Source organism: Tessaracoccus oleiagri, from assembly GCF_900103275.1.
Classification (GTDB): Bacteria; Actinomycetota; Actinomycetes; order Propionibacteriales; family Propionibacteriaceae; genus Arachnia; species Arachnia oleiagri.
In genome coordinates this window covers 1-57233 of the sequence record NZ_FNGP01000004.1, presented here as the reverse complement: position 1 = coordinate 57233, position 57233 = coordinate 1, and the positions used below count along the sequence as shown (strand labels likewise).

Here is a 57233-nt window from a genome sequence, read left to right as displayed (position 1 = left end):
AGGTCGGCGCCCCACGTCGGCATCGGCTTCTTGCCGAACAGCTTCAGCGACTTCAGGCGGAGGTCGCGCATCCACTGCGGTTCGTTCTTCATGTCCGAGATGTAGTTGACCACGTCCTCGCTCAGGCCGCGCTTGGCGACGGAGCCGGCTTCGTCGGAGTCATGCCAACCCCACTGGTAGTTGGAGAGAGCCTCGATGTGCTCGTCCTGGGTGGCACCGGTGCCCGGCACCTGCGGTGCAGTCTGGGTCATGGATTCACTTTCTCTTCGGAATGGGTGTGGGTAGTGGTGCCGGGATGTGCGTGGTGCACATGCCGTCACCGTGACCGATGGTGGCCAGCCGCTGGACGTGGGAGCCCAGCAGTCGCCCGAATAGTTGGGTCTCGACCTCGCACAGAATCGGGTATTCCGCCGCGATGTCGGCGATCGGGCAGTGGAACTGCACGACCTGCTGTCCGCCGCGCACGGGGCGCAGCCCCGCCGCGAAGTTCTCCGCCTCCAGCGCGTCGACGAGGAGCTCGGCCGACGGCCGTTCCGGTTCACGCTCGCGGCCGGCGCGGAACCGCTCCTCGATCACGGCGACGCGTTCCTGGGCGAGGTCCCGGATGTCCGACTCGCAGAGCCGGCGCATCGCGGCAAGCGCGATCTTGTCGTAACCGTGCTGGAACTCCGCCCGGCCCGCGTCCGTGAGGACGAAGACCTTGGACGGGCGCCCGCGCCCGCGTGGGCCGTAGACGCGCTCCTCCCGGGAGACGAGCACGCCCTCTTCAAGGAGCGTCGCGAGGTGGCGACGGACGGCCGCGGGGGTGAGGTCCAGGGCGTCGGCGAGCATCTTCGCCGTCTGCGGCCCGTTGTGCAGGATCAGGTGCACTACCCGTTCCCTCGTCGGGGCGTCCATCGGTTCTCCTTGAAAGAATAACTAAACGTGATCCTTTCCAATTTTGTCACGTAATTCAAGCAAGGCTCCCCTAAGTGCCCGGCGGGCGGACGCCTCGGTTCCTCAGCCGGCGACCGCGTCCTCGCCCTGGGCGGGCCAGATCTCGTCGAGCAGGTCCGCGGTGGTCACGACCCCGAGGATGCGCGGCGGGCCGTCGTCGGGAACGACCACGGCCAACTGGTGCTTGGCCGACCGCAGGATCTCGAGGGTTTCCTGCAGCGTTGCGGACTCCGGCACCTGTGGGACCTCGCGCGAGAGCCGCCTCGCCTCGCCTGCCGGGTTGGCCAGCAGCGTGTCGCGCACGTGGACCAGCCGCAGGGGCCGTCCACCCGTCGCGCCCGGATCGGGCCGCAGGAGGATGCGGAAGTGCCCGGACTCGCGGGCGGCGCGCTGCACGTCGGCGACCGTGGCGTCGTGGTCGACGGCGCTCGCCGGGGCCCGCCTTCCCTTGACGAGCTCACCGACCGTGGCGTAGCCGAAGCGGATGATCCGCGAGAGCTGGGCCCCGGACGCCTCGTCCAGGGCGCCGGCCTGGGTGGAGTGCTCGACGAGGCCGTGCAGCGTCGCGGCGTCGTAACCGCCGGCCGCCGCACGATCGACCGGCTCCACCCCCGTACGTCTCACGAGCGCGTTCGCCATCGTGTTGATCCACAACAGCAGCGGCCGGAGCAGCGTGACGAACCAACCGGCGGGCTGGGCGACCAGCCGCGCTGCGGGCTCGGGGTGCGCGATGGCCCACGACTTGGGGGCCATCTCCCCGATCACGAGGTGGAGGAACGTCACGACGAACAGCGAGAGCACGAAGGCGGCCCCGTCGGCCACCGCCGTCGGGAGCCGGAGCAGTTCCAGCAGGGGCACCATGGCGTGGTGGACGGCGGGCTTGGTGATCGCGCCGAGCGCGAAGGTGGCGGCAGTGATGCCGAGCTGGGCGCCGGCCAGCATGAGGGTCAGCTCGTTCATGCCCCTCAGCGCGGCCCGCGAGCTCCGGCTCGTCTCCGCGGTCGCCTCGAGCCGATGGCGGCGTGCGGCGAGGAGCGCGAACTCCACGACGACGAAGAAGGCGGACACCGCGATGATGACGACGGTGAGCACCGTGACGACGTACCAGGGCATCAGGCGTCCTCCCCCTCGCTCGGCTCGTCCTCGACGAGCTCGACCCGCACGAGACTCGGCACGTGGCGGTCGACCTCCTCGACGGTGAGCCGCAGCCGGCGCTGCAGGGGCCGGTCGCCCTCCGCGTAGTCGCCCGGGTCGACGGGGAGCTCCACCTCGTGGGTGGACCCCTCCTCGGGGAAGTCACCCACATGGGCGATCAGCAGCCCGGCCAGCGTCTCGTAGTCGCCCTGCGCGACGTCGTGGCCGATGGCGCGCTCCACCTCGTCGAGGTGCGTGTCGCCGTCGATCACCCACACGTGTTGCGCGGTGGGCGTGATCTCCTCCTGGTCCTCGGCGTCGTGCTCGTCGGTCAGGTCGCCGAGGATCTCCTCGGCCAGGTCCTCGATGGTCAGGATGCCGGCGAAGCCGCCGTACTCGTCGACCACGCAGGCGAGTTGCTCATCGCGGGCGCGGAGCTCCTGCACCGCGTCGGGGAGCGCCATCAACTCGGGCAGCACCACCGGCTCGCGCATCACCGAGGAGACCGGGGCGTCGTCGGGCAGCGCGTCGTCCAGGAGGTCGAGCATGTGCACGACGCCGACCGGGCTGTGGCCCTCGTCGACCACCGGGTACCGGGTGTGCTCGGCGGCCATCAGTTCCCGGATCGCCGCGACCGTCGTGGTCGGGTGCACGACCCCGGCCCGGGACCGCGGGATCATCGCGTGTGCGACGTCCTGGTCCGGGAAGTCGAGCATCCGGTCGAGGGTGAGGAACTGCTCGTCGGTGAGGTCCCCCGTCTCGCGGGAGGCGGACACGATGTGTTCCAGGTCCGCGGCCGTCGCGGTGGAGTCGACGTCGTGCACGGGCTCGATGCGCAGCAACTTGAGCAGCGAGTTGGCGGACCAGTCGAAGAAGCGGATGAGCCAGCCGAACAGCGCCAGGTAGATCCTCGTGGACCGCGCCAGCGCGAGGGCGGACGGCAGCGGGGCGGCGATGGTGTAGTTCTTCGGGAACAACTCGCCGAAGATCATCTGGACCACGGTCGAGATGGCCAGCGCGAGGACGGTGCCGACGGTGATGCTCACCTCCCGCGGGACGCCCACTCCCCCGAGCATCGTGCCCAGGGAGGAGCCGACGAGGGGCTCGGCCACGTAGCCGATCATCAGGCCCGTGACGGTGATGCCCAACTGGGCACCGGAGAGCATGAACGACGTGCGCTGGGTGATCTCGAGCGCGCTCCGTGCGCGGGCGTCGCCGTCGGCCGCGGCCGCGCGCAGTCGGGCGCGATCGACCGACATGTAGGCGAATTCCTGCGCCACGAAGTAGCCGTTGGCCGCGATGATCAGGGCGATCACCACGAGGCCGAGCAGGAGGGTGAACACCGCGGCGGTCACGAGGCGACTCCGCTCGCTGCGTCAGGGGGTCCGGAAGGGCTCGGTTTGGAAGGCTCCATCGGGGGTAATCACACCTCGTGGCTGTGCCGCAGTGGCGGCGCGGGCAGTTCCGGTGAGTATAACGCGGGCCCCGAACCTCCTCCCTTTTCGGCGGCAGGCGGCTTCGGGGGCACTGCGCGGATGCCCTAGGGTTGTGCAATGACCATCGCCTTGTCCGCCAGGGACCTGCGGCTCAGTTTCGGCGCCAGGAAGGCGCTCGACGGGTTGTCACTCGAGGCGGAGTCGGGCCGGGTCACCGCCCTGCTGGGCCCGAACGGCGCGGGCAAGACCACCTTCATCCGCTGCGCGACGGCACTGCTCACCCCCGAGTCGGGCGAGCTCTCCGTCTTCGGCCACGCCCCGGGGAGCAACGAGGCCAGGAACCTGGTCGGGCTCATGCCCCAGGCCACCGGAGCGTGGGCCGCGGTCACACCGTCGCGGCTGCTCGGCTACCTCTCGAGGCTCTATGCAGACCCGCAGCCGGTGGACGGAATGATGGCGCTGCTGGACATCGACGAGTTCGCGGGCACGCCCTACCGCCGCCTCTCCGGGGGACAGCAGCAGGCCGTCAACCTCGCGGGCGCGCTGATCGGCCGACCCGCGCTGGTGTTCCTCGACGAGCCCACCGCCGGCCTGGACCCCCGTGCCCGTAAGACCACCTGGGACCTGATCCGACGGGTGCGCGACGCGGGCGTGGCGGTGCTGCTCACCACGCACAACATGCAGGAGGCCGAGGAGCTCTCCGACCACGTCGCCATCGTGCACAAGGGTCGGGTCCGCGCGCACGGCCGGGTCGGCGACCTCACCCGCGACACCGGATCGCTGGAGGAAGCCTTCCTGTTCCACACCGAGGAGACGAGTTGAGCCTGGACTTCACACCCCGCCCCGTACCGGCCGCGCGGGGTCGCCAGCTGCGCGCGCACGCCGCCATGGAGGCCGGGCTCATCCTGCGCAACGGCGAGCAGCTGATCCTCGCGCTGCTGTTCCCCATGGCCGTGCTGATCGGCGGCCGCTACCTCGCCGACCGGGTGGGCCTCGGCTTCCAGGAACTGGCCCCGTCGGTGTTCGCGATGGTCATGTGGTCCTCGGGGCTGACGACGCTGGCGATCTCGACCGGCTTCGAGCGGCGGTACAACGTCCTCGAGCGGCTCGCGGCCACGCCCCTGGGCAAGGAGGGGATCCTCGCCGGCAAGGGACTCTCCATCGCCCTCATCACCCTGGGCCAGGTGGTCCTGCTGGCGGCGACGGCCCTCCTGCTCGGCTGGCGCCCCGTGCTCGACCCGCTGGCCGGCCTCGTCGCGCTGGTCGTGGCAGTGCTGGCGATGGGCGCGTTCACGGGCCTCGGGCTCGCGATGGCAGGCTCGCTGCGGCCGGAGACGACGCTAGCCCTGGCCAACGTCGCCTACCTCGCCGGACTCCCCCTGGGCGTCCTGCTTCCGGTGTCCGCCCTGCCGGCCTGGTCCCAGTTGCCGGTCTCCCTCCTGCCGACCGCGGCGCTCGGTGAGACGTTCCGCGCGGCGAGCCGCGGCGACGTCCTCTTAGTCCCCATACTTGTCACGGCGGCCTGGTGCGTCCTCGCCGCATGGCTCGCCCGAAAGGTATTCCGATGGACCTCCTGATGGCCAAGCGCGAGAAGGCCGCGCGCGTCTGGTTGTGGATCTCGCTCGTGGCCAACATGGGGATCGTCGTCACCGGCGCGATCGTCCGGCTCACCGGCTCGGGCCTCGGCTGCCCCACCTGGCCGCGCTGCACCGACGAGAGCTTCGTCCCGCACGGCGAGCTCGGCATCCACGGCGCCATCGAGTTCGGCAACCGCCTGCTGACCTTCGTCCTGATCGTCGCCGCCCTCGGCGCCTTCGTGACGGTCTGGCGGGCGTTCGGCCGCGCGTCGCAGTTGTGGTGGCTCACGCTCGCGGTGGGCATCGGGATCATCCTGCAGGCCGTGGTCGGCGGCATCACCGTCTGGGTGGACCTCCACCCCACGCTCGTCGGGATCCACCTGGTCCTCTCCGTGGTCCTCATCGTGCTGTGCGTGAGGGCACTCGTACTCGCCTACCGGCGGGCGCCCGTCGTCGTCAGCGGCAGGCTCCGCGCCCTCACCGTCGTCACGTTCGTGGCCGCCATGGTCAGCATCGTGATCGGCACGCTCACCACCGGCGCCGGCCCGCACGCCGGCGACGCGGACGCCCCGCGCAACGGGCTCGACATCGAGTCCATCGCGCGCGTCCACGCCCTCAGCGCGTGGCTCGCCCTCTTCCTCAGCGCAGCGTGCGTCTACGTGTTCCACCGCGCACGGCTGCAGTACCCACAGCGCGTGAGCGCCGTGCTGTTCGGCACCGTGCTCCTCCAGGGCGTGATCGGCTACGTGCAGTACTTCCTCGGGATCCCCATCAGCGTCGTGTGGATGCATATGGTGGGACTCGTCCTCCTGACCGCCGCTGTCGCCTGGCAGCTCTTCTCCACGAAAGCCGAGACCCGATGACGCTCCCCGCCTTCGCCGACTACACCGCCCAGCGCTACCGCGCCGAGATCGATGACGCCATGCGCCACCAGCGCGACGCCCTCGCCGCGCTGCGCGACGATCCTGCGCCGGCGACGGTCGCGAACGTGCTCCAGGCGTGGGAGGAGGCGAGGGCCCCGCTGAACCTCGTCCTCTCGACGTTCTACACCGTGCGCTCCTCGGACGCGACGGACGAGATCGACGCCGTCGCCGACGCCATCGCGCCGGTCCTGGCCGCCCACAACGACGCGATCCAGCTCGACCGCGGGCTCTACGACCGGCTCGTCTCGCTGCGCCGGCGCATCGACGACGGCGAGGTCGCCGCGGACGCGCAGGACGACTACCACCTCGACGAGCTGCTGCGGGACTTCGAGCGCGCCGGAGTGGCGCTGGGCGACGCCGAACAGGAGCGGCTGCGAGAGCTCAATGGCCGTCTGGCGGAGCTGTCGTCACAGTTCCAGCGGCTGAACCGCGAGGCCCGCAACGCCGCCACGCTCAAGGTGGACGCCGACGAGCTCGCCGGCCTCTCCGACGCCGAGGTCGACGCCCTCCGCGTCGATGGCGGGTATGCGATCGAACTCGTCAACACCACGCAGCAGCCCATCGCGGCACGGCTGGAGGACGCGGGCCTCCGCCGCCGCCTGCTCGACGCCTCGCTCGACCGCGGGCTGGGCGAGTTCGACACCCGCGAGGTACTCGTCGAGACGGCCCGGGTCCGCGCGGAACGCGCCGCGCTCCTCGGATTCCGCTCGCACGCCGACCTCGTCGCCGCCGAGGGCACCGCGAAGACCACCGAAGCCATCGAGTCCATCCTCGTGCCGCTGGCGCGGGCGGCGCTCGACAAGGCCCGCGGCGAGGCTCGCGAGCTTGCCGAGAAGTACGCGGAACTCAACCCGGGCGCGGAGTTCACCGCAGCCGACTGGACCTTCGTCGAGGGCGCGCTGCGCAAGGAGCGCTTCGCGTTCGACGAGTCGGAACTCGACGAGTACCTGACCGTCGAGCGTGTCGTGCAGGCCGCCTACGACGCGGCCACCGACCTCTACGGCATCACCTTCCGGCTGCGGGAGGACCTCTCCGGCCACGTCCCGGACGCCCAGGTCTACGAGATCGGCGACGCCGACGGCTCGCCGGTGGGCCTCTTCCTGATGGACCTCTGGGCGCGCCCCACCAAGAACGGCGGCGCATGGATGACCCAACTCGTCGAGCAGTCCGACCTGACCGGTGACCTGCCGGTGGTGACGAACAACTGCAACTACCGGCGGGCCGTGCCGACCGTCACGTGGGACGAGGTCATCACCATGTTCCACGAGTTCGGGCACGCGCTCCACGGGCTCTTCGGCAAGGCCAAGTACGCCTCCCGTTCGGGCACGGCCGTGCCGCGCGACTTCGTCGAGTTCCCCAGCCAGGTGAACGAGCACTGGGCGTGGCAGCCCGGGCGCGTCCTGCCGGCCGAATGGCTCGAACGGCTGAAGTCGGCGAACGAGTTCGGGCTCGGCTACGCGAAGGCCGAGGCGCTGATCGCGGCCGTGCTGGACTTCGTCTGGCACACGACCCCGCTCGAGGACCTCCCCGCCTCCGCGGAGCAGGTCGCGAACTTCGAGGCGGCCGCCCTGGACCGTCACGGCCTCCGCGACGAACTCGTGCCCCCGCGGTACCGCACCCAGTACTTCGCACACATCTGGGGCGGCGGCTACGCCGCGAGCTACTACGGCTACACGTGGGCCGAGGTGCTCGACGCGGACGCCGTGGCCTGGTTCGAGGAGCACGGCGGCGGCACCCGCGCCAACGGCGACCACTTCCGGGCCACGCTGCTGGGGCCGGGCGGCGGCGTCGACCCCATGGAGACCTACCGGGCCTTCCGCGGGCGCGATCCGGAACTCCAGCCCCTTCTGGACCGGCTCGGACTTACGCTGGGCTGACCAACCCCACGGAGGTCGCATGTCCATGAAGGACACTCTCGCCCGCTACCTGAGCAGCCAGCGCGAAGCCCTTCTCTGGAAGGCGACGGGCCTCAGCGAGTACGACCTCCGCAGACCCCTCACCCCGACCGGGACCAACCTGCTCGGGCTGGTCAAGCACTGCGCCCTGGTGGAGCACGGCTACCTGGTGGAGAGCATGGGCCGGACCTCTCGTCTCGCCCTGCCCCGGGTGGACTTCGACGCGGATCCCAACGGCGACTTCGTCGCCTGCCCGGACGAGACCGCCGAGTCGCTGATCGCCCTCTACCGTGCGGTCGGCGACGAAGTGGAGCGCTCCGTCGTCTCGCTCGATCTCGACGCTCCGGGGCACGTCGAGTGGTGGGGTGACTCCGGTGACACGACCTTCGGCCGGCTGCTGGTCCACGTCCTGGCGGAGGTGGCCCGGCACGCCGGGCACGCCGACATCCTGCGCGAGGCCGTAGACGGCGCGGCGGGACTGACCGACGGCAACACCAACCTGTGGGAGCCCGAGGGCGGGTGGGAAGCGCACGTCGCCCGGGTCACCGAGCTGGCCGAGGGAGCACGTCACGACTAGCCATGCCGGCCTCAGCGCATCGTCGTCGCGAAGACCTTGCCCTCCGGGTCCAGGTGGGCGAGGATCTGCGAGGCGATGGCCGCGAGTTGCGGCACCTGGGCCGGTTCGAGTTGATCGAAGATCAGTTCCCGCACCTTCTCCACGTGGCCGGGGGCCGCGCGAACGACCGCGCCCCACCCCTCCTCCGTGAGGATCACGTCCTTCGACCTCCTGTCCTCGGGGCACGTCCGGCGCTGCACCAGCTTCTTCCGTTCGAGCCCGGTCAGCACCCGCGACAGCCTCGGCAGGGTCGCGTGCGTAAGCGTGGCGAGGGCCGAGGTGTGCATGTAACGCCCCGGAGACTCGGACAGCGACGCGAGCGTGAAGTACTCGAAGTGCGTCAGCCCCGCGCTCCGGACGAGATGGGCATCAAGCGCCGCCGGCAGCAACTCCAGCATCGCGGCCAGCCGCTGCCACGCCGCCTGTTCCTCATCGGTCAGCCATCTCGGCTCAGACATTGGTTCCTCCCCGATAGTTGCACCTTCAACTATCTTCCGCTAGCGTATCACTTGTACCTACAACTAACAGGAGTACATCATGACCTCCTTCACCATCTTCGGCACCGGCAACATGTCCCAGGCGATCTCCGGCGTCCTCGGCGCCGGCGGCGCGTCGGTCCAGTACATCGGCAGCCAGGACCAGAACGCGACCGTGGACGGCGACATCGTCATCCTCGCGGTCCCCTACCACGCGCTGCGCGAGATCTCCTCGCAGTACGGCGCCCAGCTCGAGGGCAAGGTCGTCGTGGACATCACGAACCCCTTGAACTTCGAGACCTTCGACTCGCTGCTCGTCCCCGCCGACGGTTCCGCCGCCGCCGAGCTCGCCGCAGCACTGCCAAACTCCAAGGTCCTCAAGGCCTTCAACACCACCTTCGCCGGCACCCTCGCCGCGAAGACCGTCGGCGACAACAAGACCACCGTGCTCATCGCCGGTGACGACGTCGACGCCAAGGAGCGCCTCGCCGCCGCCGTCCGCGCCGGTGGCCTCGAGGCCGTCGACGCCGGGGCCCTCTCCCGGGCCCGCGAGCTGGAGGCCCTCGGCTTCCTGCAGCTGACCCTCGCCGCCAGCGAGAAGATCCAGTGGACCGGCGGCTTCGCCCTCGTCCGCTGACCCGACCACACCCCATCGTCAACCCGAACGAACGGAAAACATGAACAAGAACTCCCTCACGACCGTCGGCCTGGCCGTCCTCCGCATCGCCCTCGGGCTGATCTTCGCCGCCCACGGGTGGCAGAAGTTCAACGAGTGGACGATCGCCGGCACCACCGCCGCCTTCGGCGACATGGGCATCCCCATGGCCGGGATCGCCGCCCCGCTGGTGGCCACCGTTGAGCTCGTGGGCGGCATCGCCCTGATCCTGGGCGTCCTCTCCCGTCCGGTCGCGCTGCTGCTCGCCCTCGACATGATCGGCGCGTTGCTGATGGTGCACCTGCCCTTCGGCATGTTCGTCGCGAACAACGGCGTGGAGCTCGTCCTCGCCCTCGGCGCCGGTGCGGCTGCCATCGCCCTGATCGGCCCGGGCGCGTTCTCGGTCGACAAGGTGCTGTTCGGCCGGACCGACTCCAAGGCGCGCGTGCTCGCGGCCTGACCGGGAGTTCCCCCTCACCGGGCGGGGGCCGTCACCGATCTGGTGACGGCCCCCGCCCGCGTCTCGTCAGCGTCCGTAGCGCAACGGGTTCGGGCGGGCCTGCACCTCGGCGCCGATGCGCAGGTCGTCGGCGACGTGCCCGATACCCCGCAGCGTCAGGAGCGCCGCGACGACGCGGTCCCGGATGGTGTCGGGAGAGAGCGTGTTGAGGTAGATCTTGGTGGCGCCCTCGAAGCCGGCCAGCGTCGAGATCCGCCACTTGAGCATGATCCGCCAGGGCATGGGGGTCACCACGTCGATCGGTCGGTAGTGCCACTCCTCGTTGCAGGGGACGTCGGGCCCCGTGGCGGCCTGCATCGCGTGCAGCATGTCGGACACCCCGGAGATCTCCACCGACTCGTGCTCCCACGGATTGGAGTGCTCGGACTTCGAGTAGATCTCGATGGTCGGGTACCTGTGCCCGAACCCGGCGAACGCGATCGCGTGCTCGTTCTCGGCGATGTACAGGTTCCGCATCGCGGCGAAGTTCGCGCCCACCTCGTTGAAGACGTTCGGGTCGGCCCTCAGCCTGGCGAACGCCGCCTCGTGCTGCGCGCCCCGCTCGTCGATGGCCACCAGCTGCTTGTGCAGGTGGTCGAACGACGCGCCCGCGGGCCGCAGCCAGTTCTGGAAGACGGCCACGTAGCGGACGTACCGGTTGACGTCGTAGAGCCGCCTGACCGAGTCGACGGTGAAGCGCACGAACTGCACGTGCTCCTCCCTGGTCAGGGACCCCGACGACGCCAGCTGGCCCTCGTCCTCGGCGCCGTCGACGAAGTGCCGCCTGGCGATCACGACGTCGTGTCCCCCGCCGAAGAACCCGGACGCGTGGTCGAGCAGTTCCTCCGTGCCCAGCGCAGCGATCTCCTCAGGCTGCCTGCCGGCCGCCCGCAGCTTGGCCCGGACGACGTCGAGGACGTGCGTGAGCCCCGCGGGCTCGGCGAGATAGGCCTCGCGACGAGCACGGATCCACGGTGGCAACTCGAACCCGTAGTTGCTGTGCCAGTAGTCGAAGCTCAGGATCTCGAAGAGGTTGGGGACCCTGCGGAACTCGGCGACCGTGTCGAAGAGCTGGTTCGCCGGGGTGTGGTCGTGCTGTTCCCACGCCCCGTCCACGCGGACGAGCCGGGACTTCTCGGGCGGCGTCTCGAGGTAGCGCTCCTCGCAGAACGCGCAGTGCCGGCCCGCGGCCGCGGGGTCGACCGGCCTGGTCTCGCGCGGGACGACCCCGGTCGGACGGTGGCTGCGCGCGGGCACGGTCCACACCTCGGTGCCGGTGAACGGGTTGAGCTGCTTGACGGTGCCGTCACTGAGCACCCTCAGGAAGTCGGGATCCCGCGCAAAGCTCTGCATGGGCAGAGCCTAATCAGAACAGCAGCGGGTCGATCGCGATCGCGAGGAACAGGATGGCGAGGTAGCTGTTGGACCAGTGGAAGAGTCGCATCGCCTTCAGCTGCGCGCCCTCGAGCCCACGCCGGGCCCGGCGGAGTAGCTGGAGCGCCTCCCACAGGAACACCGCGCCGGCGACCGCCGCGACCACCGGGTACAGGGGTCCGGTGGGCGCCACCGGCCACAGCAGCAGGGAGACGGCGACCGTGGCCACGGAGTACGCGAGGATCTGCGTCGCCACCTTGGGCGCGGTGCGGACGACCGGCAGCATCGGCACGCCGGCGGCGGCGTAGTCGTCCTTGTAACGGAATGCCAGCGCCCACGTGTGCGGCGGGGTCCAGAGGAAGACGATCGCGAACATGATGAAGGGCGCCCAGTCCACGGAGTTCGTCACCGCGGTCCAGCCGATGAGGGGCGGGAAGCAGCCCGCGATGCCGCCCCAGACGATGTTCTGCGCGGTGCGCCGCTTGAGCCACATCGTGTAGACGAAGACGTAGAACGCGTTGGCGCCGAGCGCCAGCACGGCGGAGAGCCAGTTCGCGCCAAGCCCCAGCACCAGGGTGGCGAGGACGGCGAGCACCGCGCCGAACACGGTGGCGGGGACGGTGTCCACCTGGTGCCGCGGCATCGGACGGCGGCGGGTGCGTCGCATCACCTCGTCGATGTCGCGGTCGAGGATGCAGTTGAAGGTGTTGGCGCTCGCTGCGGCGAACATGCCGCCGACCAGAGTCGCGATCGACACCCCGAGCGGCGGCAGGCCCCCCGCGGCGAGGAACATGGCCGGCAGGGTGGTCACGAGCAGCAGTTCGATGATCCTCGGCTTCGTCAACGCCACGTAGGCCTTGATCACGTCCAAGGCGCCAGCGCGCGTTGCCTCCACAGTTGTCACCGACACACGGCCTCCTCCACAAGCTCCGCGTAGTCTACCCGCAAAATACGAAACCCCATCCCTTGCGATTGGCATTAGGCTGGTCCGCGTGGCTCAACGCAACGTGATCGACGACTTCACCAACCCGCTGCGTGACCCCGAGGACCGACGCCTTCCCCGCATCGCGGGACCCTGCGCGCTCGTCATCTTCGGGGTCACCGGGGACCTGTCGCGCAAGAAGCTCATGCCCGCCGTCTACGACCTGGCCCACCGCGGCATGCTGCCGCCCGGGTTCGCGCTCGTCGGCTTCGCCCGGCGCGACTGGGAGGACCAGGACTTCGCGCAGCAGGTGCACGACTCGGTCAAGGAGAACGCACGGACCCCGTTCCGGGAGGACGTGTGGGAGCAGTTGCTCGAGGGCATCCGCTTCGTCAGCGGCACCTTCGAGTCGGACGACGCGTTCCTGAAGCTCAAGGCCACGCTGGACGAGCTCGACAACGAGCGGGGCACCGGCGGCAACCACGCCTTCTACCTCTCCATCCCCCCGTCGGGCTTCGGGCCGGTGATGCAGCAGCTGCGCAAGCACGGGCTCACCGAGGACCACGGCGACAACTGGAACCGGGTCGTCATCGAGAAGCCGTTCGGGCACGACCTCCAGTCGGCGCGCGAACTTGACCAGGTGGTGTCCGCACTGTTCCGTCCGCACGAGGTGTTCCGCATCGACCACTACCTCGGCAAGGAGACCGTCCAGAACATGCTGGCGCTGCGGTTCGCGAACCAGATGTTCGAGCCGCTGTGGAACAACCACTACGTCAGCCACGTCCAGATCACCATGGCGGAGGACATCGGCATCGGGAGCCGGGCCGGATACTTCGACGGCATCGGCATCACCCGCGACGTGATGCAGAACCACCTCCTGCAGCTGCTCGCGCTGGCCGCGATGGAGGAACCCACCAACTTCGAGGCCGGACAGCTCCGGGCGGAGAAGACGAAGGTCCTCGCGGCCGCCCACGTCCCCGTGGACTACGCGCGGTCCACCGCACGCGGCCAGTACGCCGCGGGCTGGCAGGGCGGGCAGGAGGTCGCCGGCTACCTCCAGGAGCAGGGCGTCGACCCGGGCTCACGCACCGAGACCTTCTCCGCCGTCCGCGTCGACATCGACAACCGCCGCTGGGCGGGCGTGCCCTTCTACCTCCGCACCGCCAAGCGGATGCCGCGGCGCGTGACCGAGGTCGCGCTCAACTTCAAGAAGCCCCCGCACCTCCCGTTCGCCCAGACCGACACCGTCGAACTCGGCACGAACGCGCTGGTGATGAGGATCCAGCCGGACGAGGGCGTGACGCTCCGCTTCGGCGCCAAGGTCCCGGGGACGCAGATGGAGATCCGCGAGGTCTCCATGGACTTCGGCTACGGCGGCTCCTTCACCGAGTCCTCCCCCGAGGCCTACGAGCGGCTGATCCTCGACGTGCTGCTCGGCGAGCCCCCGCTGTTCCCGCTGCAGGAGGAGGTCGAGCTGAGCTGGAAGATCCTCGACCCGGTGCTGGACTACTGGGCCTCCCTGCCCGAGCAGCCCGAACAGTACGCCGCCGGTACCTGGGGTCCGAAGTCCGCCCACGACATGATCGCGCGCGACGGCTTCGCGTGGCGTCGTCCGTAAAGGAGTACCAGTGATCATCGACCTGCAGAACACGAGTTCCCGCGAGATCTCCGCCGAGCTGACGAAGGCGCGTCGGGGCGCGGGAGCCAGCGGTCTCGTCCTCACGCTCATCATCTCCACCACGGACGAGCACTTCGACGCCGCCATCGAGGCGGCGCGGGCGTCGGCGACGGCGCACCCGTCGCGCGTCATCGTCGTCACCCACGTCGACGACGACCAGGCCCGACTGGACGCCAAAATCCAGGTGGGCGACGGGCTGCCCGGAGACCTGGTGGTCCTACGACTGCACGGCCCGCTGCAGCAGCACGCCGACTCCATCCTGTTGCCGATCCTCCTCCCCGACTCGCCGACGATCGCCTGGTGGCCCAACGAGGGCCCCGACGATCTCGCGGCCGACCCCATCGGCCAGCTCGCCGACCGGCGCATCACCGACGCCGCCGGCTGCCAGGACCCGCAGCAGGCGCTGCTCAACCGCGCGCGCCACCACGCCGCCGGCGACACCGACCTCACCTGGACCCGGCTGACCCGCTGGAGGGCGCTGCTCGTAGCGGCGGTCGACCAGGTCCAGGCGGACGTGACCGCCGCCAAGGTCGTGTCCGCGCCCGACAACGCGCCCGCCACCCTGCTCGCCGCGTGGCTGAGCGTGAAGCTCGGCGTCCCGGTCGAACGGGTCGACGGCGCCCGCGTCGGCGTCAGCGAGGTCCGGCTCACCACGACCGAGGGCGACATCATCATCGAGCGGCCGGCCAACGGCACCGCCAACTACTCGGTCCCCGGCCAGCCCCCGCGGAAGGTCGCGCTGCGCCGTCGTCCCCTGACCGACCTCCTCACCGAGGAGCTCGAGCGGATGGACCCCGACGAGGTGTTCGAGTCGACGGTGGCATACCTCCTCGCCAGCAGCGAGCGTGCTTGATGTACACCCGCGTGGTCCGGATGCCGGAGCCCCCGGACGTGGCCGACGTCGTCGCCGAGCGACTCCTGGAACGGATCATCGACCTCCAGGCGACGCGCGACAGCGTGCACGTCTGCCTGACCGGCGGGCAGACCGCCAATGCGATGTACGAGCGCTTCGCCGACCTGGCAGCCACCTCCGACCTCGACGCGACCAAGCTGCACCTGTGGTGGAGCGACGAGCGGTTCGTGCCCGCCACGGACCCGGAGCGGAACTCGCTCCAGGCGATCGAGCGTCTGGCGCGCACCATCCCCATCCACTCGGCGCACATCCACATGATGGCGGCGAAGGACGGCCGGAAGGACGCGCACGAGTCGGCGTCGGAGTACGAGCAGGAGCTCGACGACACCACCTTCGACGTGACGCTGCTCGGCCTCGGCGCCGACGGCCACTGCGCGTCGCTGTTCGCCAACCATCCCAGCTTCGACCTGACGACTACGCGACGCGTGATCGGCGTCGAGGACTCCCCGCGGGAGCCCTCGGAGCGGATCTCGTTGACGTTCTCCGCCCTGAACCGGTCGCGCGAGGTGTGGTTCCTCGCCACCGGGGAGCGCAAGGCAGAGGCGGCTGCCGCCTGCCTCGACGGGGACGACGCCCGCCCGGCGAGCCACGTGCACGGTGAGCGAGCGACCGTCTGGTTCCTCGACGAGGCCGCCGCCGGCCATCTGTCGCCGCAGTTCAACTGCGAACTCTGACACGAAGACGAGGGGAGCCGCCGGAATCGACCGGCGGCTCCCCTCTCATGTGCTCAGGCGGATCAGTAGATGATCTCCCCCGCGGCCCGGCGGGCGCGCAGCGCGAGGATCGCCTCGTCGAGGATCGCCGCGGCCTCGGCGTCCGACCGGCGCTCCTTCACGTACGCGAGGTGCGTCTTGTAGGGCACGATCTTCGGCGGCGGCGGCGGGTTCTCCGAGTCGGTGTTGGACGGGAGACCGCAGCGCGGGCAGTCCCACGACTCCGGGATCTGGGCGTCGAGCGCGAAGGCCGGGCGGGTCTCGTGCCCACCGGCGCAAAAGTAGGAGACGCGGTGACGCGGGGCGGAATCCCCGCGCTCGGCTTCTCCCATCGGTCCTGCGCCGACACGGCTTCCGCGAATGGCGTTGCCACCTGCCACAGCTTTACTCCTTTGTGGATTCGGTTATAGGGGAACGGATTGGGTCAGGTCGCTCAGAGGGATTCGGCGCGATACACCAGCAGCAGGGCGACGATCGCCAGCAGCCAGAGCAGCCCCACCACGAGCGTGATGCGGTCGAGGCGACGCTCCGCGCGGGAGGCACCGCCCATCGACGTGGACATGCCACCCCCGAACAGGTCCGACATGCCACCCCCACGGCCCTTGTGGAGGAGGATCGTTGCCCCCAGGAGAATGCTCAGGAAAACCAGCACCCCGGACAAGACGTTGACCGGCAGAGACATGAGAGGGACAATCACGGGCCCAAGTTTAACCGACGGTCCATCTTTTTCCACATCGGCGCCGGCCCCTCCACGAGCGGCTCCGGAAAGAGGAAACGGCCGCCGGGAGAACCCCGGCGGCCGCCTCCGTGCAGTGTCGGATCACGCGGGCAGGTCGTAGAACCGGACGATCGCCGCGAACTCCTCGGCCTGCAGGCTCGCGCCGCCCACGAGGGCGCCGTCGATGTCGGGCTGTGCCATGATCTGGGCGATGCTGCCCGCCTTGACGGAGCCGCCGTACTGGATGCGCACGGACTCTGCGGTGGCCTCGTCGTAGAGCGACGCCACCTCCTGGCGGATCGCCCCACACACCTCCTGCGCGTCGTCGGGGGTGGCGACCTCGCCGGTGCCGATGGCCCAGACGGGCTCGTAGGCGATGACGAGGCCCGCGACCTGCTCGGCGGTGAGGCCCTCGAGCGTGCCGCGCACCTGGGCGAGCGTGTACTCGACGTGACGCCCCTCCTTGCGGATGTCGAGGCCCTCGCCGACACAGATGATCGGGGTCATGCCGGCCTCGATCACCTTCTTCGCCTTCGCGCCGATGACCTCGTCGGTCTCGCCGAAGTACTCGCGGCGCTCGGAGTGCCCGACGACCACGTACTTCACCTGGAGCTTGGCCAGCATGTCGGCGCTGATCTCACCGGTGTAGGCGCCGGAGTCGTGCTGCGAGACGTTCTGCGCGCCCAGCTGCAGCGGCATCCGGTCGCCGTCGATCAGGGTCTGCACGGTCCGCAGGTCGGTGAACGGCGGGATGACGACCGCGTCGACCTTCTTGCCGTCGAACTGCTTGTCCGCCAGCGTCCAGGCGAGCTTCTGGACGAGTCCGGTCGCCTCGACGTGGTTGAGGTTCATCTTCCAGTTGCCGGCGATGATCGGCGTGCGCGCCATCTACTTCTCCTCTTCAAGAACTGCGATGCCCGGGAGCTCCTTGCCCTCCAGGAACTCGAGGGAGGCGCCGCCGCCCGTCGAGATGTGGCCGAACTCGTCGTCCGAGTGGCCGAGGACGCGGACGGCGGCCGCGGAGTCGCCGCCGCCCACCACGGTGAGCCCGTCGGTCTCGGTGAGCGCCTTGGCGACCGCCGCGGTGCCGCGGGACAGCTCGTCGATCTCGAACACACCCATGGGGCCGTTCCAGAAGACGGTCTTCGCGCCCTTGATGGTCTCGGCGAACAGGGCCTCGGTGGCCGGGCCGATGTCGAGGGCCTGCTGGTCCGCGGGGATGTTGTCGATGTCGACGACGGTGACCTCGGTCACCGTGCGGGCGCCGAAGTCCATGCTGTCGGCGACGCGCGCGTCGACCGGCAGGACGATGGTCTTCCCGGCGGCGCCGGCCTGCTCGAGGTAGCGGGCGCAGGTCTCGACGTTGGACTCGTCGAGCAGCGACTCGCCCACCTCCTTGCCCTGCGACTTGAGGAAGGTGTAGGCCATGCCGCCGCCGATGACGAGCGTGTCGGCCACTCCGAGGAGGTTGTCGATGACGGACAGCTTGTCGGCCACCTTGGCGCCGCCGAGGACGACGACGAACGGACGCTCGGGGGTCTCGGTGAGGCGACGCAGCACCTCCACCTCCTTCGCGACCAGGTAACCGGCGGCGCTCGGGAGGAGCTTGGCCACGTCGTAGACCGATGCCTGCTTGCGGTGCACGACGCCGAAGCCGTCGGAGACGAAGATGTCGCCGAAGCGGGCGTACTTCTCGGCGAGCGCCTTGCGCTCCGCCTCGTCCTTCGACTCCTCGGCGGGCTCGTAGCGCACGTTCTCGAGGAGGGCGACCTGCCCGTCGGCCAGCGCCGCCACGGTCGACTCCGCGGACTCACCGACCACGTCGCCGGCGAGGGCGACGTCGGTGCCGAGGAGCTCACCGAGCCGCTTGGCGACGGGTGCGAGCGAGTACTTGGGGTTGACCTCGCCCTTGGGGCGGCCCAGATGCGCCATGATCACGACGCGCGCCCCGGCGTCGCGGAGCTTCGTCAGCGTCGGCAGCGCGGCGCGGATGCGGCCGTCGTCGGTGATGGCGTCGCCGTCGAGCGGGACGTTGAAATCGCAGCGGATCAGCGCCCGCTTGCCGGTGAGATCACCGAGTTCGTCGATGGACTTCAATTCTGGGCCTTCCCTGGAGTTGGGTCGGTCGGCGGCCCCGAGGGACCGCCGACCGTGGATTGGTGGTGGATCAGAGCTTCGAGCCGACCAGTGCGGTCAGGTCGACGAGGCGGTTGGAGTAGCCCCACTCGTTGTCGTACCAGCCGACGACCTTGACCTGGTTGCCGATGACGCGGGTCAGGCCGGCGTCGAACACGCAGGAAGCCGGGTCGGTCTCGATGTCCTTGGAGACGATCGGGTCCTCGGTGTAGACGAGGACACCCTTGAGGGGGCCCTCCTCCGCAGCGGCCTTGACGATCGCGTTGACCTCTTCGACGGTGGTCTCGCGGGAGGCCTCGAAGGTCAGGTCGGTGGCGGAGCCGGTCGGGGTGGGCACGCGCATCGCGAAGCCGTCGAGCTTGCCCTTGAGCTCGGGGAGCACGAGGGAGACGGCCTTGGCCGCACCGGTGGTGGTGGGCACGATGTTGAGGGCCGCGGCGCGGGCGCGACGCAGGTCCTTGTGCGGGCCGTCCTGCAGGTTCTGGTCTGCGGTGTAGGCGTGGATGGTGGTCATCAGGCCCTTCTCGATGCCCAGACCGTCGTTCAGCGCCTTGGCCATCGGAGCCAGGCAGTTGGTGGTGCAGGAGGCGTTCGAGATGATGTGGTGCTTCTCGTTGTCGTACTGGTCGTCGTTGACGCCCATGACGACCGTGATGTCCTCGTTCTTGCCGGGGGCGGAGATGATGACCTTCTTGGCGCCGGCCTCGACGTGAACGCGCGCGGCGGAGGCGTCGGTGAAGCGGCCGGTCGACTCGATGACGACGTCGACGCCCAGCTCGCCCCAGGGCAGCTTGGCGGGATCCTTCTCCGCGTAGACCTTGATCTTGTCGCCGTCGGCGGTGATGGACTCCTCGTCGAAGGTGACCTCACCCTGGTAGCGGCCGAGGATCGAGTCGTACTTCAGGAGGTGGGCCAGCGTCTCGTTGTCAGTCAGGTCGTTGACAGCGACGACGTCGATATCAGCACCCGCAGCCTTCAGAGCGCGGTAGTAGTTACGGCCGATACGGCCGAAGCCGTTGATGGCAACCTTAACGGTCATGTGGATGATTACCCTTCAATTTCCTTACGCAGCGCGCCACGGAAGATCCCGGCGGCACACATCGCGTTGAACGGACAGGTTCATCCTAGCGATTAGCCCATGGCGGACAACAGCAGGGGGCAACCTTTAGCCATCTTCACGCAGGTCTGCGGGCAGCGCGGACTCGGTGTCCGGCACCCCCAGCTCCTGCGCGACCTTGTCCGCCGTCGCCAGCAGACGCCGGATCCGGCCGGCCACCGCGTCCTTGGTCAGGGGCGGGTCGTGCAGCTTGCCGAGTTCCTCGAGGCTCGCCTGCCGGTGCTCCAGCCGGAGCGTTCCGGCGGCCAGCAGGTGGTCCGGGACCGACTCCCCGAGGATCTCCAGCGCGCGTTCCACCCTCGCGCTGGCCGCCACCGCGGCCCGCGCCGACCGGCGCAGGTTCGCGTCGTCGAAGTTGGCCAGCCGATGGGCCTGCGCGCGGACCTCGCGCCGCATCCGGCGCTCCTCCCACAGCAGGCGGGCCTCCTGCGCGCCCATGCGCGTGAGGAGTTCGGCGATTGCCTCGCCGTCGCGGATCTGCACGCGGATCAGGTTCCGGGCCTCGCGGGACTTGGAGGTGATCCCCATCCGCCGGCCCGCGCCGACGAGGGCCAGTGCGGCCTCGGCGCCCGGGCAGGTGATCTCGAGGCTCATGGAGCGGCCGGGCTCGGTGAGGGAGCCGCGGGCGAGGAAGGCGCCCCGCCAGACGGCCGTGGCGTCCGCGATGGAGCCGCCGACGATGGCCGGCGGCAGGCCGCGCACGGGGCGTCGCTTTGCGTCGACGAGTCCCGTCATGCGGGCCAGCTTCTCCCCGTCGGCCACGACGCGCAGCGTGTAGCGGGGGTTGCGGTGGATGCCTGACGGATTGATCACCATCAGCTCGGAGGAGGCGTCGTAGAGGTCGGCCAGGAAGGTGCGCAGCCGGCGCGCGGCCGCCGCGGTGTCGAGTTCGGCCTCGATGACGATGCGCCCGCCGACGAGGTGGAGGCCGCCGCCGAACCGGAGCATGGCGATCGCCTCCGCCCTGCGGACGTCGGCCTGCGGCGTGGCGACGGAAGCGAGCTCCGCCTTGAGTTTCTGTGTCAGCGCCATGCGCTGGTCACCTCTTCCCTTCTCCGAGCACGTCGGTGAACACTTCCGCGAGCCGGTTGGTGTCGTGGGTCGCGGTGCCGTCGCGCGAGGCGACGTCCGCCACGACGAGTCTGCCACCGAGTGATTCGATGTACTCGGGCACGTGCGGATCCTCCGCGACGAATCGCGGGTCCGCGATGACGACGTCAAACCGTACCCCAGGTGCGTGATCCGCGAGCAACTCGATGTGGCGCGACGCCGAGAACCCCGACGTCTCGTCGGCCGGGGCGATGTTGAGCACCAGGATTCGCCTCGCCTCGGTCTCGACGATGGCGTCGCGCAGGTCCGGCACGAGGAGGTGCGGGATCACGGACGTGAACCAGGACCCGGGGCCCAGCACGATGGCGTCGGCGTCGCGGATCGCCTGCACCGCCTCCGGGCGAGCGGGCGGCCGGTCGGGCACGAGCCGTACCGCCTGCACCTCTGCCCAGGCCTTGGCGACCGTGGACTGCCCCGTGAGCGTGTTGACCTCGTCGGGCGCGAACGGGTCGAGGCCGACGACGTCCGCCTCGATCTCGAGCGGGACGGAACTCATCGGCAGCACGCGGCCGCGCACGCCCAGCAGGTCGCCTACCATGTCCAGGGCGGCCACCTCGTCGCCGAGCTGCTGCCACATGCCGGCGATCAGCAGGTTGCCGATCGCGTGCCCCGCAAGGGGGCCGTCGCCGCGGAACCGGGCCTGGAGCACGCTCGCCCAGGTGCGGCCGTGCTCGTCGTCGCTGCAGAGGGCAGCCAGCGCCATCCGCAGGTCGCCGGGCGGGAGGATGTTGAACTCGTCGCGCAGCCTGCCGGACGACCCCCCGTCGTCGGCGACCGTCACCACGGCGATCAGCCGCTCGGTGACCCGGCGCAGCGCCGTGAGCGTCGCGGACAGGCCGTGGCCGCCGCCCAGCGCCACGACCCGGGGGTGGGTGGGCAGCGTCATTCCTTCCCCATATCCCGGTGCAGCACCGTGGCCATGACGTCCTTGTCCCTGAGTCGCCGCGCGAGCTCCTCCCCCATCGCCGTGGAGCGGTGCTTGCCGCCGGTGCAGCCGATGGCGACGGTGACCTGTCGCTTCCCCTCGTTGAGGTAGCCCGGGCTCACCGTCTCGAGCACGTCGATCATGTTGCCGAGGAACGACTGCGCGGCCTCGTGCTTCAACACGTACTGGGCCACGTCCCGGGACAGCCCGGACTTCGGCCGGAGTTCGGGGATCCAGAACGGGTTGGGCAGGAAGCGCACGTCGAAGACCAGGTCCGCGTCGATGGGCAGCCCGTGCTTGAAGCCGAAGCTCATGATGGTGACCGCGAGCTGGTCGGTCCGCTCGGAGCCGAAGTGGTTGGCGATCCGCTGCACCAGTTGCCGGGCGCTCAGCCGGGAGGTGTCCACGACGATGTCGGCGGCGGCCCGCAGGTCGGCCATCAGGTGCCGCTCCTTGGTGATCCCGTCGATCAGGCGCCCATGTCCCTGCAGCGGAAGGGGGCGGCGGCTCGACTCCTGCCGCTGCACGATGACGTCGTCGTCGGCCTCGAGGTAGACGAGCGCCAGCTTGCTGGTGTGCGCGCGGAGCGTGGCGATGGCGTCGGGGAGCTGTTCGAAGAAGTCACGGGTCCGGACGTCGGCGACGACCGCGAGCCGGTCCATGCCGAAGCCTGTCACCGTCTCGGCGAGCGAGGGCAGCATGACGGGCGGCAGGTTGTCGACGACGTACCAGCCGAGATCCTCCATCGCGTGCGCGGCCGTCCGGCGACCGGCGCCGGACAGACCCGTGATGATCGCGACTTCACTCACCATGCCGGACAGCCTAGCGGCGAACGCGAACCCGGCTTCCCGCATCGGCCGAGTCGGCGGACCGCTCGACCAGGCCCCGGGCGTGCAGCGCCTCGCCCGTCGTCTGCGCGTAGGCGACCGCGCCGACGATGGCGGGGATGAGGAGCCCGACGACGCTGCCCTCCCGCCCCCGGGCGCGAGCGGCCTCCCGCGCGTCGGCGAGCGAGCCCATCAGGTACGGGATGGACCGGACCATGATGGCCACGGCCAGCGCCACCTGGTTGGGGTCCACGCGCACCCACCGGAGCGGCCGCAGGCCGACGGTGAGCGCGTCCAGGAGGTCGGGGGTGCTGGTGGTGAGCGTCAGGAGCCGGGAGGCCAGGACCGCGAGCAGCACGTTGCCCGGAGAGGTGATCGCCTGCTCGAACCGGAACGTCAGCAGCTGGTAGCCGACCAGGACGGCCAACAGGATCCACAGCATCGAACCGACGTTGAGCGCCCGCGTCACCGGGATGCCCGACGAGCGCAGCAGGGCGAGGACCAGCGCGATGCTGCCCAGCGTGAGCCACCACTGCCACCAGAACAGCGCCGGCAGCGTGACGGCGAGCAGCAGGAGGTACTTCCAGCCGGTCCCGAGCCGGAACAGCCAGCCGTCCTGCGGCTGGTAGAGGCCGAGCAGGCTCGCGTGGACGTTCACGCCATGAGCCTGACGTAGTGGTCGATCGCCGGCCCGGGTTCGTCGTCGGCGACGATGCGTCCGCCGTCGACGACGATGACGCGCTCGGCCGTGCGAGCGAACCCCATGTCGTGGGTGGAGAAGACCACCTGTTGGGGCAGCCCCTCGAAGACCCTCTCCAACTGCGCCCGGTTCCGCAGGTCGAGCAGCGTCGTCGGCTCGTCGGCGACGATGATCCGCGGCTCCACGGCGAGCACGCTGGTGAGCGCGACCAGCTGCCGCTCCCCTCCCGACAGGTCGTAGATCGACTGGTGGGCCACGTGGCCGAGGTCCCGCTCGTCGAGCAGTTGTCTCGCCCGTTCGAGGCGCTTCGCGCGGCCACGGACGGTGGCTCGGAGGCTGAGTTCGATGTCCTCGACGGGGGTGGACATCAGCAGCTGCGAGAGAGGATCGGTGAAGACGAAGCCGACGATGCCCCTGACCTGCTTGCCGGCTGTGACCGTGTCGTGGCCGTCGACCCGCACCGTGCCCGCGGTGGGCTGGCGGAGCCCGTTGAGCAGGCGCAGCAGCGTCGACTTCCCCGACCCGTTCGCGCCGACGACCGCGATCCTGCGCTCGGAGAGCTCCAGCGTGATGCCGTGGAGCAGGACCTTCCCCGGGTCGTCGCGGCGGATGCCGGGGACGACCACGGAGACGCGGTCGAGCTCGATCATCGGCGGAGCAGCCTGGGGAATGCCTTGTAGACGGCGTAGGCGACGAGGACCGCGACGATGGACTTGAGGACGTCGCCCGGCCAGTAGGTCAGGTCCGCCAGCCACACCTCACCGAAGGTGCTGCCGGTGGCGCGGGCGATGCCGAGGGTGCCGAGCGGGTAGGTGACGAGCACGCGGGACGCGACCAGGACCAGGAACAGCCACACGGGGGTCAGCCGGGTGACGCCGCGGCGCGTCACGAGGCGGGCGGCGTAGCCCACCACGACCACGGACACGAGGAACGCGACGAGGTAGCCGGCGGTCGGTCCCGCCCAGACCCCGAGGCCGGCCTTGCCGCCCGCGAAGACGGGCAGGCCGGCGGTGCCGACGAGCAGGTAGAGGCCGACGGCGGCGGCGCCGAGCCACGGGCCCAGGCACAGTGCCGTGAGGGAGATCGCCAGCGTCTGCAGCGTGATCGGCACGCCGAACCCGCCGACGGGGATGGCGGGCATCAGCGACATGGCGGCGATGAGGGCCGCGAACACCGCCACGTAGGCGAGGTCGGAGGCGTGGAAGGTGCGGGCGCTCGGGGCGGCGACAGCGGTCATGGGTGTCTCCTCGTTCAGGTTCACGGCTATTCAACACCACCTTTTGAACAGTGTTCAAATCGCAGCGTCAGGCATGCGAGTCGAGGAACTGGAACACCTCGGTGTCGTCCACGCCGGGGAACGTGCCCGGCGGGAGCGCCGCCAGCAGGTGGGCGTGCGTCCGGGCGCTGGGCCAGGCATGCCCGGCCCACCTTCGCGTCAGTTCCTCGGGCGCACGCCGGCAGCAGCCGGGGTCGGGGCACCCCGAGACGGACTTCTCCCTGGTCTCCCGTCCCCGGAACCACTTCGAGTCCTTGTAGCGCACACCGATGCAGGTTGAGAAGATGCCCGAGTCCGCGTACTCCACGCGGGCCGTGCACCAGTACGTGCCGTTGGGGGTGTCCGTGTACTGGTTGAACGCGTTGAACTTGTCGGACACGTCGAACACCTGCCGCGACGTCCAGTAGCGGCACACCGGCTGGCCCTCGATCGCCCCGAGGTTGTCCTTCGGGAAGGTGACCCCGTCGTTCTCGTACGCCTTGTAGATGATCCCCGACTCGTGCACCCGCTGGAAGTGGACGGGGATGTCGAGGTGCTTCGTCGCGAGGTTCGTGAAGCGGTGCGACGCGGCCTCGTAGCTCACGGCGAACGCGTCGCGCAGGTCCTCGACCGCGATCTGCCGCGCGGCCTTCGACTCCTGCAGGTGCCGGACCGCCGGGCCCTCCGGCATCAGCAGCGCGGCGGCGAAGTAGTTGGTCTCCACCCGCTGCCGGAGGAACTCGCCGTAGCTGCGCGGCGGCTCGTGGCCGAGGATGAAGTGGCCGAGCGCCTGCAGCAGGACGGATCGCGGCTCGTGGTCCCTCGTCCGCGCGATCGGGAGGTAGATCCGCATGTGCTTGAGATCGGTGACCGAGCGCGTCGAGTGCGGGAGGTCGTCGGCCTGGTGGAGCGTGAAGCCCAGGTGCTCGGTGATCTCGCCGATGAGGTGCTGGGAGAGCGGTCCCGACGTGTAGCCCACGCGCTGGAGCAGCTTCGCGGCCTCGGCCTCGAGCTCGCCGAAGTAGTTGTCCCGCTCGCGCATCTCGTCGCGCAGCTGCGCGTTCGCCCGTCGGGCCTCCTCGGGCGTGGCGATCCGCTCCGCGGCGTCGCTCGCCAGCTCCTTGTGCAGCCGCACCAGCGCCTCGAGGACGTCCATCGGCATCCGGGGCGAGATCCGGACCGCCGGCAACTCCCTCTCCCGCGCCAGCGGTGAGTGCATGTATCGCTCGAGCTCGATCTCGAGCTGGGCGCGACGGCTCGGCACCGGGGCGGTGAGGTCGTCCAGCGTGGCCCCATAGATACGGGCGAGCCTCTGGAGGGTGGAGAGCCGCGCCTCCCGCTTCCCGTTCTCCAGCAGCGAGAGCTGGGAGGCCGCGATCCCGGACCGTTCGGAGACCTGGGCGAGCGTCAAGCCCTGCTCCTTGCGGAGGTGCCTGAGCCGACGGCCAAGCGAAAACGGGTCGAAAGCCCCCGACTCGGAGGGCAGTTCGAGTGTCGGATCATCGTCGATCGTCATGAAATTCACGGTAACAGAATTTTCGCGTTTTTTGACCCGGAATTTCTATACCAATTGTGGTGACGGTGCCGGATCGTAGTGGCAGGAGGGACCCGGCGCAGGGGCTGGGCCCACAACGGAAGGAACCACCGATGAACGCGAAGTCCGCAGAACTCCTCGAGCACGACTGGACCCACAACCCCCGCTGGGCGAACGTCCGCCGCGACTACACCGCCGACGACGTCGTCCGCCTCCGCGGCACGGTCCAGGAGGAGCACACGCTGGCCCGTCGCGGCGCCGAGATCCTGTGGGACAAGATCCACACCGAGGACTACGTCAACGCGCTCGGCGCGCTGACCGGCAACCAGGCCGTCCAGCAGGTCAAGGCCGGCCTCAAGGCCATCTACCTCTCCGGCTGGCAGGTCGCCGCCGACGCCAACCTCTCGGGGCAGACCTACCCGGACCAGTCCCTCTACCCGGCCAACTCGGTGCCGCAGGTCGTCCGCCGGATCAACAACGCGCTGCTGCGCGCCGACCAGATCGAGCACTCCGAGGGCATCCGCACGGTCGAGGACTGGCTCGTCCCGATCGTCGCCGACGCCGAGGCCGGCTTCGGTGGGCCACTCAATGCCTACGAACTGATGAAGTCGATGATCGCGGCCGGTGCCGCGGGCGTCCACTGGGAGGACCAGCTGGCCTCCGAGAAGAAGTGCGGCCACCTCGGAGGGAAGGTCCTCATCCCCACCAAGCAGCACGAGCGCACGCTCAACGCGGCCCGCCTCGCCGCCGACGTCGCCGACGTCCCCACCGTCATCGTCGCCCGCACCGACGCCGAGTCCGCCACCCTGATCACCTCCGACGTCGACGAGCGCGACCAGGAGTTCATCACCGGCGAGCGCACCGCCGAGGGCTTCTACAAGGTCCGCCCGGGCATCGAGTCGTGCATCGCACGCGGCAAGGCGTACGCCCAGTACGCGGATTTGCTGTGGATGGAGACCGGCACGCCCGACCTCGAGGTCGCCCGCCGCTTCGCGGAGGCCATCAAGGCCGAGCACCCCGACCAGCTGCTGGCCTACAACTGCTCGCCGTCGTTCAACTGGCGCAAGCACCTCGACGACGCCACGATCGCCAAGTTCCAGCGCGAGCTGGGCGCGATGGGCTACAAGTTCCAGTTCATCACGCTCGCCGGCTTCCACGCCCTCAACTACTCGATGTTCGACCTCGCCCACGGCTACGCCCGCGAGGGCATGACGGCCTACGTCGAGCTCCAGGAGCGCGAGTTCGCGGCGGAGGAGCGCGGCTACACGGCCACCAAGCACCAGCGCGAGGTGGGCACCGGCTACTTCGACGACATCGCCACGGCGGTCAACCCCGAGAGCTCCACGACGGCGCTCAAGGACTCGACCGAGGCCGCACAGTTCTGACCATGACGGATTGAGACCAGGAGAACACCATGACGACCACCGACCAGACCCGGTTGATCGAAGAGACCCACACGCGCCTCGGTGACCTGTGGGTCGACCGCAAGCTCGTAGAGTTCCTCGACACGGACGCCCTCCCCTGCGCCGGCGTCGACAGCGACCAGTTCTGGGAGGGGTTCGTCGAGGTGTTCGCCCGGTTCACCGGCCGCAACCGAGAGCTGCTCCGGGAGCGGGACAGGCTGCAGTCCGCCATCGACGAGTACCACCGCGCCCGTCCGGGGCGGCCGGAGGCGGACGACTACGAGGAGTTCCTCCGCTCCATCGGCTACCTGTTGGAGGAGCCGACGGACGTCGCCGCCACCACCGCCGGGGTGGACCCGGAGATCGCCGAGATCGCGGGCCCGCAGCTCGTCGTGCCGGTGATGAACCGGCGCTTCGCCATCAACGCCGCCAACGCGCGCTGGGGCTCGCTGTACGACGCGCTCTACGGCACGGACGCGATCGCCGAGGATGACGGAGCCACCCGCGGGCGGGGTTACAACCCCGTCCGCGGCGCCCGGGTGATCGCCTGGGCGAGGGACTTCCTCGACCGTTCGGTCCCGCTGTCGTCCGGGTCGCACGCCGACGTGGTCCGCTACGAGGCGGGCCGCCGGTTCCGGGCCACGCTGGAGTCCGGGGAGGTCGTCGGGCTCGCCGACGAGACCGCCTACGCCGGCTTCCTCGGCGAACCGGAGTCGCCCGGTCACGTCCTCTTCCGCCGGAACGGCCTGCACATCGACCTCCAGATCGACGCCGGCCACCCGATCGGGCGCGACGACAAGGCGCACGTCGCGGACATCGTCCTGGAGTCCGCCGTCACGGCGATCATGGACTTCGAGGACTCGGTCGCCGCGGTCGACGGCCCCGACAAGGTGGTCGGCTACCGCAACTGGCTCCGTCTCAACGACGGCACCGCCGCCCAGGTCATGTCCAAGGGCGAGCGCGCCTTCACGCGCACCCTCGACCCCGACCGCGTGTTCACCACGCCCGAGGGCTGCAACCTGCGGCTCCCAGGCCGGGCGCTGATGCTGTGCCGCAACGTCGGCCACCTGATGACGACGCCGGCCGTCCTCGACGCCGACGGGCGCGAGCTGCCTGAGGGCATCCTCGACGCGCTCGTCACGACCCTCTGCGCCATCCCCGGCCTGTCGGCCTCGAACAAGCGGGGGAACTCCCGCGCGGGCTCGATCTACATCGTGAAGCCGAAGCAGCACGGCCCCGACGAGGTCCGCTTCACCACCGAGCTCCTCTCGGCGGTGGAGGACGTCCTGGGGCTCGCTCGCAACACCATCAAGGTCGGCATCATGGACGAGGAGCGCCGCACCACGGTCAACCTCGCCGCCTGCATCAAGGAGGCCGCCGAGCGGATCATCTTCATCAACACCGGCTTCCTCGACCGCACGGGCGACGAGATCCACACGTCCATGGAGGCCGGCCCGATGATCCGCAAGGCGGAGATGAAGTCCGCGACGTGGATGCGCGCCTACGAGGACTGGAACGTCGACGTCGGCCTCGCCACCGGGCTCCCCGGGCACGCGCAGATCGGCAAGGGCATGTGGGCCAAGACCGAGCTCATGGCCGACATGCTCGAGGAGAAGATCGGCCACCCGTCCGCGGGCGCCAACACCGCATGGGTGCCCTCCCCCACCGGCGCGACGCTGCACGCGACGCACTACCACCTGGTGGACGTCCGCGAACGGCAGGCTCAGATCGCCCGCTCGGGACGGCGCGCCACGGTGCGGCAGCTGCTGGAGATCCCACTGGCGGAGGTGGCGGACTGGACCGAGGAGGAGAAGCGCAACGAGGTGGACAACTCCTGCCAGTCGATCCTCGGCTACGTCGTCCGCTGGATCGAGCAGGGCGTGGGCTGCTCGAAGGTGCCGGACATCAACGACGTGGACCTCATGGAGGACCGGGCGACGTGCCGGATCAGCTCCCAGATGCTGGCCAACTGGATCCGCCACGGCGTCGTCTCCGCGGAGTTCGTCGTCGACTCGTTCCAGCGGATGGCGAGGGTGGTCGACGAGCAGAACGCCGGTGACCCGAGCTACCTGCCCATGACCCCGGGCGAGGGCGAGTCGTTCGACGACTCCATCGCCTGGTGCGCCGCACGGGACCTGGCGCTGGAGGGGACCCGGTCGCCGTCGGGCTACACCGAGCCGATCCTCCACGCCCGCCGTCGCGAGTTCAAGGCCCGACACAGCATCCTCTGACCCTCGGGTCCCGACGACGGCCCGGTGGCCGAGCACCCCATGCTCGGCCACCGGGCCGTCACCTCAGAGCTCGGTCACCTCGCCGGTGGTGAGGTTCACCGCCTCACCACCGGAGCCGGCGACGGCTGCGTGCACGGACGCCGCCAGCCGCAGGCCGAAGCCCGGCACCTCCGCGATCTCCTCGACGGTGGCGGCCCGCAGCTTCTTCATGCTCCCGAAGTACTTCAGCAGGGCCTTCCTGCGCACGTCGCCGAGGCCGGGGACGCCGTCGAGGATCGACTCGATGACCGCCTTGCCGCGCCGCTGCCGGTGGAAGGTGATGGCGAACCGGTGCGCCTCGTCGCGGGCGCGCTGCAGCAGGTACAGCCCCTCGGAGGTGCGCGGCAGGATCAGCGGGTACTCCTCGCCGGGCAGCCACACCTCCTCGAGTCGCTTCGCCAGCCCACACAACGCGATGTCGGCCGTCAGCCCGAACTCCTCGAGCACCTGGGCCGCCGCGTTGACCTGGGGCGCGCCGCCGTCGACGACGATCAGCGCGGGCGCGTAGCTGAACCGCCTGGCCGAGCCGGTGGTGGCGTCCACGAGTTCGTCGTCCTCCGACGCCCTCAGCCGGCGGAGCCGGCGGGTGAGCACCTCGCGGATGGCGCGGACGTCGTCGGAGCCCTCGAAGCTCTTGATGAGGAAGCGCCGATATTCGGAGTTGCGGGCGAGCCCGTCCTCGAACACCACCATGGAGCCGACCACCTCCTCGCCCATCGTGTGCGAGATGTCGTAGCACTCGATCCGCAACGGCGGCGCGGCCAGGCCGAGCGCGTCGGCGATCTCCTCGAGCGCCTGGTTTCGGGTGGTGAGGTCCGTGGCGCGCTTGAGCTTGTGCTGGTCGAGTGCGAGCTGGGCGTTCTTCACCGCGGTGTTGAGCAGCGCCCGCTTCTCGCCGCGCAGCGGCACACGGATCTCGACGCGCGCCCCGCGCCGCTCCCCCAGCACCTCCGCCACCGCGGCGTCGGCCTCGACCGAGCTCAGGATCAGCGGCGGGATCTGCGCGTCCTCGGCCGCGTACAGCTGGCCGAGGAAGAGTTCCATGAGTTCCGTCAGGGGCGTGTCGTCGAGGCGGTCCGCCACCCAGCCGCGCTCTCCGAGGATCCGGCCGTCGACGACGTGGAAGATCTGCACCGCCACCTGGTTCGCGTCCTCGGCGAACCCGACGACGTCGGCCCGGGTGCCGTCCATGAACACCACCGACTGCTTCTCCTGCACCTTCTTCAGCGCACCGAGCGAGTCGCGCAGGATGGCCGCGCGCTCGAAGTTGAGCGCCTTGGAGGCGTCGTACATCTCGCGCTCGATGCGCCCGATGATGGCGCCCGTGTTGCCGCCCATGAAACTCATGAAATCGGCGACGATGTCACGGTGCTCCTCCGGGGACACGCGGCCGACGCAGGGGGCGGAGCACTTGCCGATGTCCCCCAGCAGGCAGGGTCGCCCGTCGCGGCGGGCACGGTCGAAGACGCCCTTGGTGCAGGAGCGCATGGGGAAGACGCGCAGGAGCAGGTCGACCGTGTCACGGATGGCCCAGGCCTGGCCGTAGGGGCCGAAGTAGCGCGTGCCCTTCTTCTTGGCGCCGCGCCCGACGAACACGCGCGGGAACTCCTCGGAGACGGTGAACGCGAGCCACGGGTAGGACTTGTCGTCGCGGTACTTCACGTTGAACCGCGGGTCGAACTCCTGGATCCACGTGTACTCGAGTTGCAGCGCCTCGACCTCCGTGTCGACCACGGTCCAGTCCACCCGCGCCGCGGTCCGCACCATCGTCTGGGTCCGGAAATGCTTGGAGCCGAGGTCGACGAAGTAGGAGCTCAGCCGGTTGCGCAGGTTCTTCGCCTTGCCGACGTAGATGACGTTGTCGAACGCGTCGAAGAACCGGTAGACACCCGGTGAGGTAGGGATGTCCGCCGGTCGGGGACGGTACGACGCGGGGTCCGCCATCTACAGCATCTCCGCCAGGAAGCGGCCGGTGGCGGACTCGTCGATCCGGGCGATCTCCTCGGGCGTGCCGGCGCCGACGAGGGTGCCGCCCCGGCTGCCGCCGTCCGGGCCCATCTCGATCAGCCAGTCGGCCGACTTGATGACGTCCAGGTTGTGCTCGATGACCACGACGGTGTTGCCCTGGTCCACGAGCTTCTGCAGCACCGCGAGCAGGCGGCGGATGTCCTCGAAGTGGAGGCCGGTGGTGGGCTCGTCGAGCACGTAGAGCGTTCGGCCGGTGGACCGCTTCTGCAGCTCGGCGGCCAGCTTGACGCGCTGCGCCTCGCCGCCGGAGAGGGTCGTGGCCGGCTGCCCGAGCCGGACGTAGCCCAGCCCGACCTCGTTGAGGGTCTTCAGGTGCCGGGAGATGATGTTGAACGAGGAGAAGAACTCCACCGCCTCCGCGATCGGCATGTCGAGCACCTCGGCGATGGACTTGCCCTTGTAGTGCACCTCCAGCGTCTCGCGGTTGTACCGGGCACCGTGGCAGACCTCGCAGGGGACGTACACGTCGGGCAGGAAGTTCATCTCCACGCGGATGGTGCCGTCACCCTTGCACGCCTCGCAGCGGCCGCCCTTCACGTTGAACGAGAACCGGCCGGCCTGGTAGCCGCGGACCTTCGCCTCCGGGGTCTGCGCGAACAGGTTGCGGATCTTGTCGAACACGCCCGTGTAGGTGGCCGGGTTGGACCGCGGGGTGCGGCCGATCGGCGACTGGTCCACCTGGATCACCTTGTCGATGTGCTCCAGCCCCTGGATCTTCTTGTGCTTCCCGGGCACGGCCTTGACGTTGTAGATCGCCTTCGCCGCCGCCGGGTAGAGGATGCCGTTGACCAGCGACGACTTGCCCGAGCCGGACACCCCCGTCACGGCGATGAGCCGCCCGAGCGGGAAGTCGACGTCCACGTCGCGCAGGTTGTTGTGCCGCGCTCCCTTGACCGACAACTTCTTGCCGTTGCCGGTGCGCCGGACCGCGGGCATCTCGATGCTCTGCCGTCCCGACAGGTACTGGCCGGTCTTCGAGTCGGGGTTGGCCAGGAGCTCTTCGACGGTGCCGGAGACGACTACCTCGCCTCCCAGCTCGCCCGCGCCGGGGCCGATGTCGACGACCCAGTCCGCGGCGCGGATCGTGTCCTCGTCGTGCTCGACGACGATGAGCGTGTTGCCCATGTCGCGGAGCCGTTCGAGGGTCTCGATGAGCCGCAGGTTGTCGCGCTGGTGCAGGCCGATGCTCGGCTCGTCGAGCACGTAGAGCACGCCGACGAGACCGGACCCGATCTGCGTCGCCAGGCGGATGCGCTGCGCCTCCCCGCCGGAGAGCGTCGCGGCGGCGCGCGACAGTGTCAGGTAGTCGAGGCCCACGTCGAGGAGGAACTTCAGCCGCGCGAGGATCTCCTTGATCACCCGCTCGGCGATCTTCGCCTCGGTGGGCGTCAGGTCGATCCCGCCCAGGAATGCCGCGGCGTCCGCGATCGAGAGGCCGACGAGCTCGGAGATGTTCTTGCCGTGCACCGTCACCGCGAGCGACGACGGCTTCAACCGTTCCCCGTTGCAGGTGGAGCAGGCGATCTCCCGCATGTACGCGCCCCAACGGTCACGGGCGGAGTCGGTCTCGGCCTCGTCGTGGCGACGGCGGATGAAGGGAACGATGCCCTCGTACATCTGGGAGAAGCTGCGCTGGCGGCCGAACCGGTTGCGGTACTTCACCACCACGGCCCCAGGGACGCCGTGCAGCAGGATCTTCTTCGCAGAGGCAGGGAGCTTGCGCCAGGGGGTCACCATCGAGAACCCGTGCTCCTCCGCGAGCGAGGTGAGCACGTGCTCGTAGTGGCCGCGGATGTGCGCGTTGTTCCACGGCGCGATGGCCCCCTCGGCGAGGGAGAGGTCCTCGTCGGGCACCAGGAGCTCGGGGTCGGGATCGAGGACGGAACCGATGCCGCTGCACGCGGGGCACGCGCCCCACGGCCCGTTGAACGAGAACTGCCGCGGCTCGAGCTCCTCGATGTGGACGTCGTGGTCGTTCGGGCAGCCGAGCTTCTCCGAGTACCGCTTCTCGCGCTCGGGATCGTCCTTCGGGAGGTCGACGAAGTCGATCGTGACGATGCCGCCCGCGAGGGTCAGCGCGGTCTCCACCGACTCCGTGATCCGCTGCTTCGCGGTGGGCTTGACCACCGCCCGGTCGACGATCACCTCGACGTCGTGCTTGCGTTTCTTGTCGATCTCCGGCAGGTCGGTCAGCTGGTACAGCTCGCCGTCGATCCGGACGCGCGCGTAGCCGTCGCCGAGCAGCTGCCGGAACAACTCCGCGAACTCACCCTTGCGGCCGCGAACGAGCGGCGCGAGGACTTGGAACCGGGTGCCCTCCTCCAGCGCCATCAGGCGGTCGACGATCTGCTGCGGCGTCTGCTTGCCGATGGGGGCGCCGCAGACCTCACAGTGCGGGACGCCGATGCGGGCGTAGAGAAGGCGCAGGTAGTCGTAGACCTCCGTGATGGTGCCGACGGTGGAGCGCGGGTTCCTGCTCGTCGACTTCTGGTCGATCGACACCGCCGGGGAGAGGCCGTCGATGAAGTCGACGTCGGGCTTGTCCATCTGGCCCAGGAACATGCGCGCGTACGAGGACAGCGACTCGACGTAGCGGCGCTGCCCCTCGGCGAAGATCGTGTCGAACGCCAACGACGACTTCCCCGAACCGCTCAGTCCGGTGAAGACGATGAGCGAGTCACGGGGAAGGTCTATCGAGAGGTTCTTCAGATTGTGCACACGCGCGCCGCGCACCACGAGCCGTTCATTCACAACTCGCAATACTATGCGCCCCCTCCGACAACACGACTTTTGGTAGGTTTGCACACATGACCGAGGCGGCGACGTTCGTCGAGGTGATCGACGCGATCCGTGAGCAGACCGCTCACCTGCTCGGCACCACGATTTCGTACGACGAGGGCGATTGGGCTGCACCCACATCGCTGCCCGGGTGGACCCGTTCACACGTCGCCGCGCACCTCGTCGAGGACGCCAACCGCATGCTGGCGCTGCTCCGGCGGATCGAGACCGATGCCGGCGAGGGCATGCACCTCACGCCCGCGGACCGCCAGCGGGCCCTGGAACGTCGCGCGCTGGACGCGGGCCTGACGCTGCAGATCCAGCTCGACGAGAGCTCGGGACAGCTGCAGCGGGCGCTGGCCCGCCTCGAGGACGAGCACCGGCCGGTGCGACTCACCGACAGCTGGCGACTGCCCGCCAGCGTCCTGCCGCTGGTGCGCCTGCGGGAGGTCGTCGTCCACCACTTCGATCTGGTCGGCCACGAGGCCCTGACCATCGCGGATCCGGTGACCACGTCGCTGCTCGAGCTCGAGATCGGGCGCACCCACGTCCGCGACCTGCCCTCGATACTCCTGGTGACGGACGAGGGGTTCTCCGCCCGCATCGGCGCCGACGAGGGCGACACGTCCACTGTGATCGGCCCCGCGCACGACCTCCTGGTGTGGCTGGCGCGCGGCGTGGTCACCCCCAACATCAGCGGCGCCCACGGCATCCAGTTCGACCCGGGCGCCCACGCGCAGCGCGCCGTGGCCGGAGACCATCGCCCCTAGCCGGTTGACCCTCCCCTGCGTACGCTTCCAGCTAGACGGGGAGGAACGATGACGAACCTGGGCCGGCCGCGCGCAGCACGTCCTCCGCAGCGCGGGCTCAGCACCATCGCGATCGTGTCGCTGGTCGCCACCGCCGTCATCGTCGTGCTCGGCATGGTGGCGCTCATGCTGTGGCCCGGGGGCACGCCGACCCCCAGCCAATCCGCCTCCCCCGGTCCCGGCGACCCGGCCACTCGTCCCTCCACCCCGACGGCCCCGGCCTCCCCGAGCGCCAACCCGCATCCGCCCGGCAGCTGCGTGTTCCTCTCCGGCACCCCGGAGGACCCGCGCCTCCAGCCCGCCGACTGCGCCGCCGACGGACGCGACGGGATCGTCTACGAGGTCGTCGCCGCGCACGAGGGGATCGGCACCTGCGGCGAGTCGATGACCCAGTACACCGAGTACCTGGGCGACGTGACGACCGTCACGCTCTGCCTCGCGGAGGTGCTCGTCGAGGGTGGCTGCTACGCCTACACCGACCAGCTGGCGGCGGTCCGCCGGGTCGACTGCCCGGACGGGGACTTCCGCGTCGCCCAACTCGTCGAGGAGGCCGGCGCGGAGTGCGGACCGGGCGAGGACCAGTTCAGCTACGCGGAGTGGAATCGCACCTACTGCCTGGACTCCGCCTCCTGACCCTTGGATTGTCGTAGGTACGTTCTAATCTTGGTGCATGCGTCCTATCGAGGAGTTGCAGCGCCAAGTCGCGCCGCTCACCGTCCACTCCGACTTCCAGCCCTCCGGGGACCAGCCGAGGGCCATCGACGAGCTCGAGCGGCGCATCAGGGCCGGCGAGAAGGACGTCGTGCTGCTGGGCGCGACGGGCACCGGAAAGACCGCCACGATCGCGTGGCTCGCCGAACGGCTGCAGCGGCCGATGCTGATCATGCAGCCCAACAAGACGCTCGCCGCGCAGTTCGCCGCCGAGCTCCGCGACTTCTTCCCGGAAAACGCCGTCGAGTACTTCGTCTCCTACTACGACTACTACCAGCCCGAGGCGTACCTCCCGCAGACCGACACCTACATCGAGAAGGACTCCTCGCTCAACGAGGAGGTGGAGCGGATGCGGCATGCGGCGACCAGCTCGCTCCTCACCCGCCGCGACGTGATCGTCGTCGCCACCGTCTCGGCCATCTACGGCCTCGGCACGCCCGAGGAGTACCTCGAACAACGCATCACCCTCAGGGTGGGCGACGAGATGGACCGCGACGAGCTGCTGCGGCACCTGGTGCACATCCAGTACGCCCGCAACGACATCGGCGGTGGCCGCGGCACCTTCAAGGTGAAGGGCGACACCCTCGAGGTCTACCCGATGTACGAGGAGAACGCGGTCCGGATCGAGTTCTTCGGCGACGAGATCGAGCGCATCGCCACCATCCACCCGATGACGGCCCATACCATCCGAGAGGAGGACGAGATCTACATCTTCCCCGCCTCCCACTACGCGGCGGGCCAGGACCGGATGGAGCGGGCGATCGCCGGGATCGAGGCCGAACTCGTGGCACGCCTGCAGGACCTGGAGGCCGAGGGGAAGCTGCTGGAGGCCCAGCGGCTGCGGATGCGCACCACCTACGACCTGGAGATGATGCGCCAGATCGGCACCTGCTCGGGTATCGAGAACTACTCCCTCCACATCGACGGCCGGCTGCCCGGCTCGCCGCCGTCGTGCCTCATCGACTACTTCCCCGAGGACTTCGTGCTCGTGATCGACGAGTCGCACGTCACCGTGCCGCAGATCGGCGGCATGTACGAGGGCGACGCCTCCCGGAAGCGCACGCTCGTGGACCACGGCTTCCGGCTCCCCACCGCGCTGGACAACCGGCCGCTCCGCTTCGACGAGTTCGAGCAGCGCATCGGCCAGACGGTCTACCTGTCGGCCACCCCCGGGCCCTACGAGATGCAGCGGGGCAAGGACGCGGTCGAGTTGATCATCCGTCCCACCGGCCTCGTCGACCCGGAGATCGTGCTCAAACCCACCAAGGGCCAGATCGACGACCTCATCGGCGAGGTGCAGGCCCGCGTCGCCCGCAACGAGCGGGTGCTCGTCACGACGCTGACGAAGAAGATGGCCGAGGACCTGACCGACTACCTCGTCGAGGCCGGGATCCGTACGCGCTACCTGCACTCCGACGTGGCGACGCTGCAGCGCCTCGACCTCCTGCGGGACCTCCGTCGCGGCGAGTTCGACGTGCTCGTGGGCATCAACCTCCTGCGGGAGGGCCTCGACCTCCCCGAGGTGTCCCTCGTCGCGATCCTCGACGCCGACAAGGAGGGCTTCCTCCGCTCGGAGCGCTCGTTGATCCAGACGATCGGCCGCGCGGCCCGCAACGTCGGCGGCCAGGTGCACATGTACGCGGACAAGATCACCCCGTCGATGCAGGCCGCCATCGACGAGACGAACCGCCGCCGCGACATCCAGGTGGCCTACAACCTCGAGCACGGGATCGACCCGCAACCGCTGCGCAAGCGGATCGCCGACGTGTCCGAACTGCTCGCCCGCGAGGACGCCGACACGAAGGAACTGCTGGGTGCGAGCAAGAAGCTGGACACGTCGGCCATGGCGGAGCAGGAGCTGGCCAAGCTCATCGAGGACCTCACCGCACAGATGCACCAGGCGGCCTCCGAGCTGCAGTTCGAGCTCGCGGCGCGTCACCGCGACGAGATCCACGACCTCAAGAAGGAGCTCCGCCAGATGATCGAGGCCAACCGCTGACCACGGCCGCCGGGATGGCTTATGCTTGCCCGTGTCGCGGGAGAACCGGCTCAGCCGGTGCCGAAGGAGCAACCGCCCCGGAAACTCTCAGGCCCCCGGACCGCGACGGACAACGACTCTGGAAAGAGGCCTCCCGGCCCGCCGACGGATGAAATATCTCAGGCACCAAGGACAGAGGGGGCACCGACGACGCAGTCGGGTGCCGGAAAGTCCGGGCCCGGTGGAGGGATCACATGACCGAGTTACGACAGACCCCGCTCCACGAGTTCCACGTGGCCAAGGGCGCCAGGATGGTGCCGTTCGCGGGCTGGGACATGCCCGTGCAGTACCCGACGGGGCTCATGAGCGAACACAACCACACCCGTGAGGCTGCGGGCCTGTTCGACGTGAGCCACATGGGCCAGGTGCTCGTCCGTGGCGAGTCGCCCGAGGCCGTGGCGGCGGCCCTCGAGACCGTCACCCCGGCGAGCGTCGCGGGGCTCCAGCCGTGGCGGCAGCGCTACGGACTGTTCACCGACGCGTCCGGCGGCATCCTGGACGACTTCATGTTCGCCAACCACGACACGCACTTCTACCTCGTCGTCAACGCCGCCCGCACCGACCACGACCTGGGTGTGCTGCGATCGGTGGACGGGATCGAGGTCGAGCATGTGACCGACCGGGCCCTGCTGGCGCTCCAGGGACCGCTGGCCGAGGAACACCTCGCCCGGCTGGTCCCCGCGGTCACGGAGATGGTGTTCATGGACAACCGGGTGCTGGACTGGGAGGGCCACGAGCTGTGGATCTCGCGCTCCGGCTACACCGGGGAGGACGGTTTCGAGGTGTCGCTGCCCGAGGGCGCCGCCGTGGCCTTCGCGGAGGCGCTGCTCGCCGACGGCGCGGTCTGGCCCATCGGCCTCGGCGCGCGCGACTCGCTGCGGTTGGAGGCGGGCATGCCGCTGTACGGCCACGACCTCTCCCCCGAGATCACCCCCGCGAAGGCCGGGCTGGCCTGGTCCGTCCCGAAGGTGCGCCGGCCGGGCGGCAGCCGGGAGGGCGGCTACCCGGGCGCCGACGTGATCGGCCCCGAGCTCGACGACGGCCCGTCGCGCGTCCGCGTCGGCCTCCGCCCCGAGGGACGTGCGCCGGTCCGGGAGGGCGTCGAGCTCTTCGCCGACGAGACCTCAACCGAGGTGCTCGCCGTCGTCACCTCCGGCGGCTTCGGGCCGACGGTCGGCGGCCCCATCGCGATGGCGATGCTGCCGGCCGGCACCGAGCCGGGCAGCACCGTGTTCGCCGAACTCCGCGGCAAGCGGATCCCCCTGACCGTCACCGATCTTCCCTTCGTCAACCTCCACTACAAGCGCTAAGGAGCACCCCATGATCAAGTACACCGAAGAGCACGAATGGCTCTCCCTCGCCGACGGCATCGTCACCGTGGGGATCACGCAGTACGCGGCCGACGAGCTCGGCGACATCGTCTTCATCGAGCTCCCGGAGGAGGGCGAGGAGGTCACCAAGGGTGACGAGATCGTCGTCATCGAGTCCGTCAAGACGGCCTCCGACATCACGGCCCCGCTCGACGGCCAGATCACCGAGGTCAACCAGGCGGTCGTCGACGACCCCGCCACCGTCAACGCCGACGCCACCGAGGCATGGTTCTTCCGGATGAGGGTCACCGACGAGGCCGCGTTCGACTCGCTCATGGACGAGGCGGCCTACAAGGAGATGATCGGCTGATGTGGCAGCCCACCGGCTACAACCCAGATGACTTCGCCAACCGGCGGCACATCGGCCCGTCGCCCGAAGAGATGGAGACGATGCTGGCGACGATCGGCGTGGGCTCCCTCGACGAGTTGATCAGCCAGACCGTTCCAGCGAGCCTCCGCCAGTCCGACGACCTCGGCTGGGAGCCGATGACCGAGGGGCAGCTGCTCGGCCATCTCCGGGCGGTCGGCGCGAAGAACAAGGTCATGACGTCGATGATCGGGCAGGGCTACTACGGCACCGTCACTCCACCGGCCATCCAGCGCAACATCTTCGAGAACCCGGCCTGGTACACCGCCTACACGCCGTACCAGCCGGAGATCTCCCAGGGCCGGCTAGAGGCGCTGCTGAACTTCCAGACCATGGTGAGCGACCTCACGGGGCTGCCCGTGGCGAACGCCAGCCTCCTCGACGAGGCGTCCGCCGCCGCCGAGGGGATGGCTATGGCACTGCGTCAGACCAAGGGACGCAAGCACCGGTTCTTCGTCGACGAGCAGCTCCACCCCCAGGTCATCGCCGTCATCCTCACCCGGGCCCGGCCGCTGGGCGTGGACTGCGTGGTGGGGCCGATCGAAGAGCTGCCCGCCGACGAGGTGTTCGGCGCCGCGCTCGCCCACCTCGGCACCCACGGCGAACTGCGGGACCTGACCCCGCAGTGCGAGGCCGTCCACGCCGCCGGCGGCATCGTCGTCGTCACCTCGGACCTGCTGGCGCTCACGCTGGTCAAGGAACCGGGCGCGATGGGCGCGGACATCGTCGTGGGGTCGGCCCAGCGCTTCGGCGTGCCGATGGGCTACGGCGGCCCGCACGCCGCGTTCATGTCGTGCACCGACGCCCTGAAGCGCACCATGCCGGGCCGACTCGTCGGCGTGTCGGTGGACTCCGCCGGGCGACGTGCGTACCGGCTCGCGCTCCAGACCCGCGAGCAGCACATCCGGCGCGAGAAGGCGACGTCGAACGTCTGCACCGCCCAGGCGCTGCTGGCGGTCATGGCCTCCATGTACGCCGTGTTCCACGGGCCCCGCGGCCTCAAGGCGATCGCGGAGCGCGTCCACCTCTGGACGGTCACGATCGCCGAGGCACTCCGCGCCGGCGGTTTCACGGTCGAGACGCAGGAGTTCTTCGACACCATCACCGTCAACGTCGGCGAGACCCAGGCCGACGTGCTGATGGCGGCCGAGCGTCGCGGGATCAACCTGCGCCGCATCGGAAGCGACCGCATCGGGCTCTCCGTCGACGAGACCACGGACCGCGACGTCGTCACCCGCCTGCTGCGGGCGTTCGGCATCGAGGACGAGCCGGCGTTCTCCGATGCCCCGTCGATCTCCGACGGGAAGCTGCGCTCCAGCGAGTTCCTGACGCACCCCGTGTTCCACATGAACCGGGCCGAGTCGGAGATGATGCGCTACATGCGCCGCCTGTCCGACCGCGACCTGGCGCTCGACCGCGCGATGATCCCGCTCGGCTCCTGCACGATGAAGCTGAACGCCGCCGTCGAAATGATGCCGGTGTCGTGGCCCGAGTTCGCGGGCCTCCACCCGTACGCCCCCGCCGACCAGGCGGAGGGCTACCGCGAGGTCGTGAGGGACCTCGAGGCGAAGCTGTGCGAGATCACCGGATACGCCGCGTTCTCCATGCAGCCCAACTCGGGCGCCCAGGGCGAGTTCGCCGGCCTGATGACCATCGCGTCGTACCAGCGCGCCCAGGGCGAGGACCGGGACGTGTGCCTGATCCCGACGTCCGCGCACGGCACCAACCCCGCGTCGGCCAGCATGGCGGGGCTGAAGGTGGTCGCCGTGAAGGCAGCCGACAACGGCGACATCGACATCGAGGATTTCCGGGCGAAGGCCGAGGCCGCGGGCGACCGGCTGTCGTGCGTGATGGTGACCTACCCGTCGACGCACGGCGTCTTCGAGGAGACGATCCGCGAGGTCGCCGACATCACCCACGCCCACGGCGGCCAGGTGTACATCGACGGGGCGAACATGAACGCGCTCGTGGGGCTGGCGAAGCTCGGCGAGCTGGGCGGCGACGTCAGCCACCTGAACCTGCACAAGACGTTCGCCATCCCGCACGGCGGTGGCGGTCCAGGCATGGGCCCCATCGGCGTCAAGCCCCACCTCGTGGAGCACCTGCCCAAGGACCCCGCCACCGGCGAGGAGGGCGCGGTCGCTGCTGCGCACTACGGCTCGGCGTCGATCCTGCTCATCTCGTGGGCGTACATCCTGCTGATGGGCGGCAAGGGCCTCACCCAAGCCACCCGGGTGGCGATCCTGAACGCGAACTACATCGCCGCCAGGCTGAGGGACAAGTTCCCGATCCTGTTCCAGGGCGAGTCCGGTCGGGTGGCGCACGAGTGCATCCTCGACACCCGCGTGTTCGCCTCCTCCGGCGTCACCGTCGACGACGTCGCCAAGCGGCTCATCGACCACGGGTTCCACGCACCGACCATGTCGTGGCCGGTCGCCGGCACCCTCATGGTCGAGCCGACGGAGTCCGAGACGCTCTTCGAGCTGGACCGGTTCTGCGACGCGATGCTCGACATCGCGCGCGAGGCGGAGGAAGTGGCGTCGGGGAAGCTGACCGTCGATGAATCGCCATTGCGGCACGCCCCGCACACCACCGAGGACCTCGTGGCGGAATGGGACCGCAAATACAGCCGCGAACAGGCGTGTTTCCCGGCGGGCGCATTCCGTGTCGACAAATACTGGCCCCCGGTGGGCCGTATCGACAACGCCTACGGCGACCGGAACCTTGTTTGCACCTGTCCCCCTTGGGGAGACGAGGCCTGACGTCAGGCGCACCCCGACACGCCGGTGACTAGCAAAATAGCGCGGTTATCCGCGTGTGAACGGGCTTACCGCTAACGTTTGTATCCCGTATCAGGGAAGGAGTTAATCATGGCCCGAATTCTATGGATCATCATCGCGATCATCCTCGCGATCTGGCTCATCGGCCTGCTCACGAACATCGGTGGCGGTCTGATTCATCTGCTGCTCATCGTCGTCGTGGCGCTGGTTATCTACAACCTCGTCGCAGGCCGAAGGGTCTAGCGCCGAACAACAATACGGTGGCCCGGCCGCGTCCCCAATGGGGCGCGGCCGGGTTTTTTTTGCCTGCCCGGTGGGCTCAGGACCCCTGGTCGGTGCTGGCCACGATCCGGTCGAGGGCTGCCTGCACCTGGGCCTCGGTCTCCGCGAGGCTGCCGCTGGAGTCGATGACGGTGTCGGCCACCCGGAGTCGCTCCTCGCGGGTTGCCTGGGCGCGGATCCGGGCCATCGCCTCGTCGCACGAGTAGCCGTTTCGTGACATCAGCCGGCGCAACTGCTCATCGACGGCGACGTCGACCACGATCACGTGGTCGAAGCCGCCGACCAATCCGGCCTCCACGAGGAGCGGGATGACCTGCACGACGAGCGCGCCTGCCGGGGCCGCAGCCTCCAGTTCCTCCGCCCGGCGCCGGACGAGCGGGTGCACGATGGCGTTGAGGTCCGCCCGCGCTGCGGGGTCGGCGAACACCAGGCTGCCGAGCCGGGCCCGGTCGAGGGAGCCGTCTGGCTGGAGCACGCTCGAGCCGAAGCGTTCGACGATGGCATCCAGGCCCTCGGTGCCCGGCTCCACCACCTCCCGCGCCAGCACGTCGGAGTCGACGATGACGACGCCGCGGGCCTCGAGCATGCGCGCGACGGTCGACTTTCCCGACGCGATCCCTCCGGTCAGTGCAATCCGTGGCATGGGATCATCCTGCCGCAACGACGGCGACGGCGCCCCTCGCTGGTGCGAGGGGCGCCGTCGTTCATCGGCTTCGGCCGGGGTCAGCGACCGCCGGTGAGCTTGTCACGAAGGGCCTGCAGGGCCTCGTCCGAGGCCAGCGAACCCTCGGACGGGGTCTCGGCCACGTACTCCGCGCCGACGGAGGCCGGGACCTCGCGGTCGCCGCTCTCGGCTTCCTCGACCTGGCGCTTGTGCGCCTCCCACAGGGCCTGGGCCTGGGCGTACTGGGCTTCCCAAGCAGCGCGCTGCTCCTCGTAGCCTTCCTTCCACTCGTTGGTCTCCGGATCGAAGCCCTCGGGGTAGATGTAGTTGCCCTGGTCGTCGTAGGACGCGGTCATGCCGTACAGCGACGGATCGAACTCGTCCGCGGCGATGTCTACGCCCTCGTTGGCCTGCTTCAGCGAGAGGGAGACGCGGCGGCGATCGAGGTCGATGTCGATGACCTTGACCATGACGTCGTCGCCGACCGTGACGACCTGCTCCGGGATCTCGACGTGGCGCTCGGCCAGCTCGGAGACGTGGACCAGGCCCTCGATGCCCTCACCGACGCGCACGAATGCACCGAACGGAACGAGCTTGGTGACCTTGCCGGGCACGATCTGGCCGATCTGGTGCAGGCGGGCGAAGGTCTGCCACGGGTCTTCCTGGGTGGCCTTGAGCGACAGGGACACGCGCTCGCGGTCCATGTCCACCTCGAGCACCTCGACGGTGACGGGCATGCCGACCTCGACGACCTCGTTCGGGTGGTCGATGTGCTTCCAGGACAGCTCCGAGACGTGCACGAGGCCGTCGACGCCGCCAAGGTCGACGAACGCGCCGAAGTTGACGATCGAGGACACGACACCCTTGCGGATCTGGCCCTTCTGGAGCTGCGTGAGGAAGGTGTGACGGACCTCGGACTGGGTCTGCTCGAGCCACGCACGACGGGAGAGGACCACGTTGTTGCGGTTCTTGTCGAGCTCGATGATCTTCGCCTCGAGCTCCATGCCGACGTACGGCTGGAGGTCACGGACGCGACGCATCTCGACGAGGGACGCCGGCAGGAAGCCGCGGAGGCCGATGTCGACGATCAGGCCGCCCTTGACCACCTCGATGACGGAGCCGGTGACCACGCCGTCCTCTTCCTTGATCTTCTCGATCGTGCCCCAGGCCCGCTCGTACTGCGCGCGCTTCTTGGACAGGATGAGACGGCCTTCCTTGTCCTCCTTCTGCTGGACCAGGGCCTCGACTTCATCGCCGACCTGGACCACGTCGAACGGATCGACGTCGTGCTTGATGGAGAGTTCCTTGGAAGGAATAACGCCTTCGGTCTTGTAACCGATGTCGAGCAGGACCTCGTCCCGGTCGACCTTCACAACGGTGCCGGAGACGATGTCCCCGTCGTTGAAGTACTTGATGGTGGCATCAACAGCCTCGAGGAAGGCTTCCGGGCTGGCGAAATCGTCAACCGTGACGGCCGACGCCTCAGTGGGAGAGGTCATGTAGTAGGGCTCCGATTGGATGGCTTTTCTGGTCTCTGCGGCCCAGTCGCTAATCGGAACTAACAACGCGCTGACCCTACTCGGTCCGAGGGACAGCAGGCCACAGTGCTGTCCAAGCCTATGCGACTCACGCGCGCGGGTCAATCCGCGGCCACCCGGATTTGAGGTTCTCGTTATACTCCGCTACGTGAGCAACCGGAACCGCGTGCTGGTCATCGTCGCCGCCGTCGTGGCAGTCATACTAGTCGTCGTCGGCGGACTGTACCTCGCCCGGCCCGCGCCGACGCCTGACACCGCCGGGCTGCCCAGCCCCGGGCCGGTCACCAGCGCGCCCGAGTCCGGGTCCCCCACCAGTTCCGCAGCCGCACCAAGCGCGGACGCGTCGTCGGCGCCCGCCGCGCAGTACGAGTGCACCACCGCGACGGAGGGCTTCGAGCCGGTCCGTTACACCTTCGAGGGCGGGCTCACCGTGGACGAGAAGGTGCTCGCGCTCGGCGAGGACGAGAACGGCAACATCGCGGCGCCGCCGCCCGCGGAGAAGCGCACCGCCTCCTGGTGGAGCAACGGTCCGAAGCCCGGCCCCACCGAGGGCAAGGCGGTCCTGTCCATCCACACGTACCGCAACGGCGGAGCGCTGGGCAACGAGATGTACGAGGGCGGCGAGTCCCGGCTGAAGCCCGGCGACCTCATCAAGCTCTACTCCTCCGACGGCGAGGTGGCCTGCTACGAGTTCACCGAGGCGAAGAAGGTGTGGGTCGACGAGTACGACCCCGACTCCGACGTGATGATCGACTTCGAGGGCGCCCCCGAGCTCGCCATGATCATCTGCTGGGACTTCGACGGCTCGGCGGACGAGGACGCCGGCGAGGACCCCTGGAAGTCCCGGGTCTTCTTCTACGGCTCCCTGGTCTAGTGGGCCGCCGTCTCCCAGTTGTCGCCCACCCCGACTGACACCGCCAGCGGCACCTTGAGGTCGGCGGCCCCCGCCATCGCCTCGGAGACGAGCGACGAGAGGGCCTCGGCCTCGCCCGGGGCCACCTCCAGCACCAGCTCGTCATGGACCTGCAACAGCACCCGGCTCCGCAGTGCCGAGCGCTCCAGCGCCTCGTCGACACCCAGCATCGCCAGCTTGATGACGTCGGCCGCCGACCCCTGGACGGGTGAGTTCAGCGCCGCCCGCTCAGCCATCTCACGGCGCTGCCGGTTCGACGACGTGAGATCCGGCAGGTAGCGCCGTCGGCCGAGCATTGTCTCCGTGTAGCCGCGGCGCCGCGCCTCGTCGACCACATCGGCCAGGTAGCGCTGCACGCCCCCGACCCGCTCGAAGTAGTCGTCCATCAGCTCGCGGGCCTCGGCCACGGAGATCTTCAGCTGGTTCGACAGCCCGAAGGCGCTGAGCCCGTAGGCAAGGCCATAGTTCATGGCCTTGATCTTCGCGCGCATCTCGCCCGTGACCGCCCCGGGCTCCACGGCGAACACCTTGGAAGCCATCTCGTTGTGGAAGTCCCGTCCGGACTGGAAGGCCGTGATCAGCCCCTCGTCACCGGACGCGTCGGCCATCAGCCGCATCTCGATCTGTGAGTAGTCGGCGCTCATCAGCGACTCGAAGCCCTCCCCCGGCACGAAGGCGGTGCGGATCTGGCGGCCGAGCGACGTGCGGATTGGGATGTTCTGGAGGTTCGGGTCCGTCGACGACAGGCGCCCCGTCGCCGCGATGGTCTGCTGGTAGGTGGTGTGGATGCGGCCGTCCTCGCGGATCGCGGCCATCAGCCCGTCCACCGTCTGGCGCAGCCGGATCTGGTCGCGGTGGGCCAGCAGGTGACCCAGGAACGGGTGCTCGGTCTTCTCGTAGAGCCCGGCGAGCGCCTCCGCATCCGTGGTGTAGCCGGACTTCGTCTTGCGCGTCTTGGGCATGCCCAGCTCGTCGAACAGCACCGCCTGGAGCTGCTTGGGCGAGCCGAGGTTCACCTCGTGGCCGAGCACCTCGAAGGCGGCCTGCTGGGCGGCCGCGACGGCCCGGTCGAACTCGTCCCGGAGCCGGCGCAGCCGTTCCTCGTCGACGGCGATGCCGGTGCGCTCCATCCGGGACAGCACCTTCATCAGCGGCTGCTCGAGCGTCTCGAGGAGGCGGAGCTGGTTGCGCTCGTCGAGCCGTTCGCGGAGGACTGCGGCGAGGTCGAACACGGCCCGGGCGCGCAGCAGGGCGTCGTCGGCGGTGACGTCGTCGCCGAAGTCGAACGCGAGCTGGTCCCCGTCGCCCGCCTGCTCCGTCGCGAGCTCACGCTTGAGGTAGCGCAGGACGAGGTCCTCGAGCCGATGGCTGCGCTGGTCGGGGTGCAGGAGGTAGGCGGCAAGCATCGTGTCGCAGGCGACGCCGTCGAGTTCCCAGCCACGGCCCGCGGCCCCGAGCATCGGTCCCTTGGCGTCGTGGACGAGCTTGGCGCAGCTCGCGTCCGAGGCCCAGGCCGCGAAGGCGGCGTCGTCCTCGGGGGTGAAGCTCGCCGTGTCGAGGTAGGCGCCCTGGCCGTCCGGCGCGGCGAGGCCGACGCCGGTCACGTCGCCGGTGCCCGAGCCCCAGCGGCCGACGAAGTGCACGCCCAGCTCCCCCGCGCCATGGCGTGCCAGCCAGTCCGCGACGGCGCCGGGCGCGAGCTTCTCGCCCTCGACGACGAACTTCTCGTCGGTGACCTCCTCGTCGGCCCCGTCGGAGAGTTCCCCGAGGCGTTCGCGCAGGACCCGGAACTCCAGCGCGCCGAACAGTTCCCCGACCTTCGCACGGTCCCACTCGGTCCTGATGAGCTGCGACGGGACGCAGTCGATCTCCACGTCGCGCACCAGCGCGTTCAGCCGCCGGTTGCGGCGCACGTCGTCGAGCCGCTCCCGGAAGCTCTCGCCGGCCTTGCCGCGCACCTGCTCGGCGCGGGCGATGAGGTTCTCCAGCCCGTCGTGCTCCGCGAGCCACTTGGCGGCTGTCTTGGGCCCTACCCCTGGCACGCCGGGGAGGTTGTCGCTCGTCTCCCCCACCAGGGCCGCCAGCTCCGGGTAGCGCGCGGGCGTGACGAGGTACTTCTCCTCCACGGCCTGCGGCGTCATCCGCGCCAGGTCGGACACGCCCTTGCGCGGGTAGAGCAGCGTGACGTGCTCGTTGACGAGCTGCATCGCGTCCCGGTCGCCGCTGACGATGGCGACGTCGTAGCCCTCGGCGGTGGCCTGCGTGGACAGGGTGGCGATCAGGTCGTCGGCCTCGAAGCCGGGCTTCTCGATGAACACGATGTTGAGCGCCCGCAGCACGTCCTTGATCAGCTCCACCTGGCCGCGGAACTCGTCGGGCGACTTGCTCCGGTTCGCCTTGTACTCCGGGTACGCCTCCGTGCGGAACGACTCCCGCGCCACGTCGAACGCCACGGCGATGTGGGTGGGCTTCTCGTCCCGCAGCACGTTGATCAGCATCGACGTGAAGCCGAAGACCGCGTTGGTGTGTTGCCCGGTGGTGGTGGAGAAGTTCTCCACGGGCAGCGCGAAGAACGCGCGGTACGCCATCGAGTGGCCGTCGATCAGGAGAAGTCGGGGGTTGCTCACCCGCCCGACTCTACCTAGGCCGGGGCGTCCCGCGCAGCCTCGTCGAGCAGCTCCGCCGCGTGCTCGAGCGCGGCGGCGGTGTCCGACGAGCCACCCATCATCCGGGCGAGCTCCGCTACCCGCTCGTCGCCGACCACCTCGCGGACGTCCGACGTGGTCACGCGTCCGTCGCTGGACTTGTGGACGACGAAGTGCTGGTCCGCGAAGGCCGCCACCTGCGCGAGGTGGGTCACGACGATGACCTGCGAGGCGGTCGCGAGCCGCTGCAGTCGTCGCCCGATCTCGAGGCCGACCGCGCCGCCGACGCCGGCGTCGACCTCATCGAACACGAACGTGTGCCCGCCGTCCGCCCCGGCCAACACGACCTCGAGCGCCAGCCGCACGCGGGAGAGTTCGCCGCCCGACGCGACCTTGCCCAGCGGGCCCGGGGCTGCGCCCGGGTTCGCGGAGAACATCAGCTCGACGCGGTCCGCGCCGTGGGTGCCGAGCGGCGCCTCTCCCACCTGGAACTCCAGGCGGGCGTGCGGCATGGCGAGCGCCGCGAGTTCTCGGTGGGCCTGGTCGGCCAGCGACGCGGCCGCCTCGCGGCGCCGCGCGGTGATGCCGGCGGCGAGTTCACGGAGCTCGGCGTCCAGGGCCGCCACCCGGCCCCGGAGTTCGACGATGCGCTCGTCGGAGCCGTCGAGTTGGGCGAGACGGAGCGCCGACTCCTCCGACCAGGCCAGCACCTCGTCGATCGTGGCGCCGTACTTCCGCGTCAGGGTCGCGAGACGGGCGCGGCGCTCCGCCACGGCCTCGAGCCGTAGCGGGTCGTCGACCAGGTCCGCGAGGTAGGACGACACGTCGGCCGCGAGCTCGTCGACGAGGAGGCTCGCCTCCTGGGCGCGCCCGGCGAGCGCCCTGGCCTGCTCGTCCCTGTCCGCGAGCGAGGAGAGCACCTTCCTGGCCTGGCCCACGAGTCCCACCGCGCTGGGTGCCTCGTAGTCGTACTCGTCGCCGCTGAGCGACGCCTGCGCGGTCCCCGCGAGCTGGCGCAGCTCGTCGAGGTCCTGGAGTCGCCGCTGCTCGGCCTCGAGCTCCGGGTCCTCGCCCGGCCGGGGCTCGACGGCGGCGATCTCCTCGAGCCCGAACCGCAGCATGTCGGCCTCGCGGGCGCGCTCCATCGCTGCGGAGTCCAGTTCGCGCAGTTCCGCGGCGGCCTGCTCGCGCTCCCGATAGGCGTCGCGGTAGCGGTCGAGGCCCGGCGGCCGCGCGTGCGCGTCGAGGAGTTCCCGCTGCCTGTCGGGGGACGCGAGCCGGAGCTGTTCCGACTGGCCGTGGATCGTCGCGAGCTCGAGCGCGGCGAGGGTGGAGATCGGGGCCGGGGCGCCACCGACTACGGCGCGGGACCGGCCGTTGGCGGCGATCTGCCGCACGGTGACGAGCTCGTTGTCGTCGACGTCACCGCCCAGCTCCTTCACGGCGTCACCCACCGTGTCGTCGACCTGCCAGCGGCCGCGCACGACGGCCCGTTCTGCGCCGCGCCGCACGATGCCGGCGTCCGCGCGCTGGCCGAGGAGGTGGCCGAGGCCGGAGACAATCATCGTCTTGCCCGCCCCCGTCTCACCGGTCAGCGCGACGAGGCCCGGGCGGAGCTCGATCGCCGTGCCCGCGACGACGCCGAAGTCGCTCAGCGAGAGTTCGAGCAGCACGTCAGCGCCTTCCCCAACCCTCCACCGGCAGTGCGAACTTCTTCACGAGCCGGGTGGTGAACGGTTGCTCCGAGAGGCGGAGGATCTTCATGGTGTGTTGCGACGAGGTGATCGTCACCTTGTCGCGGGGCGCGAGTTCGTAGCTGGTGCGGCCGTCGCACCAGATGATGCCGTGCGGCCCCTCCTCGGGCTGGACGAAGTTCACCGTCGAGGTGGGGCTCAGGACCATGGGACGGTTGAAGAGGGCGTGGGCGCTCAGCGGCACCACGAGCATCGCCTGCACGTCGGGCCAGATGACGGGGCCTCCGGCGGAGAAACCGTACGCGGTGGACCCGGTGGGGGTGCTCACCAGCACCCCGTCGCAGGACCAGCGGCTCAGCGGCCGGCCGTCGATGCTCACGAGGACCGTGATCATCCGCTCGCGGGCGAGCTTCTCGAGCGAGACCTCGTTGATGGCGGGCGAGCGCCAGCGTTCCTCCCCGTCGCGGTGGACGAGGACGTCGAGCACGAGTCGTTCCTCGACGGCGTAGCGCTTCTCCGCGACGGCCATCGGCAGGGTGTGGATGTCGGAGGGCTCGAGTTCGGCGAGGAACCCGACGTGCCCGAGGTTGACACCCAGGACCGGCACGTCGAGCGGGAGCGCCCAGGCGGCGGCGCGCAGGATGGTGCCGTCGCCGCCGAAGACGATGGCCAGCTCGGCCGGGGTGTCGGCGTCGAGGGGATGGACCTTGGCGCGGTTGATCCGACCGTTGAGCCGGTCGAGGTCCTGCGGCCAGACCCTCGCCTCGAAGCCCAGTTCCGCGAGCGCGTCGATGACCGACGCAGCCCCCTCCTGCGCTTCTTCCTTCTCCGGGTGCAGGAACACCGCTACCGTACGAGTCACGGTGCCTACCCTAGCGGGGTGCAGGGCGCCCGGGGAGCGCCCCGCGTCCGCCATGGGGACCGGTCAACCAAGCACCACCCGGGCATAGTTGGGCTGCCACATCTGCTCGATGACGGCCTGGATCGGGTCCCCGAGGTCGGCACGCGCCAGCCCCTCCTCCTCGGCCGTCCGGCAGACCGCGACGGCCACGGTCGCGGACACGGTGCGGAGCTGGTTGACCGATGGCAGGAGCGAGTCACCCGGCGCGACGGCGTCCTCCATGAGCGATGCGACGGCCCGGGCGGCGGCGATGACCATGCCGTCGGTGACCCGGCTCGCCTTGCTCACCGAGACGCCCAGCCCGAGGCCGGGGAAGACGAGCGCGTTGTTGGCCTGCGCGATGCGGTACCGCGTGGTCCCGCGCACGACCGGGGCGAACGGCGACCCGGTGGCGATGAGGGCCTGCCCGTCGGTCCACGCCAGGATGTCCTCGGGCTTCGCCTCCGACAAGGGGGTCGGGTTGGACAGGGGCATGATGATGGGCCGCGGCGCGTGCTTGTGCATCTCGCGCACGATGGCCTCGGTGAAGGACCCGGGCTGGGCTGAGGTGCCGATCAGGGTCGTGGGCCGCGCCTGCCGCACCACCTCCTCGAGGCCGATGCGCCCGTTGTCGCTGGCCCAGCCGGCGACCTCGTCGGCGCCGCGCGCGAACGGCTCCTGGAAGTCGCGCATGCGGTTGCCCTCGACGAGCAGTCCGCGGCTGCCGAGCGCCCAGAAGCGGTCGTTGGCCTCCTCCCGGCTCAGTCCCTCCTGGACCATCACGTCGCGCATCACCTCGGCGATGCCCGCACCCGCGGTACCGGCACCGTGCACGACGACGCGCTGGTCCCGCATCCGGCCGCCGGTGCGCTGGACGGCGGCGAGGACCGCCGCCAGCACGACGGAAGCCGTGCCCTGGATGTCGTCGTTGAAGGTGCACAGCTCGTCGCGGTACTGCGTGAGGAGCCGGTGCGCGTTGGCGGCGGCGAAGTCCTCGAAGTGCAGCAGCGCGTTGGGGTAGAGCCGGGCGACCGTCTTCACGAACAGGTCCAGGAACTCGTCGTACCTGTCCCCGCGGACGCGGGCGTGCCGCTCACCCACGTAGTTCTCGTCGTTGAGCAGGCGCAGGTTGTCGGTGCCCACGTCGAGCACGACGGGGACGCAGCGGCGCGGGTGGATGCCGGCGGCCGCGGTGTAGACCGACAGCTTGCCCGTCGTGATGGCGATGCCGCCGACGCCCTGGTCGCCGATCCCGAGGATGCCCTCGGAGTCGGTGACGACGACGATGTCGACCTCGTCCGGCCCCAGGCCGTAGTTCTTGAGCGCCTCCTCCATCTCCTCGGGGCGGTCGATGGAGAGGTAGACACCACGCGGACGGGAGTACCACTGGCTGTACTGCTCGATCGCCTCGCCGATGGTGGGCGTGTACACGATCGGGAGCATCTCCTCGAGGTGCTCAGCCAGGAGCCGGTAGAACAGCACCTCGTTGCGGTCCCGCATGTGCGTGAGGAAGACGTTCTTCGCCAAGTTGGTGGGCTGCTCCTGGTACTGCGAGTAGACGCGCCGCACCTGCGCCTCCAGCGATGCGTAGCCCGGCGGCAGCAGGCCGATGAGCCCGAGCGCCCTCCGCTCGTCGTGGGTGAAGGCTGTGCCCCGGTTGAGCATCGGGCGGTTGAGGAGCTGGTAGCCACGCACTCGGATCGGGATCTGCTCACCGTTGTCCAGTTGGAGGTACGGGGGGTCGATCGCTGTCATGGCGTTCAGTCTATTGGGACGGGCTCCGCCCCCGCTGGAACAGCACGAAGTACTCCACGTTGCCATGGGTGCCCGGCAGGGCGCTCTCCGACCGCCAGCGCGCGATCCAGCCGAGCCGGCCCGCCTCCGCCTCGACGCCCGCGACCGCGGACTCGCGAAGGCCCGGATCCACGACGATGCCCTCCGACAGTTGTCCCCTGCCCACCTCGAACTGCGGCTTCACGAGCAGCAGCGCAGGGCCCGAGCACACGGCGAACAGCGGCTCGAGGAGCAGCTTCAGTGAGATGAAGCTCACGTCGCCGACAACCAGGTCGACAGGGACGCCGTCGAGGTCGGCCAGCGTGAGGTCGCGGAGGTTGAGGCCCTCCCGCACCACCACGCGCGGGTCGTCGCGGATCTCAGGGGCCAGTTGCCCGTGGCCCACGTCGACCGCGTAGACCCGCCGGGCGCCGCGGTCGAGGCACACCTGCGTGAAACCGCCGGTGGACGCGCCGGCGTCGAGGACGCGCGCGGGCACCGGCAGGCCGGACGCGTCGAGTGCGCCGATCAGTTTGTGCGCGGCCCGCGAGACCCACGGCTGCGTGGCCACTTCGAGCCGGTGCGACTCCGTCACCGGTGTCGACGCCTTCCGGACCACTTCGCCGTCCACGCGCACGTCGCCCGCAGCGATCAGCCCCGCTGCCTGGTTGCGTGATCTCGCGAGTCCCCGGTCGACGAGCGCGACGTCGAGCCTCACCCGACGCCCGGGATGCCCAACTGGGACACGTCGGTGTTGTTCAGCACACCGGAGAGGAGCTCCTGCACCTGCCCGAGCCGGACCAGTTGCTCCTCGACCGGCGCCTGCTCGACGTCCTCGAGGCTCTCCATCGCCTGGGCGACGAGCTGCTGCCGCTTCACCACCGACGGTGCCGCGTCCAGCGGCGTCGACATCAGGGGACCTCCGTCAGCTGGTCGAGCGCGCCGCCGAGCCCGGCGCCGTCGTGCCACCGCAGCTGCAGGAGGGCCCAGAGCGCGTCGAGCTGCTGGTCGCGGCCGGCAGGCGTCGTGTCGAGATGGGCCGTGGTGCCGACGAGGGTTGCGCGCTGTGTGCCGCAGATCACCGTGTCGCCGTCTCGCCGAGCCACCCGGGCCGGCTGCAGCAGCGCCGACACGTCGTGGCCGATGGCGGTGGGCCGGTAGTCACGTTCGGCGTCGGCCAGGTCACGCTTGCCGTGGGCGCCCGTGAACACGAGCAGGGAGTCCATGCCGACGTTGTTGGCGCCGAGGATGTCGGTGTCCAGCCGGTCACCGACGAAGATGGGGCGCTGGGCGCCGAGCCGTCGGACCGTCTCCTCGAGCAGCGGCGGGTAGGGCTTGCCGGCGATCTTGGGGGTGATGGTGACGCAGGCCTGGATGACGGCCAACTGCGTGCCGGCGCCGGGCACGAGCCCGCGGTCGGTGGGGCGGGTGAGGTCGGGGTTCGTGACGAACCAGTCGGCCCCGGCCTGGATGGCGAAGGCCCCCTCCTCCAGCAGACGCCAGTCGATGCGCGGGTTGTAGCCCTGGACCACGGCCACGGGCCGGTCGTCCTTCGAGGCCACGACGGTGTACCCGTCCGCCGTGAGCTGCTCGGCCAAGGCCTCCGTGCCGACCGCCAGCACGCGCGCGCCCTCGGGCAGCTGCTCGGAGAGCATGTGCAGGGTCGCCATGGTGGAGTTCACCACGTCAGGCTCGGAAGCCTCGATGCCGAGCTCGACGAGGTGCGCCGCCACGGTCGCCGGCGTACGGGCCGCGTTGTTGGTCACGAAGCCGACCCGCAGGCCCTCCTCACGCAGTTCGTGGATGGCCTCGGGAACGCCCGGGACCGCGAGCGGACCGAGGTAGACGACCCCGTCGAGGTCGAACAGCGCGGCGTCGTATCCGTTGGCCAGCATCACGCGCGGTCCCCCTCTTCCGTCGTCCCCGTCGCCGAGTTGGTGTCGGGCTCTAGGCCCCACAGTGGCTCCTGCACCGAGTCGGCCACCTCTTCGTCCTGGACGATCGGCTCTTCGGCAGACTCGACGTCCGCGATGGCTTCGTCGTCCTCGATCCCCTCGACGTCGATCTCCTCGTCGTCGAACTCGTCGTCGGCTGGCGCCTTGTCCTCGGCCACCTGCTCCTCTTCGGCCGCTGGCTCGTCCTCGGGCTCCTCATCGGCGAAGGACTCGGGGAGGGTCACACCGTCGAGCTCCGCCACGCGATCGGCGGTGTCGAGCAGGCCGTCCCGGTCCAGTTCCGCCGCCTCGACGAACGCCTCCCTCGCTCCGGCCTCGTCACCCTCGGCGAGGAGCAGGTCGGCATAGGCGTACCACATGCGTGCCCGCGCCTGGTTGGGCCCGGCGTTCCGGCCGAGGGCACTCTTGAGGAGGCGGAGCCCCTCCTGACGCTGGCCGAGGTCCGCTCGTACCCCGGCCTCGACGATCAGCGCCTCGATCTGGAGGGTCAACGGTGCCTGCTTGGAGTCCAGGCCGGCCAGGACCTCGAGTGCGTCACGAGGACGCCCCAGCGCACGCTCGCAGTCCGCGATCACTGGGATCAGCTCATCGCCACCCGACATCCGGCGGATGGCCCGGTACTCGCGCAGCGCGACGGCGAACTCGCCCGCCGCATACGCGGTCTCGGCGGCCGCTTCACGGACGATGGGCAGCCTCGGCGCGAGCTGGCGCGCGGTCTCGGCGTGTTCGAAGGCGAGCTGCGGGTCCTCGTCGATCAGCTGGCCGGCAGCCCAGATGTGCGCGGCGACCTGCTCCGCGCGGGCCCTCGACAGGCCGCGCAGTTCGGCGCGCACGCCGAAGGCGAGCGCGCGTTCGTCGAATCCCTCGGGGATCGGGGGGCCGACGATGCGCTCCCGCGGCTCCCGTTCCTCGGCGTTCCTGTCGTCGCGGCGGTCCGGGCGCCCGGTGCGTTCCCGGGAGTCGCCGCGGCGCTCGTCCCGGTCGAAGCGACGCGGCCCGCCCCTGTCGTCGCGACGGTCGGAGCCCCGACGGTCGTCCCGACCGCGGAACTCACGACGATCACCGTCGCCGCGGTCGTCGCGGCGGAAGTGGCCACCATCCCCGCGACCGCCGCGTCGGTCGTCACCCCGACGATCGAATCCGCGCCGGTCGCCCTCACGGCGTTCGCCGCGGTCGGGTCCGCCTCGATCATCCCGGCGCTGGTACCCACGACGCTCGCCGCCCTGGCGGTCTTCGCGACGGTCGGAACCCTGACGCTCGTCACGGCGCTCGAACCTGCCCCGGTCGTCCCGGCGGTTGAAGCCCCGGCCCTCGTCGCCCCGGTTGTCTTCGCGGCGGTCGGAACCCTGACGGTCGTCACGGCGCTCGAACCTGCCCCGGTCGTCCCGGCGGTCGAAGCTCCGCCTCTCGTCCCCACGACCGTCCTCACGGCCAGCACCTCCGCGATTGTCGCGGCGGTCGTCGCGCGCGCGGAACTCACGGCGTTCACCGTCGTTTCGGCGATCACCACTCTGTCGCCCGGCGAAGCCGCGGTCGTCGCGGTTGCCGTAGCTGCGCCCGTCGCCGCCCTCACGACGGTATCCCGAGCGCTCGCCCTGGGCACCGGTTCCACGGCCAGATCCACGCTCGTTGCCGCCGGACGAGCGGCGGTCCCCGCGCGCTTCGTCACCGCGTCGACCGCTGTCATCACGGCGTCCGAATCCGCCACCTTGGCCCCTACCGCCAGAACCGCCCCGGTTCCCGCCGTATCCGCCGCGGCCGGCACCGGACCGTCCGCCGCGCTGTCCGTCGCCCGCGCCGCCGTCGCGCCAGCGGGGCCTGTCGTCGCTGTTCTCAAGCATGAGCCAATCTTCCCATCTGGAGGCAAGGAGCGTGAAAAGTCCGTTGAAGCACAAAACCCCCGATCAGAATCCTGATCGGGGGTTTTGTGTAAGAAGTCCGGCGGCGTCCTAGTCTCCCACAGCGTCCCCGCTGCAGTACCATCGGCGCTGAAGAGCTTGACTTCCGGGTTCGGAATGTTGCCGGGTATTTCCCCTTCGCTATGACCACCGAAACACTATGGAGATAGTGATCGGAACTATTGAATTGTAGTTCCCGACCGTCTCTCGGGAACCTCACAGTGGACGCGTAGCATCTTTGTAGAAAACAAGCCCTCGGCCTATTAGTATCGGTCAGCTCCATGCCTTTCAGCACTTCCACATCCGACCTATCACCCGGTGGTCTGCCGGGGGCCTTACCAGATTATTCTGTGGGAGCCCTCATCTTG

Annotated in this window: 52 protein-coding genes, 2 rRNA genes and 2 riboswitches (1 of these 56 running past the window's edge); of the genes, 21 read left to right on the top strand and 33 right to left on the bottom strand. The window is 69.8% G+C overall.

Annotated elements, in window-relative coordinates:
* The 4 genes from sufB to BLR46_RS10805 form a co-directional block, all read right to left on the bottom strand.
* Nucleotides 1-251, bottom strand: partial view of a Fe-S cluster assembly protein SufB gene (gene sufB / locus BLR46_RS10820; RefSeq protein ID WP_093252012.1) — the beginning only. 1192 nt of this gene lie to the left of the window's left edge; only the first 251 of its 1443 coding nucleotides appear in the window; the start codon lies at nt 249-251; its stop codon lies beyond the left edge, outside the window.
* Nucleotides 252-255: 4 nt separating this feature from the next.
* Complete coding sequence (locus BLR46_RS10815) at nt 256-897, bottom strand: helix-turn-helix transcriptional regulator (RefSeq protein ID WP_093252011.1); 642 nt, start codon at nt 895-897, stop codon at nt 256-258.
* A 102-nt stretch (nt 898-999) separates the two neighbouring features.
* Nucleotides 1000-2049 carry a CNNM domain-containing protein gene (locus BLR46_RS10810; RefSeq protein WP_093252010.1) on the bottom strand — a complete coding sequence of 350 codons (1050 nt, stop codon included), beginning with the start codon at nt 2047-2049 and terminating at the stop codon, nt 1000-1002.
* Nucleotides 2049-3425, bottom strand: a complete 1377-nt coding sequence (locus BLR46_RS10805) for a hemolysin family protein (RefSeq protein ID WP_093252008.1) — start codon at nt 3423-3425, stop codon at nt 2049-2051. Before BLR46_RS10805 ends, BLR46_RS10810 begins: the two co-directional genes overlap by 1 nt.
* A 198-nt stretch (nt 3426-3623) precedes the next feature.
* Between BLR46_RS10805 and BLR46_RS10800 the strand changes: the two genes are divergently transcribed.
* The 5 genes from BLR46_RS10800 to BLR46_RS10780 are packed head-to-tail and all read left to right on the top strand — an operon-like array spanning nt 3624 to nt 8478.
* Nucleotides 3624-4328, top strand: a complete 705-nt coding sequence (locus BLR46_RS10800) for an ABC transporter ATP-binding protein (RefSeq protein ID WP_093252007.1) — start codon at nt 3624-3626, stop codon at nt 4326-4328.
* Nucleotides 4325-5083: an ABC transporter permease gene (locus BLR46_RS10795; RefSeq protein WP_245701666.1), complete on the top strand. Its 759-nt coding sequence runs from the start codon at nt 4325-4327 to the stop codon at nt 5081-5083. Before BLR46_RS10800 ends, BLR46_RS10795 begins: the two co-directional genes overlap by 4 nt.
* On the top strand, nt 5071-5946 hold the full coding sequence (locus BLR46_RS10790) for a COX15/CtaA family protein (RefSeq protein WP_176761744.1): 876 nt from the start codon (nt 5071-5073) through the stop codon (nt 5944-5946). Before BLR46_RS10795 ends, BLR46_RS10790 begins: the two co-directional genes overlap by 13 nt.
* The gene (locus BLR46_RS10785; protein ID WP_093252005.1) at nt 5943-7883 is read left to right on the top strand and encodes a M3 family metallopeptidase; all 1941 of its coding nucleotides are present in this window, start codon (nt 5943-5945) and stop codon (nt 7881-7883) included. The genes BLR46_RS10790 and BLR46_RS10785 overlap by 4 nt, the downstream gene beginning before the upstream one ends.
* Nucleotides 7884-7902: 19 nt before the next feature.
* Complete coding sequence (locus BLR46_RS10780; protein ID WP_218118441.1) at nt 7903-8478, top strand: DinB family protein; 576 nt, start codon at nt 7903-7905, stop codon at nt 8476-8478.
* An 11-nt stretch (nt 8479-8489) separates the two neighbouring features.
* On the opposite strand, the gene BLR46_RS10775 is transcribed toward BLR46_RS10780, so the two are convergent.
* Nucleotides 8490-8975, bottom strand: a complete 486-nt coding sequence (locus BLR46_RS10775; RefSeq protein WP_093252004.1) for a MarR family winged helix-turn-helix transcriptional regulator — start codon at nt 8973-8975, stop codon at nt 8490-8492.
* Nucleotides 8976-9054: 79 nt separating this feature from the next.
* On the opposite strand from BLR46_RS10775, the gene BLR46_RS15530 reads away from it, so the two are divergent.
* Both BLR46_RS15530 and BLR46_RS10765 read left to right on the top strand, forming a co-directional pair.
* Nucleotides 9055-9630: an NADPH-dependent F420 reductase gene (locus BLR46_RS15530; protein ID WP_093252003.1), complete on the top strand. Its 576-nt coding sequence runs from the start codon at nt 9055-9057 to the stop codon at nt 9628-9630.
* A 40-nt stretch (nt 9631-9670) separates the two neighbouring features.
* A complete protein-coding gene (locus tag BLR46_RS10765; RefSeq protein WP_093252002.1) occupies nt 9671-10108 on the top strand; it encodes a DoxX family protein in 438 nt (145 codons plus the stop codon).
* A 66-nt stretch (nt 10109-10174) separates the two neighbouring features.
* Here the strand turns inward: BLR46_RS10765 and BLR46_RS10760 are convergent, their stop codons facing one another.
* The gene (locus tag BLR46_RS10760) at nt 10175-11500 is read right to left on the bottom strand and encodes a DUF4921 family protein (protein WP_093252001.1); all 1326 of its coding nucleotides are present in this window, start codon (nt 11498-11500) and stop codon (nt 10175-10177) included.
* Nucleotides 11501-11513: 13 nt separating this feature from the next.
* The gene (locus tag BLR46_RS10755) at nt 11514-12431 is read right to left on the bottom strand and encodes a heme o synthase (protein WP_425441394.1); all 918 of its coding nucleotides are present in this window, start codon (nt 12429-12431) and stop codon (nt 11514-11516) included.
* A gap of 154 nt (nt 12432-12585) precedes the next feature.
* On the opposite strand from BLR46_RS10755, the gene zwf reads away from it, so the two are divergent.
* The 3 genes from zwf to pgl are packed head-to-tail and all read left to right on the top strand — an operon-like array spanning nt 12586 to nt 15708.
* Nucleotides 12586-14061 carry a glucose-6-phosphate dehydrogenase gene (gene zwf, locus BLR46_RS10750; RefSeq protein ID WP_281230840.1) on the top strand — a complete coding sequence of 492 codons (1476 nt, stop codon included), beginning with the start codon at nt 12586-12588 and terminating at the stop codon, nt 14059-14061.
* 10 nt (nt 14062-14071) lie between these two features.
* Nucleotides 14072-14974, top strand: coding sequence for a glucose-6-phosphate dehydrogenase assembly protein OpcA (locus BLR46_RS10745; protein WP_093252000.1), 903 nt, complete (start codon nt 14072-14074; stop codon nt 14972-14974).
* Nucleotides 14974-15708 (top strand): 6-phosphogluconolactonase, encoded by a 735-nt coding sequence (gene pgl / locus BLR46_RS10740; protein ID WP_093251996.1) that lies wholly within the window; start codon nt 14974-14976, stop codon nt 15706-15708. The genes BLR46_RS10745 and pgl overlap by 1 nt, the downstream gene beginning before the upstream one ends.
* 62 nt (nt 15709-15770) lie before the next feature.
* Here the strand turns inward: pgl and BLR46_RS10735 are convergent, their stop codons facing one another.
* From BLR46_RS10735 to BLR46_RS10680, 12 genes are all read right to left on the bottom strand, one after another.
* Complete coding sequence (locus tag BLR46_RS10735; RefSeq protein ID WP_093251993.1) at nt 15771-16127, bottom strand: RNA polymerase-binding protein RbpA; 357 nt, start codon at nt 16125-16127, stop codon at nt 15771-15773.
* Nucleotides 16128-16180: 53 nt separating this feature from the next.
* Nucleotides 16181-16429, bottom strand: coding sequence for a preprotein translocase subunit SecG (secG, locus tag BLR46_RS10730; protein ID WP_093252648.1), 249 nt, complete (start codon nt 16427-16429; stop codon nt 16181-16183).
* 138 nt (nt 16430-16567) lie between these two features.
* Nucleotides 16568-17353 carry a triose-phosphate isomerase gene (tpiA, locus tag BLR46_RS10725; RefSeq protein WP_093251992.1) on the bottom strand — a complete coding sequence of 262 codons (786 nt, stop codon included), beginning with the start codon at nt 17351-17353 and terminating at the stop codon, nt 16568-16570.
* Complete coding sequence (locus BLR46_RS10720; protein WP_093251990.1) at nt 17354-18562, bottom strand: phosphoglycerate kinase; 1209 nt, start codon at nt 18560-18562, stop codon at nt 17354-17356.
* Between the two features lie 70 nt (nt 18563-18632).
* Complete coding sequence (gene gap / locus BLR46_RS10715; RefSeq protein WP_093251987.1) at nt 18633-19640, bottom strand: type I glyceraldehyde-3-phosphate dehydrogenase; 1008 nt, start codon at nt 19638-19640, stop codon at nt 18633-18635.
* Between the two features lie 126 nt (nt 19641-19766).
* Nucleotides 19767-20750 carry a DNA-binding protein WhiA gene (gene whiA / locus BLR46_RS10710; RefSeq protein ID WP_093251985.1) on the bottom strand — a complete coding sequence of 328 codons (984 nt, stop codon included), beginning with the start codon at nt 20748-20750 and terminating at the stop codon, nt 19767-19769.
* 7 nt (nt 20751-20757) lie between these two features.
* The gene (locus BLR46_RS10705; protein WP_093251982.1) at nt 20758-21714 is read right to left on the bottom strand and encodes a gluconeogenesis factor YvcK family protein; all 957 of its coding nucleotides are present in this window, start codon (nt 21712-21714) and stop codon (nt 20758-20760) included.
* Nucleotides 21711-22565 carry an RNase adapter RapZ gene (gene rapZ / locus BLR46_RS10700; RefSeq protein ID WP_093251980.1) on the bottom strand — a complete coding sequence of 285 codons (855 nt, stop codon included), beginning with the start codon at nt 22563-22565 and terminating at the stop codon, nt 21711-21713. Before rapZ ends, BLR46_RS10705 begins: the two co-directional genes overlap by 4 nt.
* 10 nt (nt 22566-22575) lie before the next feature.
* Entirely contained in the window at nt 22576-23238 is a 663-nt protein-coding gene (locus BLR46_RS10695) for a CbiQ family ECF transporter T component (protein ID WP_093251977.1), read from the bottom strand.
* Entirely contained in the window at nt 23235-23930 is a 696-nt protein-coding gene (locus BLR46_RS10690; protein ID WP_093251974.1) for an energy-coupling factor ABC transporter ATP-binding protein, read from the bottom strand. Before BLR46_RS10690 ends, BLR46_RS10695 begins: the two co-directional genes overlap by 4 nt.
* Nucleotides 23927-24517, bottom strand: a complete 591-nt coding sequence (locus tag BLR46_RS10685; protein ID WP_093252646.1) for a biotin transporter BioY — start codon at nt 24515-24517, stop codon at nt 23927-23929. The genes BLR46_RS10690 and BLR46_RS10685 overlap by 4 nt, the downstream gene beginning before the upstream one ends.
* A gap of 67 nt (nt 24518-24584) precedes the next feature.
* The gene (locus tag BLR46_RS10680; protein WP_093251972.1) at nt 24585-26051 is read right to left on the bottom strand and encodes a helix-turn-helix domain-containing protein; all 1467 of its coding nucleotides are present in this window, start codon (nt 26049-26051) and stop codon (nt 24585-24587) included.
* A 131-nt stretch (nt 26052-26182) separates the two neighbouring features.
* Between BLR46_RS10680 and aceA the strand changes: the two genes are divergently transcribed.
* Together aceA and BLR46_RS10670 are read left to right on the top strand one after the other, a co-directional pair.
* Nucleotides 26183-27454 carry an isocitrate lyase gene (gene aceA / locus BLR46_RS10675; protein ID WP_093251970.1) on the top strand — a complete coding sequence of 424 codons (1272 nt, stop codon included), beginning with the start codon at nt 26183-26185 and terminating at the stop codon, nt 27452-27454.
* Between the two features lie 29 nt (nt 27455-27483).
* Nucleotides 27484-29703 (top strand): malate synthase G, encoded by a 2220-nt coding sequence (locus BLR46_RS10670; RefSeq protein WP_176761743.1) that lies wholly within the window; start codon nt 27484-27486, stop codon nt 29701-29703.
* Nucleotides 29704-29766: 63 nt separating this feature from the next.
* Here BLR46_RS10670 and uvrC read toward each other — a convergent pair whose 3' ends face one another.
* Nucleotides 29767-31686, bottom strand: a complete 1920-nt coding sequence (gene uvrC, locus BLR46_RS10665; protein WP_093251967.1) for an excinuclease ABC subunit UvrC — start codon at nt 31684-31686, stop codon at nt 29767-29769.
* Entirely contained in the window at nt 31687-34521 is a 2835-nt protein-coding gene (gene uvrA / locus BLR46_RS10660) for an excinuclease ABC subunit UvrA (protein ID WP_425441393.1), read from the bottom strand.
* A 56-nt stretch (nt 34522-34577) separates the two neighbouring features.
* On the opposite strand from uvrA, the gene BLR46_RS10655 reads away from it, so the two are divergent.
* The 7 genes from BLR46_RS10655 to BLR46_RS14880 all read left to right on the top strand — a co-directional run bounded on the left by BLR46_RS10655 (nt 34578) and on the right by BLR46_RS14880 (nt 42866).
* Nucleotides 34578-35318 carry a maleylpyruvate isomerase family mycothiol-dependent enzyme gene (locus BLR46_RS10655; RefSeq protein ID WP_093251964.1) on the top strand — a complete coding sequence of 247 codons (741 nt, stop codon included), beginning with the start codon at nt 34578-34580 and terminating at the stop codon, nt 35316-35318.
* A gap of 48 nt (nt 35319-35366) precedes the next feature.
* A complete protein-coding gene (locus BLR46_RS10650) occupies nt 35367-35990 on the top strand; it encodes an LppU/SCO3897 family protein (RefSeq protein ID WP_093251963.1) in 624 nt (207 codons plus the stop codon).
* A 37-nt stretch (nt 35991-36027) separates the two neighbouring features.
* Nucleotides 36028-38067, top strand: a complete 2040-nt coding sequence (uvrB, locus tag BLR46_RS10645) for an excinuclease ABC subunit UvrB (RefSeq protein ID WP_093251962.1) — start codon at nt 36028-36030, stop codon at nt 38065-38067.
* 27 nt (nt 38068-38094) lie between these two features.
* Nucleotides 38095-38180: riboswitch (glycine riboswitch) on the top strand.
* A riboswitch (glycine riboswitch) is annotated at nt 38181-38250 on the top strand.
* A gap of 50 nt (nt 38251-38300) precedes the next feature.
* Entirely contained in the window at nt 38301-39416 is a 1116-nt protein-coding gene (gcvT, locus tag BLR46_RS10640; RefSeq protein WP_093251961.1) for a glycine cleavage system aminomethyltransferase GcvT, read from the top strand.
* 10 nt (nt 39417-39426) lie between these two features.
* Nucleotides 39427-39786 carry a glycine cleavage system protein GcvH gene (gene gcvH, locus BLR46_RS10635; protein WP_176761742.1) on the top strand — a complete coding sequence of 120 codons (360 nt, stop codon included), beginning with the start codon at nt 39427-39429 and terminating at the stop codon, nt 39784-39786.
* Nucleotides 39786-42605, top strand: coding sequence for an aminomethyl-transferring glycine dehydrogenase (gene gcvP / locus BLR46_RS10630; protein WP_218118440.1), 2820 nt, complete (start codon nt 39786-39788; stop codon nt 42603-42605). The genes gcvH and gcvP overlap by 1 nt, the downstream gene beginning before the upstream one ends.
* A gap of 108 nt (nt 42606-42713) precedes the next feature.
* Nucleotides 42714-42866 carry a lmo0937 family membrane protein gene (locus BLR46_RS14880; RefSeq protein ID WP_143008276.1) on the top strand — a complete coding sequence of 51 codons (153 nt, stop codon included), beginning with the start codon at nt 42714-42716 and terminating at the stop codon, nt 42864-42866.
* Nucleotides 42867-42942: 76 nt separating this feature from the next.
* Here the strand turns inward: BLR46_RS14880 and coaE are convergent, their stop codons facing one another.
* Nucleotides 42943-43548 (bottom strand): dephospho-CoA kinase, encoded by a 606-nt coding sequence (gene coaE, locus BLR46_RS10625; protein WP_093251959.1) that lies wholly within the window; start codon nt 43546-43548, stop codon nt 42943-42945.
* A gap of 80 nt (nt 43549-43628) precedes the next feature.
* Nucleotides 43629-45068, bottom strand: a complete 1440-nt coding sequence (rpsA, locus tag BLR46_RS10620) for a 30S ribosomal protein S1 (RefSeq protein ID WP_093251957.1) — start codon at nt 45066-45068, stop codon at nt 43629-43631.
* A gap of 187 nt (nt 45069-45255) precedes the next feature.
* On the opposite strand from rpsA, the gene BLR46_RS10615 reads away from it, so the two are divergent.
* Entirely contained in the window at nt 45256-45981 is a 726-nt protein-coding gene (locus BLR46_RS10615; protein WP_093251955.1) for a class F sortase, read from the top strand.
* Here the strand turns inward: BLR46_RS10615 and polA are convergent.
* The 8 genes from polA to BLR46_RS15095 are packed head-to-tail and all read right to left on the bottom strand — an operon-like array spanning nt 45978 to nt 55800.
* The gene (gene polA, locus BLR46_RS10610) at nt 45978-48647 is read right to left on the bottom strand and encodes a DNA polymerase I (RefSeq protein ID WP_281230832.1); all 2670 of its coding nucleotides are present in this window, start codon (nt 48645-48647) and stop codon (nt 45978-45980) included. The genes BLR46_RS10615 and polA overlap by 4 nt on opposite strands.
* 14 nt (nt 48648-48661) lie before the next feature.
* Entirely contained in the window at nt 48662-50338 is a 1677-nt protein-coding gene (gene recN / locus BLR46_RS10605; protein ID WP_093251953.1) for a DNA repair protein RecN, read from the bottom strand.
* A 1-nt stretch (nt 50339) separates the two neighbouring features.
* Nucleotides 50340-51275, bottom strand: a complete 936-nt coding sequence (locus BLR46_RS10600) for an NAD kinase (protein WP_093251950.1) — start codon at nt 51273-51275, stop codon at nt 50340-50342.
* Between the two features lie 9 nt (nt 51276-51284).
* Nucleotides 51285-52994, bottom strand: coding sequence for an NAD-dependent malic enzyme (locus tag BLR46_RS10595; RefSeq protein ID WP_093251947.1), 1710 nt, complete (start codon nt 52992-52994; stop codon nt 51285-51287).
* 10 nt (nt 52995-53004) lie between these two features.
* A complete protein-coding gene (locus BLR46_RS10590; RefSeq protein WP_093251945.1) occupies nt 53005-53730 on the bottom strand; it encodes a TlyA family RNA methyltransferase in 726 nt (241 codons plus the stop codon).
* Nucleotides 53727-53924 (bottom strand): hypothetical protein, encoded by a 198-nt coding sequence (locus BLR46_RS10585; RefSeq protein WP_093251944.1) that lies wholly within the window; start codon nt 53922-53924, stop codon nt 53727-53729. The genes BLR46_RS10590 and BLR46_RS10585 overlap by 4 nt, the downstream gene beginning before the upstream one ends.
* Nucleotides 53924-54907, bottom strand: a complete 984-nt coding sequence (locus BLR46_RS10580) for an HAD-IIA family hydrolase (protein ID WP_093251943.1) — start codon at nt 54905-54907, stop codon at nt 53924-53926. Before BLR46_RS10580 ends, BLR46_RS10585 begins: the two co-directional genes overlap by 1 nt.
* Entirely contained in the window at nt 54907-55800 is an 894-nt protein-coding gene (locus BLR46_RS15095; RefSeq protein ID WP_176761741.1) for a hypothetical protein, read from the bottom strand. Before BLR46_RS15095 ends, BLR46_RS10580 begins: the two co-directional genes overlap by 1 nt.
* Here BLR46_RS15095 and BLR46_RS15090 point away from each other — a divergent pair.
* Complete coding sequence (locus tag BLR46_RS15090; protein WP_176761740.1) at nt 55744-56883, top strand: hypothetical protein; 1140 nt, start codon at nt 55744-55746, stop codon at nt 56881-56883. The genes BLR46_RS15095 and BLR46_RS15090 overlap by 57 nt on opposite strands.
* 20 nt (nt 56884-56903) lie before the next feature.
* Here the strand turns inward: BLR46_RS15090 and rrf are convergent.
* A 5S ribosomal RNA gene (gene rrf / locus BLR46_RS10570) occupies nt 56904-57020 on the bottom strand.
* An 88-nt stretch (nt 57021-57108) separates the two neighbouring features.
* Nucleotides 57109-57233: ribosomal RNA gene (locus BLR46_RS10565) — 23S ribosomal RNA — on the bottom strand; the annotation flags it as partial.

What these genes read in the sequence shown, in the direction of transcription:
- BLR46_RS10815 (WP_093252011.1), bottom strand. Translation starts at nt 897, where the DNA reads ATGGACGCCCCGACGAGGGAACGGGTAGTGCACCTGATCCTGCACAAC.
- BLR46_RS10810 (WP_093252010.1), bottom strand. Translation starts at nt 2,049, where the DNA reads ATGCCCTGGTACGTCGTCACGGTGCTCACCGTCGTCATCATCGCGGTG.
- BLR46_RS10800 (WP_093252007.1), top strand. Translation starts at nt 3,624, where the DNA reads ATGACCATCGCCTTGTCCGCCAGGGACCTGCGGCTCAGTTTCGGCGCC.
- BLR46_RS10790 (WP_176761744.1), top strand. Translation starts at nt 5,071, where the DNA reads ATGGACCTCCTGATGGCCAAGCGCGAGAAGGCCGCGCGCGTCTGGTTG.
- BLR46_RS10785 (WP_093252005.1), top strand. Translation starts at nt 5,943, where the DNA reads ATGACGCTCCCCGCCTTCGCCGACTACACCGCCCAGCGCTACCGCGCC.
- BLR46_RS10780 (WP_218118441.1), top strand. Translation starts at nt 7,903, where the DNA reads ATGTCCATGAAGGACACTCTCGCCCGCTACCTGAGCAGCCAGCGCGAA.
- BLR46_RS10775 (WP_093252004.1), bottom strand. Translation starts at nt 8,975, where the DNA reads ATGTCTGAGCCGAGATGGCTGACCGATGAGGAACAGGCGGCGTGGCAG.
- BLR46_RS15530 (WP_093252003.1), top strand. Translation starts at nt 9,055, where the DNA reads ATGACCTCCTTCACCATCTTCGGCACCGGCAACATGTCCCAGGCGATC.
- BLR46_RS10765 (WP_093252002.1), top strand. Translation starts at nt 9,671, where the DNA reads ATGAACAAGAACTCCCTCACGACCGTCGGCCTGGCCGTCCTCCGCATC.
- BLR46_RS10760 (WP_093252001.1), bottom strand. Translation starts at nt 11,500, where the DNA reads ATGCAGAGCTTTGCGCGGGATCCCGACTTCCTGAGGGTGCTCAGTGAC.
- pgl (WP_093251996.1), top strand. Translation starts at nt 14,974, where the DNA reads ATGTACACCCGCGTGGTCCGGATGCCGGAGCCCCCGGACGTGGCCGAC.
- secG (WP_093252648.1), bottom strand. Translation starts at nt 16,429, where the DNA reads ATGTCTCTGCCGGTCAACGTCTTGTCCGGGGTGCTGGTTTTCCTGAGC.
- tpiA (WP_093251992.1), bottom strand. Translation starts at nt 17,353, where the DNA reads ATGGCGCGCACGCCGATCATCGCCGGCAACTGGAAGATGAACCTCAAC.
- gap (WP_093251987.1), bottom strand. Translation starts at nt 19,640, where the DNA reads ATGACCGTTAAGGTTGCCATCAACGGCTTCGGCCGTATCGGCCGTAAC.
- whiA (WP_093251985.1), bottom strand. Translation starts at nt 20,750, where the DNA reads ATGGCGCTGACACAGAAACTCAAGGCGGAGCTCGCTTCCGTCGCCACG.
- BLR46_RS10705 (WP_093251982.1), bottom strand. Translation starts at nt 21,714, where the DNA reads ATGACGCTGCCCACCCACCCCCGGGTCGTGGCGCTGGGCGGCGGCCAC.
- rapZ (WP_093251980.1), bottom strand. Translation starts at nt 22,565, where the DNA reads ATGGTGAGTGAAGTCGCGATCATCACGGGTCTGTCCGGCGCCGGTCGC.
- BLR46_RS10690 (WP_093251974.1), bottom strand. Translation starts at nt 23,930, where the DNA reads ATGATCGAGCTCGACCGCGTCTCCGTGGTCGTCCCCGGCATCCGCCGC.
- BLR46_RS10685 (WP_093252646.1), bottom strand. Translation starts at nt 24,517, where the DNA reads ATGACCGCTGTCGCCGCCCCGAGCGCCCGCACCTTCCACGCCTCCGAC.
- BLR46_RS10680 (WP_093251972.1), bottom strand. Translation starts at nt 26,051, where the DNA reads ATGACGATCGACGATGATCCGACACTCGAACTGCCCTCCGAGTCGGGG.
- aceA (WP_093251970.1), top strand. Translation starts at nt 26,183, where the DNA reads ATGAACGCGAAGTCCGCAGAACTCCTCGAGCACGACTGGACCCACAAC.
- BLR46_RS10670 (WP_176761743.1), top strand. Translation starts at nt 27,484, where the DNA reads ATGACGACCACCGACCAGACCCGGTTGATCGAAGAGACCCACACGCGC.
- uvrC (WP_093251967.1), bottom strand. Translation starts at nt 31,686, where the DNA reads ATGGCGGACCCCGCGTCGTACCGTCCCCGACCGGCGGACATCCCTACC.
- BLR46_RS10655 (WP_093251964.1), top strand. Translation starts at nt 34,578, where the DNA reads ATGACCGAGGCGGCGACGTTCGTCGAGGTGATCGACGCGATCCGTGAG.
- BLR46_RS10650 (WP_093251963.1), top strand. Translation starts at nt 35,367, where the DNA reads ATGACGAACCTGGGCCGGCCGCGCGCAGCACGTCCTCCGCAGCGCGGG.
- uvrB (WP_093251962.1), top strand. Translation starts at nt 36,028, where the DNA reads ATGCGTCCTATCGAGGAGTTGCAGCGCCAAGTCGCGCCGCTCACCGTC.
- gcvT (WP_093251961.1), top strand. Translation starts at nt 38,301, where the DNA reads ATGACCGAGTTACGACAGACCCCGCTCCACGAGTTCCACGTGGCCAAG.
- gcvH (WP_176761742.1), top strand. Translation starts at nt 39,427, where the DNA reads ATGATCAAGTACACCGAAGAGCACGAATGGCTCTCCCTCGCCGACGGC.
- gcvP (WP_218118440.1), top strand. Translation starts at nt 39,786, where the DNA reads ATGTGGCAGCCCACCGGCTACAACCCAGATGACTTCGCCAACCGGCGG.
- BLR46_RS14880 (WP_143008276.1), top strand. Translation starts at nt 42,714, where the DNA reads ATGGCCCGAATTCTATGGATCATCATCGCGATCATCCTCGCGATCTGG.
- coaE (WP_093251959.1), bottom strand. Translation starts at nt 43,548, where the DNA reads ATGCCACGGATTGCACTGACCGGAGGGATCGCGTCGGGAAAGTCGACC.
- rpsA (WP_093251957.1), bottom strand. Translation starts at nt 45,068, where the DNA reads ATGACCTCTCCCACTGAGGCGTCGGCCGTCACGGTTGACGATTTCGCC.
- BLR46_RS10600 (WP_093251950.1), bottom strand. Translation starts at nt 51,275, where the DNA reads ATGGCGGACGCGGGGCGCTCCCCGGGCGCCCTGCACCCCGCTAGGGTA.
- BLR46_RS10595 (WP_093251947.1), bottom strand. Translation starts at nt 52,994, where the DNA reads ATGACAGCGATCGACCCCCCGTACCTCCAACTGGACAACGGTGAGCAG.
- BLR46_RS10585 (WP_093251944.1), bottom strand. Translation starts at nt 53,924, where the DNA reads ATGTCGACGCCGCTGGACGCGGCACCGTCGGTGGTGAAGCGGCAGCAG.
- BLR46_RS10580 (WP_093251943.1), bottom strand. Translation starts at nt 54,907, where the DNA reads ATGCTGGCCAACGGATACGACGCCGCGCTGTTCGACCTCGACGGGGTC.